Source organism: Paracoccus sp. SCN 68-21 (assembly GCF_001724535.1).
In the GTDB taxonomy this organism is placed as follows: Bacteria; Pseudomonadota; Alphaproteobacteria; order Rhodobacterales; family Rhodobacteraceae; genus Paracoccus; species Paracoccus hibiscisoli.
Genome location: NZ_MEES01000002.1, coordinates 55220 through 112260 on the forward strand (window position 1 = coordinate 55220; position 57041 = coordinate 112260).

Annotated in this window: 52 protein-coding genes and 2 tRNA genes (1 of these 54 cut by a window edge); 25 read left to right on the top strand and 29 right to left on the bottom strand. The window is 68.4% G+C overall.

Annotated features, from left to right (window positions below; translation table 11 throughout):
* Positions 1-116 precede the first annotated feature (116 nt).
* From lpxC to ABS73_RS01085, 13 genes are all read right to left on the bottom strand, one after another.
* Entirely contained in the window at positions 117-1052 is a 936-nt protein-coding gene (lpxC, locus tag ABS73_RS01025; RefSeq protein WP_277022542.1) for a UDP-3-O-acyl-N-acetylglucosamine deacetylase, read from the bottom strand.
* A gap of 231 nt (positions 1053-1283) precedes the next feature.
* Complete coding sequence (ftsZ, locus tag ABS73_RS01030; RefSeq protein ID WP_277022539.1) at positions 1284-2861, bottom strand: cell division protein FtsZ; 1578 nt, start codon at positions 2859-2861, stop codon at positions 1284-1286.
* Positions 2862-3084: 223 nt separating this feature from the next.
* Positions 3085-4419 (bottom strand): cell division protein FtsA, encoded by a 1335-nt coding sequence (gene ftsA, locus ABS73_RS01035; protein ID WP_136857256.1) that lies wholly within the window; start codon positions 4417-4419, stop codon positions 3085-3087.
* A 22-nt stretch (positions 4420-4441) separates the two neighbouring features.
* Positions 4442-5386, bottom strand: coding sequence for a cell division protein FtsQ/DivIB (locus tag ABS73_RS01040; RefSeq protein ID WP_277022537.1), 945 nt, complete (start codon positions 5384-5386; stop codon positions 4442-4444).
* On the bottom strand, positions 5374-6264 hold the full coding sequence (locus tag ABS73_RS01045; protein WP_277022535.1) for a D-alanine--D-alanine ligase: 891 nt from the start codon (positions 6262-6264) through the stop codon (positions 5374-5376). Before ABS73_RS01045 ends, ABS73_RS01040 begins: the two co-directional genes overlap by 13 nt.
* A gap of 192 nt (positions 6265-6456) precedes the next feature.
* On the bottom strand, positions 6457-7392 hold the full coding sequence (murB, locus tag ABS73_RS01050) for a UDP-N-acetylmuramate dehydrogenase (protein ID WP_277022532.1): 936 nt from the start codon (positions 7390-7392) through the stop codon (positions 6457-6459).
* 211 nt (positions 7393-7603) lie between these two features.
* Positions 7604-7951, bottom strand: a complete 348-nt coding sequence (locus ABS73_RS01055) for a hypothetical protein (protein ID WP_277022530.1) — start codon at positions 7949-7951, stop codon at positions 7604-7606.
* A complete protein-coding gene (locus ABS73_RS01060; RefSeq protein WP_277022528.1) occupies positions 7948-8217 on the bottom strand; it encodes a DUF2484 family protein in 270 nt (89 codons plus the stop codon). The genes ABS73_RS01055 and ABS73_RS01060 overlap by 4 nt, the downstream gene beginning before the upstream one ends.
* The gene (murC, locus tag ABS73_RS01065; protein ID WP_277022526.1) at positions 8214-9635 is read right to left on the bottom strand and encodes a UDP-N-acetylmuramate--L-alanine ligase; all 1422 of its coding nucleotides are present in this window, start codon (positions 9633-9635) and stop codon (positions 8214-8216) included. The genes ABS73_RS01060 and murC overlap by 4 nt, the downstream gene beginning before the upstream one ends.
* Positions 9632-10729, bottom strand: coding sequence for a UDP-N-acetylglucosamine--N-acetylmuramyl-(pentapeptide) pyrophosphoryl-undecaprenol N-acetylglucosamine transferase (locus tag ABS73_RS01070; RefSeq protein ID WP_277022525.1), 1098 nt, complete (start codon positions 10727-10729; stop codon positions 9632-9634). The genes murC and ABS73_RS01070 overlap by 4 nt, the downstream gene beginning before the upstream one ends.
* Positions 10729-11892 (bottom strand): putative lipid II flippase FtsW, encoded by a 1164-nt coding sequence (ftsW, locus tag ABS73_RS01075; protein WP_286693378.1) that lies wholly within the window; start codon positions 11890-11892, stop codon positions 10729-10731. Before ftsW ends, ABS73_RS01070 begins: the two co-directional genes overlap by 1 nt.
* 230 nt (positions 11893-12122) lie before the next feature.
* Positions 12123-12866: a cytochrome c biogenesis CcdA family protein gene (locus ABS73_RS01080; protein WP_136857248.1), complete on the bottom strand. Its 744-nt coding sequence runs from the start codon at positions 12864-12866 to the stop codon at positions 12123-12125.
* Positions 12867-12990: 124 nt separating this feature from the next.
* Positions 12991-15459, bottom strand: coding sequence for an Rne/Rng family ribonuclease (locus tag ABS73_RS01085; RefSeq protein ID WP_277022520.1), 2469 nt, complete (start codon positions 15457-15459; stop codon positions 12991-12993).
* A gap of 546 nt (positions 15460-16005) precedes the next feature.
* On the opposite strand from ABS73_RS01085, the gene ABS73_RS01090 reads away from it, so the two are divergent.
* Positions 16006-16890 (top strand): lipase family protein, encoded by an 885-nt coding sequence (locus ABS73_RS01090; RefSeq protein WP_277022518.1) that lies wholly within the window; start codon positions 16006-16008, stop codon positions 16888-16890.
* Here the strand turns inward: ABS73_RS01090 and ABS73_RS01095 are convergent.
* The 4 genes from ABS73_RS01095 to ABS73_RS01110 are packed head-to-tail and all read right to left on the bottom strand — an operon-like array spanning position 16843 to position 20266.
* A complete protein-coding gene (locus ABS73_RS01095; RefSeq protein ID WP_277022516.1) occupies positions 16843-17682 on the bottom strand; it encodes a glycosyltransferase family 25 protein in 840 nt (279 codons plus the stop codon). The two genes, ABS73_RS01090 and ABS73_RS01095, sit on opposite strands and share 48 nt — an antisense overlap.
* Entirely contained in the window at positions 17663-18280 is a 618-nt protein-coding gene (locus tag ABS73_RS01100) for an inner membrane-spanning protein YciB (protein WP_277022514.1), read from the bottom strand. The genes ABS73_RS01095 and ABS73_RS01100 overlap by 20 nt, the downstream gene beginning before the upstream one ends.
* A gap of 26 nt (positions 18281-18306) precedes the next feature.
* Complete coding sequence (locus ABS73_RS01105; RefSeq protein ID WP_277022512.1) at positions 18307-19206, bottom strand: EamA family transporter; 900 nt, start codon at positions 19204-19206, stop codon at positions 18307-18309.
* 40 nt (positions 19207-19246) lie between these two features.
* A complete protein-coding gene (locus tag ABS73_RS01110; protein WP_277022510.1) occupies positions 19247-20266 on the bottom strand; it encodes a DUF1223 domain-containing protein in 1020 nt (339 codons plus the stop codon).
* Between the two features lie 231 nt (positions 20267-20497).
* On the opposite strand from ABS73_RS01110, the gene acnA reads away from it, so the two are divergent.
* Positions 20498-23278 (top strand): aconitate hydratase AcnA, encoded by a 2781-nt coding sequence (gene acnA / locus ABS73_RS01115; protein WP_277022509.1) that lies wholly within the window; start codon positions 20498-20500, stop codon positions 23276-23278.
* 460 nt (positions 23279-23738) lie between these two features.
* Here acnA and ABS73_RS01120 read toward each other — a convergent pair.
* Both ABS73_RS01120 and ABS73_RS01125 read right to left on the bottom strand, forming a co-directional pair.
* Positions 23739-23813 (bottom strand) — tRNA-Asn (locus tag ABS73_RS01120).
* 61 nt (positions 23814-23874) lie between these two features.
* Complete coding sequence (locus ABS73_RS01125) at positions 23875-24735, bottom strand: MBL fold metallo-hydrolase (RefSeq protein ID WP_277022507.1); 861 nt, start codon at positions 24733-24735, stop codon at positions 23875-23877.
* Between the two features lie 34 nt (positions 24736-24769).
* Between ABS73_RS01125 and ABS73_RS01130 the strand changes: the two genes are divergently transcribed.
* The 5 genes from ABS73_RS01130 (at position 24770) to dusA (ending at position 30270) form a co-directional block, all read left to right on the top strand.
* A complete protein-coding gene (locus tag ABS73_RS01130) occupies positions 24770-26125 on the top strand; it encodes an ATP-binding protein (RefSeq protein WP_277022505.1) in 1356 nt (451 codons plus the stop codon).
* Between the two features lie 124 nt (positions 26126-26249).
* Positions 26250-28667 (top strand): endopeptidase La, encoded by a 2418-nt coding sequence (gene lon, locus ABS73_RS01135; protein WP_277022503.1) that lies wholly within the window; start codon positions 26250-26252, stop codon positions 28665-28667.
* 112 nt (positions 28668-28779) lie between these two features.
* A complete protein-coding gene (locus tag ABS73_RS01140; RefSeq protein WP_277022501.1) occupies positions 28780-29082 on the top strand; it encodes a DNA-binding protein in 303 nt (100 codons plus the stop codon).
* 59 nt (positions 29083-29141) lie between these two features.
* Positions 29142-29216 (top strand) — tRNA-Val (locus tag ABS73_RS01145).
* 73 nt (positions 29217-29289) lie between these two features.
* Positions 29290-30270, top strand: coding sequence for a tRNA dihydrouridine(20/20a) synthase DusA (gene dusA, locus ABS73_RS01150; protein WP_277022499.1), 981 nt, complete (start codon positions 29290-29292; stop codon positions 30268-30270).
* Here dusA and mazG read toward each other — a convergent pair.
* Complete coding sequence (mazG, locus tag ABS73_RS01155) at positions 30267-31076, bottom strand: nucleoside triphosphate pyrophosphohydrolase (protein ID WP_277022496.1); 810 nt, start codon at positions 31074-31076, stop codon at positions 30267-30269. The genes dusA and mazG overlap by 4 nt on opposite strands.
* Before the next feature lie 65 nt (positions 31077-31141).
* Between mazG and ABS73_RS01160 the strand changes: the two genes are divergently transcribed.
* The 11 genes from ABS73_RS01160 (at position 31142) to ggt (ending at position 40422) form a co-directional block, all read left to right on the top strand.
* Complete coding sequence (locus tag ABS73_RS01160; RefSeq protein WP_277022494.1) at positions 31142-32308, top strand: M20 aminoacylase family protein; 1167 nt, start codon at positions 31142-31144, stop codon at positions 32306-32308.
* A gap of 130 nt (positions 32309-32438) precedes the next feature.
* Positions 32439-32771: a preprotein translocase subunit YajC gene (gene yajC / locus ABS73_RS01165; protein ID WP_277022492.1), complete on the top strand. Its 333-nt coding sequence runs from the start codon at positions 32439-32441 to the stop codon at positions 32769-32771.
* A gap of 17 nt (positions 32772-32788) precedes the next feature.
* Positions 32789-34453 (top strand): protein translocase subunit SecD, encoded by a 1665-nt coding sequence (gene secD / locus ABS73_RS01170; protein ID WP_277022490.1) that lies wholly within the window; start codon positions 32789-32791, stop codon positions 34451-34453.
* A gap of 1 nt (position 34454) precedes the next feature.
* Entirely contained in the window at positions 34455-35453 is a 999-nt protein-coding gene (secF, locus tag ABS73_RS01175) for a protein translocase subunit SecF (RefSeq protein WP_277022487.1), read from the top strand.
* Positions 35453-35809: an Mth938-like domain-containing protein gene (locus tag ABS73_RS01180; protein WP_277022485.1), complete on the top strand. Its 357-nt coding sequence runs from the start codon at positions 35453-35455 to the stop codon at positions 35807-35809. Before secF ends, ABS73_RS01180 begins: the two co-directional genes overlap by 1 nt.
* On the top strand, positions 35806-36438 hold the full coding sequence (gene ccmA, locus ABS73_RS01185; RefSeq protein ID WP_277022482.1) for a heme ABC exporter ATP-binding protein CcmA: 633 nt from the start codon (positions 35806-35808) through the stop codon (positions 36436-36438). Before ABS73_RS01180 ends, ccmA begins: the two co-directional genes overlap by 4 nt.
* Positions 36435-37091 (top strand): heme exporter protein CcmB, encoded by a 657-nt coding sequence (gene ccmB, locus ABS73_RS01190; RefSeq protein ID WP_136855512.1) that lies wholly within the window; start codon positions 36435-36437, stop codon positions 37089-37091. The genes ccmA and ccmB overlap by 4 nt, the downstream gene beginning before the upstream one ends.
* Before the next feature lie 52 nt (positions 37092-37143).
* Positions 37144-37869, top strand: a complete 726-nt coding sequence (gene ccmC, locus ABS73_RS01195; protein ID WP_277022478.1) for a heme ABC transporter permease CcmC — start codon at positions 37144-37146, stop codon at positions 37867-37869.
* On the top strand, positions 37866-38009 hold the full coding sequence (gene ccmD / locus ABS73_RS01200) for a heme exporter protein CcmD (RefSeq protein ID WP_277022476.1): 144 nt from the start codon (positions 37866-37868) through the stop codon (positions 38007-38009). Before ccmC ends, ccmD begins: the two co-directional genes overlap by 4 nt.
* A complete protein-coding gene (locus tag ABS73_RS01205) occupies positions 38002-38544 on the top strand; it encodes a DsbE family thiol:disulfide interchange protein (protein ID WP_277022475.1) in 543 nt (180 codons plus the stop codon). Before ccmD ends, ABS73_RS01205 begins: the two co-directional genes overlap by 8 nt.
* 72 nt (positions 38545-38616) lie before the next feature.
* Positions 38617-40422, top strand: a complete 1806-nt coding sequence (gene ggt, locus ABS73_RS01210; RefSeq protein WP_277022472.1) for a gamma-glutamyltransferase — start codon at positions 38617-38619, stop codon at positions 40420-40422.
* A 9-nt stretch (positions 40423-40431) separates the two neighbouring features.
* Here the strand turns inward: ggt and ABS73_RS01215 are convergent, their stop codons facing one another.
* Entirely contained in the window at positions 40432-40980 is a 549-nt protein-coding gene (locus tag ABS73_RS01215) for a DNA-3-methyladenine glycosylase (protein ID WP_277022678.1), read from the bottom strand.
* Positions 40981-41215: 235 nt separating this feature from the next.
* On the opposite strand from ABS73_RS01215, the gene mqo reads away from it, so the two are divergent.
* From mqo to ABS73_RS01235, 4 genes are all read left to right on the top strand, one after another.
* A complete protein-coding gene (gene mqo / locus ABS73_RS01220) occupies positions 41216-42850 on the top strand; it encodes a malate dehydrogenase (quinone) (protein ID WP_277022470.1) in 1635 nt (544 codons plus the stop codon).
* A gap of 69 nt (positions 42851-42919) precedes the next feature.
* A complete protein-coding gene (locus tag ABS73_RS01225; RefSeq protein ID WP_277022467.1) occupies positions 42920-43618 on the top strand; it encodes a GntR family transcriptional regulator in 699 nt (232 codons plus the stop codon).
* A gap of 10 nt (positions 43619-43628) precedes the next feature.
* A complete protein-coding gene (uxuA, locus tag ABS73_RS01230; RefSeq protein ID WP_277022465.1) occupies positions 43629-44837 on the top strand; it encodes a mannonate dehydratase in 1209 nt (402 codons plus the stop codon).
* Positions 44834-45745 (top strand): sugar kinase, encoded by a 912-nt coding sequence (locus tag ABS73_RS01235; RefSeq protein WP_277022463.1) that lies wholly within the window; start codon positions 44834-44836, stop codon positions 45743-45745. Before uxuA ends, ABS73_RS01235 begins: the two co-directional genes overlap by 4 nt.
* 33 nt (positions 45746-45778) lie before the next feature.
* On the opposite strand, the gene ABS73_RS01240 is transcribed toward ABS73_RS01235, so the two are convergent.
* Genes ABS73_RS01240 through uxaC form a run of 8 tightly spaced genes read right to left on the bottom strand, consistent with a single transcriptional unit; the run spans position 45779 to position 53396 of the window.
* The gene (locus tag ABS73_RS01240) at positions 45779-47209 is read right to left on the bottom strand and encodes a mannitol dehydrogenase family protein (RefSeq protein ID WP_277022461.1); all 1431 of its coding nucleotides are present in this window, start codon (positions 47207-47209) and stop codon (positions 45779-45781) included.
* Positions 47187-47927 (bottom strand): 2-dehydro-3-deoxy-D-gluconate 5-dehydrogenase KduD, encoded by a 741-nt coding sequence (kduD, locus tag ABS73_RS01245; RefSeq protein WP_277022460.1) that lies wholly within the window; start codon positions 47925-47927, stop codon positions 47187-47189. Before kduD ends, ABS73_RS01240 begins: the two co-directional genes overlap by 23 nt.
* The gene (gene kduI / locus ABS73_RS01250) at positions 47924-48748 is read right to left on the bottom strand and encodes a 5-dehydro-4-deoxy-D-glucuronate isomerase (protein WP_277022458.1); all 825 of its coding nucleotides are present in this window, start codon (positions 48746-48748) and stop codon (positions 47924-47926) included. The genes kduD and kduI overlap by 4 nt, the downstream gene beginning before the upstream one ends.
* 13 nt (positions 48749-48761) lie before the next feature.
* Positions 48762-49043: a cupin domain-containing protein gene (locus ABS73_RS01255; protein ID WP_277022456.1), complete on the bottom strand. Its 282-nt coding sequence runs from the start codon at positions 49041-49043 to the stop codon at positions 48762-48764.
* Positions 49044-49053: 10 nt separating this feature from the next.
* Positions 49054-50334 (bottom strand): TRAP transporter large permease, encoded by a 1281-nt coding sequence (locus ABS73_RS01260; RefSeq protein ID WP_277022454.1) that lies wholly within the window; start codon positions 50332-50334, stop codon positions 49054-49056.
* Between the two features lie 3 nt (positions 50335-50337).
* Positions 50338-50943, bottom strand: a complete 606-nt coding sequence (locus tag ABS73_RS01265) for a TRAP transporter small permease (protein ID WP_277022452.1) — start codon at positions 50941-50943, stop codon at positions 50338-50340.
* A gap of 51 nt (positions 50944-50994) precedes the next feature.
* Positions 50995-51966 carry a TRAP transporter substrate-binding protein gene (locus ABS73_RS01270; protein ID WP_277022451.1) on the bottom strand — a complete coding sequence of 324 codons (972 nt, stop codon included), beginning with the start codon at positions 51964-51966 and terminating at the stop codon, positions 50995-50997.
* Positions 51967-51989: 23 nt separating this feature from the next.
* Complete coding sequence (gene uxaC, locus ABS73_RS01275) at positions 51990-53396, bottom strand: glucuronate isomerase (RefSeq protein ID WP_277022675.1); 1407 nt, start codon at positions 53394-53396, stop codon at positions 51990-51992.
* Positions 53397-53477: 81 nt separating this feature from the next.
* Here uxaC and ABS73_RS01280 point away from each other — a divergent pair, with 81 nt between their 5' ends.
* The 3 genes from ABS73_RS01280 to ABS73_RS01290 form a co-directional block, all read left to right on the top strand.
* A complete protein-coding gene (locus ABS73_RS01280; RefSeq protein WP_277022449.1) occupies positions 53478-54173 on the top strand; it encodes a GntR family transcriptional regulator in 696 nt (231 codons plus the stop codon).
* A 456-nt stretch (positions 54174-54629) separates the two neighbouring features.
* On the top strand, positions 54630-55997 hold the full coding sequence (locus tag ABS73_RS01285; protein ID WP_277022447.1) for a DUF6212 domain-containing protein: 1368 nt from the start codon (positions 54630-54632) through the stop codon (positions 55995-55997).
* On the top strand, positions 55990-57041 hold the 5' portion of the coding sequence (locus ABS73_RS01290; RefSeq protein WP_277022445.1) for a glycosyltransferase. The gene runs 1576 nt beyond the window's last position; 1052 of the gene's 2628 nt are visible here — the first part of the coding sequence; it begins with the start codon at positions 55990-55992; the stop codon falls past the right edge of the window. The genes ABS73_RS01285 and ABS73_RS01290 overlap by 8 nt, the downstream gene beginning before the upstream one ends.

Here is a 57041-nt window from a genome sequence, read left to right on the forward strand (position 1 = left end):
TTTGCCGATGCGCCGCCCGCCACGGGGCGGCGATGCCGGCATGCTCTAGCACAGAACATCAGGGGGCGCAAAATGGCAATCCGTTGAATTCCGGCATGGTCCGGGACGTCCCGGCATCATTCCGCGGCAAAGACCGCGGCGATTCGGGGGCGCGCATAATCGGCAACGCCCGCACCCGGCAGACGGCCCTCCAGCTCTGGAGAGCACAGCTCCCAGGTCCAGGCGTCGGGGTCCGCGAACAGCGCGCGCAGCAGGCGGTTCGTCATCGCATGCCCGGCCCGGTGCCCGGTATAGCGCGCCAGAAGCGGCGCCCCCGCCAGCGCCAGATCGCCGGTCGCGTCCAGCATCTTGTGGCGCACGGCCTCGTCGGTGTGACGCAGGCCGCCCGGCGACAGGACGCGCCCGCCATCGACGACCACCGCGTTCAGATAGGTGCCACCCAAGGCCAGACCGTTGCGGCGCATCGCATCGACATCCGCCGCCCGGCAGAAGGTACGGCTGTCCGCCAATTCACGCACAAAGGCGCCGTTCGCCATGTCCAGACGCTTTTCCTGATGCCCGATGGCGGCATCGGCAAAGTCGATCTCGAAATCGATCTCCAGGTGGTCGGCGGGGGACAGGCGGGCAAAGGCGTCGCCCTCGCGGACCTCGACCGGGCGCAGCACGCGGATGGCGCGCAGCGGTGCGGCCTGACGCGCGATGCCCGTCTCCAAGATGCCGGCCACAAAGGGGGCGGAGGAGCCGTCCAGAATGGGAATTTCGGGGCCGTCGATCGTCACCAGCGCGTTGTGGATGCCGGTTCCGGCCAGCGCGGCCATGACATGTTCGACCGTCGAGAGGGTGACGCCCTGACCGTTATCCAGCAGGGTGCACAGGCGCGACGGGGTCACGTGATCCCACATTGCCGGGATGTCGACATGCGGAGACAGGTCCGTGCGGCGGAAGACGATGCCGTGACCGGCCGGGGCGGGATGGATGTCCAGACGGGCCGAGGCCCCGGAATGAAGCCCAACGCCCTGAAAGGTCACCGTGTCGTTCAGCGTCGCCTGCATGGTGTGCCTGCCTTCGGAATGTTCTGCGGGGTGCGGATCGCCCCTCGTATCATTCCAGCTAGGTCCGGTCCGCCATGCGTTCAATTAACGTTTTGTAACGGGGTGAAACATTCGGTCGCTGCAACCCTGCAACCTGCGGATGATTTAACTTAAAGGCCTGATATCCATGCAAAAAGGGCCGCCTTGGGGCGGCCCTTTCGTCAGCTTTCCATGCCGGTATCGTGATCCGGCTCAGTTGGCCTGACGGCGCAGGAAAGCCGGGATTTCGACATTGTCCTTGCCGCTGGCATCGGGGCTGGCCAGGTCGTCAAAGTCGGTATCCTGCTGGCGCGCACGCACGGCCACACGCTCGTTCACGCGGTCGGCGATCGAGGAGGCGGCGGGTTTCTGCGCGCCCGGCTGGTCGGTGCCGTGGCCGGCCATCCGCTCCAGCATGCGGCCAAGACCGCTCATGCGGCTGGCGCCACCGGCGGTGGCGGGCTGCTGGGGCTGGGCCGGTGCGCGGCCGTGATTGTCCACGGCGCGGCGCAGACGCTCCATCACCTCGGGGGCGGGCTGGCCGGGACGGGCACCCTGCGGCGCGCGCGGTGCGACAAAGGCCGACGCGTCATCGTCGATGCGCACGGCGGTCTGGCGGGCGCTGTCCTTGGGCTGATAGGCGGGCTGCGGCATGTCCTCCTCGGCGCGGGGCGCTTCGGCACGCAGGGCGGGCGTCTCGGCCACCGGGGGGGCGACACGGCGCGGCGGCATGACGGGCTCCTCGGCGGGTGCGGCGACCTGCGGGTTCTGCGTCAGCGGCGCAGCCATCGTGCGGCGCGGCGAGGGGACCTCGACCGCACCGGCGCCGGCATCGATGCCCGTCGCCACGACCGACACGCGGATCGCGCCGTCCATGTCGGGGTCCAGGGTCGAGCCGACGATGATGTTGGCGTCGCTGTCCACCTTGTCGCGGATGACATTGGCGGCCTCGTCCAGCTCGAACAGGGTCATGTCATAGCCGCCGGTGATGTTGATCAGCACGCCGCGCGCGCCGTTCAGGCTGATCTCGTCCAGCAGCGGGTTGGCGATGGCGCGCTCGGCGGCTTCCTGAGCGCGGTTCTCGCCCGAGGCCTCGCCGGTGCCCATCATGGCCTTGCCCATCTCGTCCATCACGGCGCGGACGTCGGCAAAGTCCAGGTTGATCAGGCCGGGACGGACCATCAGGTCGGTCACGCCCTTGACGCCCTGGTACAGCACGTCGTCGGCCATCGCGAAGGCCTCGGTGAAGGTGGTCTTTTCGTTGGCCAGGCGGAACAGGTTCTGGTTCGGGATGATGATCAGCGTGTCCACGACCTTCTGCAGGGCCTCGACGCCCTCCTCGGCCTGGCGCATCCGCTTGGACCCCTCGAACTGGAAGGGCTTGGTCACGACGCCGACGGTCAGGATGCCCATCTCGCGCGCGGCCTGAGCGATGATCGGGGCCGCGCCGGTGCCGGTGCCGCCGCCCATGCCGGCGGTGATAAAGCACATATGCGCGCCCATCAGGTGATCGACGATGTCCTCGATGGTCTCCTCGGCGGCCTTGGCGCCGATGGTCGGCTTGGCGCCCGCGCCCAGACCCTCGGTCACCTTGGGACCCATCTGGATGCGGCTGGTCGCACGGCTCTGCTGCAGGGCCTGCGCGTCGGTGTTGGCCACCACGAACTCGACCCCGTCCAGCTGCTTCTGGATCATGTTATTGACGGCGTTGCCGCCAGCGCCCCCGACCCCGAAGACGGTGATGCGCGGCTTCAGCTCTTCTTCATCGTTCATCATCAGATTGAGGTTCATGGTATCCGCCTGTTATCGCTGCTTGCTCTGGGAGGCGGGTATGCCGCTCGAATCCCGGTCTTTGATGATCATCGTAACCATTCGGGCCCCTTGCGTCACCCGAAAAAGCCCCGCCCTGCGCAAAATCTGGAGGGTTGGCCCTTGAAATAGGCGGCATCTTGCCACATCCCCATAATATGGTGGGGAAGACCCCACCACGCCCCAGAAACCGGTCGGTCCGCCCCTACCAGTTGTTCTTGAACCACCGATAGGCGCGGCGCAGGCTGCGCCCCGGATAGCGGTCGGCGGGCATCTCGAAATCCCACCATTCGTCCTGCGGATGGGCCGCGAACAGGGCCAGCCCCACAGCGCTGGAAAAGCTGGGATCGGTCAGCTGATGGGCCAGCCCGTCGATGCGCAGCGGCCGTCCGCAGCGGATGTTCGGCCCCAGGATGCGCGCGGCCAGCCCGTCCAGGCCGGGGATCTGGCTGCCGCCGCCGGTCAGCACGATCTGCTGGCTGGGCATGTGGTCGAAGCCCGCCGCATCCAGGACCTCGCGGACATGCTCCAGGATCTCCTCGACCCGGGGACGCATGACGCCGATGACGTCGGCGCGGCTGACCTGGCGGCGATCGGCCTCCCAGTCCCCGGTCTCTCCGCCGACATCGATCATGTCGCGGTCGTCGCGACCCGTGGCCTCGACCCCGCCATTCAGCGTCTTGAGCCGCTCTGCCACGGGCAGGCTGACCCGCAGCCCCTGGGCGATGTCCTGGGTGATCAGGTTGCCGCCGATGGGCACATGGTCCGAAAAGATCATGTGCTTTTTGACAAAGATCGTGACGCCGGTGCCACCGCCGCCGAAATCGACGCAGGCCGCGCCCAGCTCCTGCTCATCCTCGACCAGTGACGCGCGGGCCGAGGCATAGGGCGCCGAGGCGATGCCCGCTAGCTCCAGGTCGCAGCGGCGGATGCATTGCACCAGGTTGCCGATGGAATCGCCGTCCACGGTCAGCACATGCATGTCGCAGAACAGCTTGTTGCCCAGATGGTCGCGCGGATCTGCCAGGTTGCTGCGGTTGTCGACCGCGAAATTCACCGGCTGCGCGTGCAGCACCTCACGGCCGCGGCCGAAATCGGGCGTGTCGCAGGCGGCCAGTACGGATGCCACATCCGCCTCTCCGACCTTGCCCGCGGCCAGCACGATCTCTCCGGCCAGGCCATAGGAGGCGGGCCGCCCCCCGGACAGACAGGCGATGACGTGATCGACCCGCACGCCCGCCAGCTTTTGCGCGGCGGCGACGACGGTACGGATGGCGCGCTCGGTCTCGGCCATGGTCTCGATCTCGCCGCGGCGCATGCCGCGCGACCGGGTCGAAGCCGCGCCGATCACGCGGAAATTCACCTGGCCCGCCATCGGCCCCACGCCGTCGGTCTCGCGGAAGGTGCCGGTCCCGTCGAACCGCAGCACCAGGCAGGCGATCTTGGACGTGCCGATGTCCAGAATGCCGATCACGCCCCGCTGGAGGGCGGCGCGGCGGATGTTCCGCATGGCGCGCTGAGTCTGATACAGGTCTGTCATTCGCCGGTCCCTCCCCTGTTGGTCATCCTTCGGTCTCCTCGGTCAGGATGCTGCCGTCGGGGGCCAGCATCGGCAGACCGCGCGCGGTGCGGATGGTGTTGCGCGCGTCGATGCCAAGGCGCAGGACCGGCCGCGTCGGGTCGCGCAGATCGACGGTGGCGATGTCGCGGCCCAGCATGTCCTCGGCCCGGTCCAGCGCGATGGCGGCCTCCAGCGCGATCACCGCGCCGGTCTGGGGCAGCAGGATGCGCTGGCCGTGATCCAGGACCAGGTCCCACCGCCGCTCGCCGCGCCGCACCAGGCCGCGCACGCGAGGCAGGATGGGACCTGCGGCGTCGAACAGGGCCAGCGCCTCGTCGGTGGCCAGATCGGCCCCCTCTCCGGTGATCATCGGCAGGTCGGCGCGCACATCGCGCGAGGTCACGCTGGCCACCCGGTGCCCGCCCGCATCCAGCATGTCGATGCCGCGCGCATGCCGCCACAGGATCGCGGGTTCGCGTTCCTTGACCACGGCCGACAGGATGCCGCCCGGCTTGATGCGCAGGTCGATGGTCTCGACCGCGTCCAGCTGCAGCACCTGCAGGCGCAGCGCGGCCAGATCGATGTCAAAGCTGGAGGCCGGCAGATCCACCGGCAGCATCGCCCGCAGCGCGCGATCCACGACCGGGGAGGCGCCTTCGATGGTCATCACGCGGACCTGGAATTCGTCACGGCTCTGAACCTTGGTCACGGCGGTGGTGACGGTGTCGGTCAGCATCGCACGCCGATCCTCGTCGGCCAGCCACAGGCCCGCCACCATCGCCAGAACAAAGGCCGGGACGCCGACGCGAAAGACCCGGCGATACAGCGGCGTCAGCCACACCCGCTGCAGGCGGTATTTCAGGCGCGAGGGCGCCGGGTCGCGGCGCTGCCGCCCGGGCGGAGGGGTGATCTGCTTGCCGGGGCGGTGATCGATCACGACCGGCACAGCGCGTCCTCCACCATCCAGCGCATCAGCGCCGGAAAGTCGATGCCGGCATGGGCGGCCTGTTCGGGGGCCAGGCTGGTGGGGGTCATGCCGGGCTGGGTGTTCAGCTCCAGGATGATCAGCCCGTCCAGGCCGCGCGCCTCGTCCCACCGGAAATCGGTGCGCGTCAGGCCGGTGCAGCCAAGCGCCTTGTGTGCGCGCACCGCCATCTCCAGGCAGGCGGCGCGGATGTCCTCGGGGATGTCCGCGGGGATCACGTGGCGCGACCCGCCGACGGTGTATTTCGCGGCGTAGTCATACCAGCCTTCGGTGACGATCTCGGTCACCTCCAGCGCGCGGTCGCCCATCACCGTGGTCGTCAGCTCGCGCCCCGGCGCGTAGGTTTCCACCATCACGCGGGCGGGCATGTCGGGCGACAAAGCGGGCGGCTGGTCGTCCGCGTCATGGACGATATAGACGCCCACGGATGACCCTTCGTCATTGGGCTTGACCACATAGGGGGGCGGGATGACGTGGCGCTGGCGCACCTCACTGGCATCGGCGATCACGCTTTCCACCACCGGCAGGTTGGCCGCGCGAAAGGCCTGCTTGGCGCGGGTCTTGTCCATCGCCAGGGCGGATGCCAGCACGCCCGAATGCGTATAGGGCAGGTTCAGCCAGTCCAGCAGACCCTGCACAGAGCCATCCTCGCCCCACCGGCCATGCAGCGCGTTGAAGACGACATCAGGGGACGCATCGGCCAGGCGGCGGACGATCTCGTCGCCGCGCGCGGTGCCAAGAGCGATCTCGGTCACCTGATATCCGGCCACCCGCAGCGCATCCGCGCATTCGCGCCCCGATGACAGTGACACCTTGCGCTCGGCAGAGGGGCCGCCCATCAGAACCGCGACCGAGTGGGCTGTCCTGCTCGACCTGCCCGCCACTGTTCGCCTTTCGTGCCCGGTTGATCCGGGCTTGATCTGGTCCGCGCCCCCTTGGACGGAGGCGTCATGTCGCAGCAGGATACAAGCAAAGCGCGAACCGCAAAAGCTGAATTTCTGCCGCGCGCGCAGAATGTTGCGCGGGCAGGTTCAGTCGGCGTCCGGGGCCGGGTCGCCGATGCGGATGACCTCCCATTGCAGGTCATGGCCGCTGTCCTCCAGGACGCGGCGGCGGACCAGCTCGCCCAGGGCCTCCAGCTCGGCGGCGGTGGCGCCGCCGGTGTTCAGCAGGAAATTGGGATGCTTTTCAGACATTTGCGCCCCGCCCCAGCTGTGGCCGCGCAGCCCCGCCCGGTCGATCAGCGACCAGGCCTTGAGGTCGTGGACATCATCCGCCTGCCCGGTCGAGCTGAAGCCCGCCGGGTTGCGGAAGGTCGATCCGGCGCTGCGCTCGCGGGTGGGCTGGCTCTCGTCGCGGCGCGCCAGCTGGTCGGCCATCCTGGCGTGCAGGCGGTCCGGGTCGCCCGGGGCCGCGCGCAGGCGGGCGCTGGTGATCACCCAATCGGTGGGCAGATGCGTCTCGCGATAGCCAAAGCGCAGGTCGGCGGGGGTCAGCGTGACCACCTGACCCTGTCGCGTGACGGCCTGCGCGTCGATCAGATGGTCGGCCATATAGCTGCCATAGCAGCCCGCATTCATCCGCACGGCGCCGCCGATGCTGCCCGGGATGGTGCGCAGAAAGGTCAGGTCCAGCCCGGATTCGGCGGCGCGGCGGGCCACCTGCGCATCCAGCGCGGCGGCCCCTGCGGTAACGGTTTCACCCGTGATATCAACGCTGTTGAAGGCGCGGCCAAGGCGGATCACCACGCCGCGGATGCCGCCGTCGCGCACGATCAGGTTGCTGCCCACGCCCATCGGAAAGACCGGCACGGCCGGGTCCAGCGCGGCCAGGAAATCGGACAGGTCGTCCAGATCGGCGGGCTGGAACAGCCAGTCGGCAGGGCCGCCGACGCGCAGCCAGGTCAGGCCGTCAAGGCTTCGGTCGGGGATCAGGCTGCCGCGGGGGGTGGGAAGGTCGATGCTCATGACCGAGGGTGGTAGCCAGCCGCACCGCGCCCGTCAACCGCAACACCGGCGCGCGTTGCGTCGCGGCACCGCCCGGCCCGCGCCGCACGGGATGCCAGTAAATGCTGGCGATAGGGCCGCACCGGGCGTGCACCGGACAGTCACCGCCTGTGCACAGGGCGTACACCGCTTGCGGGCGTTGCGTTCAGGGTTTGGCAACGAACGCCCCCGGTCAGAGGGCCAGCGTCGCCCCGATCAGCAGGGCGGTGACCGCCATCGCCAGCACCGTGACCGCGCCCCAGACCGACCGCCAGACCAGCCGATGGCCGCGCAGCCGCGCGATGGTCAGGCCGGCCAGCATGCCCAGCAGTGCGGGCAGCACGGTAAAGGTCTGAGCCACGATGGCCGCCAGATCGTGAAAGCCCCCCTGCCCCTGTCCCGCGCGAAACAGCTGCAGCGCGATCGCGGCCAGCAGCAGCGCCAGCACCACCAGCGGCCAACGCAGGCGCAGCCGCGCGGCGCCCCAGGCGATGACGCCCGACCCCGCCAGGCACAGGCCCGCGATCAGCCAGGGATTCACCGCTGCGCCTGCGATGCGGGGGGACGGGCACGGCGCGCGGTCGGGCGGGCCAGCAGCATCAGAAGGCCCAGGCCGAAGCCCGCGACCCCCAGCCCCGGCCCCCAATTCAGCGTCAGCCAGCCCAGGGCGGGCACGCCCGCCAGCACCAGCAGCCAGGCCGCGCCCACCTGCCAGCGCCGCGGCAGGCGCGGCATCGCACAGGCCAGCGCCAGCCACAGTCCGGCCAGCAGCAGCGACTGGACCGCCGGATCAGCCGCAGCCCTCACGCGGCGCGGCCCTGCAATCGCGCGGGCAGCGCGTTGGCCCAGGTCGAGATCGTGCCCGCGCCCAGGCAGACCACCATGTCGCCGGGGCGGGCCTGTTCGCGGACCAGCCGCTCCAGGTCGTCCTCGGACAGGATGGCGCGGGCGTGGCGGTGGCCGTGGGCGATGAGGCCCGCCACCAGATCATCGCGCGAGGCGCCGGGGATGGGCTCCTCTCCGGCGGAATAGACGTCGGCGATGGCGACCACGTCGGCCTCGTTGAAGCAGGTGCAGAAATCCTCGAACAGGTTCGACAGGCGCGAATAGCGGTGCGGCTGATGGACGGCGATCACGCGGCCGGTGCTGGCCTGGCGCGCGGCCTTGAGGACGGCGGCGATCTCCACCGGGTGGTGGCCGTAATCGTCGATGATGGTCACGCCGTTGATTTCGCCCACGCGGGTGAAGCGGCGACCGACGCCGCCGAATTTCGCCAGCGCCTCGCGGATCTCGGATTTCTTGATGCCCAGGTGACGCGCCACGGCCACGGCGGCCAGGCAGTTCGAGACGTTGTGATCGCCCGGCATGGGCAGGGTGCAGCCCTCGATCATCGGCACGGTGCCGTCGGTCGCCTCGCCCTGCAGGGCGATGTCGAACTGGGCGATGCCCTTGTCATAGGTCAGGTTCATTGCCCGCACATCGGCCTGCGCGTTGAAGCCGAAGGTGACGACGCGGCGGTCGGTCAGCCGGCCCACCAGCGCCTGAACCTCGGGGTGGTCGGTGCAGCAGACGGCCAGCCCGTAGAAGGGGATCGACGAGGCGAAATTGGTGAAGGCCTGGCGCAGCGCGTCAAAGCTGCCCCAATGCTCCATATGTTCGGGGTCGATGTTCGTCACGATGGCGATGTCGGCGGGCAGGCGGTTGAAGCTGCCGTCGGATTCGTCGGCCTCGACCACCATCCATTCGCCCGCACCGGCCCGCGCGTTGGACCCATAGGCGTGGATGACGCCGCCGTTGATCACGGTCGGGTCCAGCCCGCCCGCATCCAGCAGGGTCGCGACCATCGTGGTGGTCGTCGTCTTGCCATGCGTGCCCGCGATGGCGATGTTCGATTTCAGGCGCATCAGCTCGGCCAGCATCTCGGCGCGGCGGACGATGGGCAGGCCGCGCAGGCGGGCCTCCTCCAGCTCGGGGTTGCCCTTCTTGATGGCGGTCGAGATGACGATCACGCCCGCGCCCGCCACGTTCTCGGCGCGCTGGCCTTCGAAGACGGTGGCGCCCAGGGTCTCAAGGCGGTCGGTGATCTTGGAGCGTTTGAGGTCGCTGCCCTGCACGCGATAGCCAAGCGTCAGCAGAACCTCGGCGATGCCGGACATGCCGATGCCGCCGATGCCCACGAAATGGATGGGGCCCAGCTCTCCGGGCAGTTTGGTGGCAGCATTCATCGCGTGATCTCCTCGACGAGGTCGAATAGGCGGCGCGCCGCATCGGGGCGCGCAAGGGTCAGGGCGGCCTCTGCCATGGCCGTGGCCTGGGCGGGGTCCGTCAGGATCGCGCGGATGTCGCGCGTGAGGTCGTTCGCGTCAAGGACGGATTCCGGATGGACATGGGCCGCGCCCGCATCGGCCAAAGCCTGCGCATTGGCGGTCTGATGATCGCCCGTCGCTGCGGCGAAGGGGATCAGGATCGCGGGCCGCCCGATGACCGTAATGTCGGCCAGAGACGAGGCGCCCGAGCGGCTGATGACCAGATGCGCGGCGGCGATGCGGTCTGGGACGTCGGTGAAAAAGGCCTGAACCTCGGCCGCGACGCTGGCTGTGGCATAGGTGTCGGTGACGCGGGCGGCGTCCTCGGGGCGGGCCTGGTGGTGGACCGTCAGGCGGGCGCGCAGGTCGTCGGGCAGGGCCGCGATGGCGGCGGGCACCACGTCCGACAGGACGCGCGCGCCCTGGCTGCCGCCGATGACCAGAACGCACAGCGGGCCGTCGCCCGGCGCCTGATAGGGGCTGGCCGCGCGGTCCAGGACGGCGCCACGCACCGGGTTGCCGACATGCTGGCCGGTGATGCCCTGGGGCAGGATGGTGGGCCAGGTGCCGCAGGCGACGCGGTGGACGCGGGCCGCAAACAGGCGGTTCACGCGGCCCATCACGCCGTTCTGTTCGTGGATCATGCGCGGCAGGTTCATCAGCTGCGCCGCCGACAAAGCCGGGATGGTCGGATAGCCGCCAAAGCCGATCACCACCGCCGGGCGGTCGCGGCGAAAGGCGCGACGCGCGGCCAGGATGCCCGCCGCGATGCGGAAGGGGGCGGCCAGCTTGCCCGCCAGCCCGCCCCGCGCCGTGGTGGCCGAGGGCACGACCTGACGTTCGACCGCCTGCGGAAAGCCGCCCGCATAGCGCGCGCCGCGATCGTCGGTGGACAGCTTGACCCGCCAGCCCCGGGCCAGCAGCAGCTCGGCCAGGGCCTGGGCGGGGAACATGTGCCCGCCGGTGCCGCCGGCGGCGATCAGCGCCAGCGGCGCGCGCGTTTCCGGGGGCATCAGCGCGCCCGCCGCAGGATTTCGGCGAATTCGCCCTGGGGGCGGGTGCGCGTGAGGGCCAGCAGCATGCCCACCGCGATGCCCGAGGCGATCACCGAACTGCCGCCATAGCTGACGAAGGGCAGCGTCATGCCCTTGGCGGGCAAGAGGCGCACCGCGACGCCCATGTTGATCAGCGCCTGGACGCCGAAGGCGCAGGCCAAGCCGGTGCCCGCGATGCGCGCGAAGGGGTCGCGTTCGCGCACCAGCCGCAACAGCGAGCGCAGCACGATGGTGGCATAGAGGCAGATGATCGCCAAGACCATGACAAAGCCGTATTCCTCGGCCGCGACGGCGATGATGAAGTCGGTATGCGCGTCGGGCAGCGACCATTTCACCGACCCCTCACCCACGCCGACGCCGAAGAAGCGGCCCTCCTGGATGGCGTTGGTGGCGAAATAGATCTGGGTGTTGGCATCGACCTCGGCCGAGAGAAAGCTGTTGATGCGGCGGGCGAAGTGTTCGGAGGCGTTATAGGCGAACAGCCCCCCTGCCCCGGCCAGCGTCGCCACCCCCACGATCACGGCCACGCCCGAGCCCGCCACGAAATACATTACCAGCCAGGAGAACAGGACCAGCGAGGCCTGTCCGAAGTCGGGCTGCAGCGCCAGCAGGACGACGACGACCAACGCGACCCCGAAGGACAACGATCGCCCCGGCGGGCCGCCCGGTTCCTGCGCGGCGGCCATGAACCAGGCGCAGATCGCGACGAAGCCGGGCTTGAGGAACTCCGACGGCTGGATCGAGACGAAGCCAAGGGACAGCCAGCGGGTCGCGCCCTTGCCGAAATCGGTGCCGACCACCGGCAGCGCCACGATGAGCAGGAACGAGACCGCGAATCCCAGCACGCCGATGCGGCGGATCTGGCGCGGGGTCATCATCGAGATGACCAGCATCACCAGAAGACCCATCGCGCCGAAGACCAGCTGTCGCTGGACATAGTAGAATCGCGGCAGGTTGTTCTTTTCCGCCAGGGGGACCGAGGCCGCCAGCCCCAGCAGGATGCCGATGGCAAAGAGGCCCAGGACGCAGGTCAGCGACCACTTGTCCAGGGTCCGCCACCAGCGGGGAAGAATCGGGTCGCCCGCCCGAACGGGCGTCGTGCCGAAGACCATCTCGGTCATGGGAATACCGCCGTCACTGCCTCTGTGTTGTCCGGTTTGCCCGGATCTGTGCGAAAGAATAGCGCGATTGTCGCAGCCGCGCTACCACAGATTGTCCAAGGGCCGGAGCGCCCGCCGGAACGTGATCGCGGGAGGGGGCCGGAGCCCGCAAGCGGCCTCCGGCGCGCTGCCGCCCGGCCTGGCGCCGGCTGCGCCGGCGGGTGCGTCTGTGGTCAGGGGGGGCGCGGGGATCAGCCCAGGGTGGCCAGGGCCGGGAACGTCTCCAGCAGCCAGAAGCTGAAGGCCGAGAAGGCGCCCGTCAGCAGCATCGTGCCCACCAGCACCAGCAGCGCGCCCATGACCCGTTCGATGGTCTTGAGCCAGGGCTTGATGCGGTTCATCAGCCCGATCGCCCGGTCGATGAAGATCGCGGCCAGCAGGAACGGGATGCCCAGGCCCAGCGCATAGACGGCCAGCAGCGCGGTGCCGCGTGACAGTTCGCCCCCGGTCGCGGCCAGGGACAGGATCATTCCCAGCTGCGGGCCGATGCAGGGCGTCCAGCCGAAGGCGAAGGCCAGGCCCAGCACATAGGCGCCGAGCGCCCCGCCGCCCTGCTGGCCCGATTGCAGACGCGCCTCGTGATCCAGGATCGGGATGCGGATGATGTGCAGGAAATGCAGGCCCATGATGATGACCATCACCCCCGCCACCCGCGCCAGCATGTCCTGATATTGCAGGAACGCCCGCCCGAAGGCCGAGGCGGCGAAGCCCATGATCAGGAAGACCGTGGACAGGCCCAGCACGAAGAACAGCGCGGGCAGGACCGCGCTGCGTTCGCGGGTCCTGAGGCCGTTCACCCCCACCCCGGTCATGTAGGCCAGATAGGGCGGCACGATGGGCAGCACGCAGGGCGACAGGAAGGACAGCACCCCCGCCAGCAGCGCCACGAAGGCGGCAGGCAGAAAGGCGGCGGTGGCGAGTTCGATTCCCAACATGCGCGCCACCTTAGCGGCTGGCGGCGCGAAGGACAGGGGCCAAAGCGTCACGGATGCGTGGGCCGGATGCAAACGGGGCGCGGTGTTTCCACCGCGCCCCGTTCGTTGCGTCGTTTTGTGGGCCTTAGCGGCCGGACCACCAACCGCGGCGGCGGGGCTGGGCGGCCTCGTCGGCATTGGCGGCAACCGGCTCGGCGGCCTGGGGCTGCACGGCCTGGGGCTGCGCGGGTTCAGGCTGGGACGCGGGCTCGGACGCCGCGTCCACCGGGGCCAGATCGGCGAGGGGGGCGGCGGCGGCCTGGACCAGCGCCTCGGCCACGACCTCGGGTTCGGGCAGCGGGGCGGCGGGTGCAACCGGCAGGGGGGCCGCGCGGTCGGCATCAGCCTCGTCGGACAGATCGACCACCTCGGGCAGAGGCGCGGCCTCGACCGGCTTACGGCTGCGCGAGCGGGTGCGGGTCCGGCTGCGCGAGCGGCCGGTGGTCGCGTCCTCGGCGGGGGTTTCCTCGGCCGGGGCCTCAACCGGCGCGTCAACCGGGGTCACGGCCTGGGCGGCGACAGAGGGCGCCTCGTCGTCCTGGTCCTGGTCGTCGTCGGACTGGTCGTCCTCGGCCCTCGCATCCTCGCCCTCGGGGCGGTCGCCCGACTTGCGGCGGCGACGGCGGCGGCGGCGGCGCGAGCGGCCCTCTCCGTCCGGGTCGTCCCCACGCTCTGTCGCGGGTTCGGATGCCTCGACCTCGACCTCGGGCTCGGGGGCCTGCTCGACCTCAGGCGTCGCGACATCCTCGTCCTGATCGACCTCGGGCAGGTCCAGATCCTCCTCCTCGTCGATGCTGGCCATCAGGTCGGCATTGACGCCCAGGGGAACATGGCTGGGTTCGGGCAGCACGCGGGTCGCGGTCTTGAACTTCTCGATCGCGAAATCGGGGGAGACCAGCGCCGGGTCGGCCTCGACGCGCACGGAGAGGCCATAGCGCGCCTCGATGCCCGCCACATGCTCGCGTTTCGCGTTCATCAGGAAGTTGGCGACGGCGACCGGCGCCTTGACCAGCACCTCGCGCGAACGTTTGCGCGTGCCCTCATCCTCGATGGCGCGCAGGATGGTCAGCGCCAGGCTGTCATCGCTGCGGATCAGGCCGGTGCCGTGGCAATGCGCGCAGGGCTGCGTGGTCGATTCCAGCATGCCGGGGCGCAGGCGCTGACGCGACATCTCCATCAGGCCAAAGCCCGAGATGCGGCCGATCTGGATGCGGGCGCGGTCGGATTTCAACCGCTCCTTGATGCGCTTTTCCACGGCGGCGTTGTTGCGACGCTCGTCCATGTCGATGAAGTCGATGACGATCAGGCCGGCCAGATCGCGCAGGCGCAGCTGGCGGGCGACCTCGTCGGCGGCCTCCAGGTTGGTCTTGAGGGCGGTCTCCTCGATTGAGCCCTCCTTGGTGGCGCGCCCCGAGTTCACGTCGATGGCGACCAGCGCCTCGGTGATGCCGATGACGATATAGCCACCCGATTTCAGCTGCACGACCGGGTTGAACATGCCGGCCAGATAGCTTTCCACCTGGAAGCGCGCGAACAGCGGCATCTGGTCCTGGTAATGCTTCACGCTGTCGGCATGGGTCGGCATGATCATCTGCATGAAGTCGCGCGCCAGCTGATAGCCGCGCTCTCCCTCGACCAGCACCTCGTCGATCTCCTTGGAATAGAGGTCGCGGATGTTGCGCTTGATCAGATCGCCCTCTTCATAGATGGCGGCGGGGGCGATCGACTTGAAGGTCAGGTCGCGGATCTGCTCCCACAGGCGTAGCAGGTATTCGTAATCACGGCGGATCTCCATCCGGGTGCGCTCGCTGCCGGCGGTGCGGATGATCAGGCCCGCGCCCTTGGGCACGTCCAGCTCATTCGCGATATCCTTGAGCTTCTTGCGGTCGGCGGCGTTGGTGATCTTGCGGCTGATGCCGCCGCCGCGCGCGGTGTTGGGCATCAGGACGCAATAGCGGCCGGGCAGCGACAGGTAGGTGGTCAGGGCCGCGCCCTTGTTGCCACGCTCTTCCTTGACGACCTGGACGAGCATGATCTGGCGGACCTTCACGACCTCCTGGATCTTGTAGCGGCGGGCGCGGGGCTTGCGGGGCGCGCGGACCTCCTCGGTCACGTCCTCGTCGGCGACCGATTCGATCTCGTCGTCCTTGTCGGAGGCGTCCTGGGCCGAGTCGTCCGTCGTCGTCTCGTCGGTCTGCTCGACCGCCTCGGCGCGGGGCTTGCGGCGCGAGCGGCCACGCTCTTCCTCGGCCTCCTGGGCCTCGGCATCGGCGCGTTCCTCGGCCTTCAGCGCCTCGCGGTCGGCCGCGGGGATCTGGTAGTAGTCCGGGTGAATTTCCGCAAAGGCCAGAAATCCGTGGCGATTTCCGCCGTAATCCACAAAGGCCGCCTGCAGCGAGGGTTCGACCCGCGTGATCTTGGCCAGGTAGATGTTCCCGGCGATCTGGCGCCGGTTGGCCGTCTCGAAATCAAATTCCTCGACTTTGGTTCCATCGACCACGACCACCCGAGTTTCCTCGGCATGGGTGGCGTCGATCAGCATTTTCTTTGCCATTGATCTGTCTTTCGCGCAGCCGACGGCCGGGCGGGGCCGGTGGCGCCCCCCGGTTCGGTCTGCGGTATGATGAGGACACGGGCGCGTCGCCGTCGAAGACGTCCGGTCCGGCGGGGCATCCTGCCCGCCCGTCCCGAAGTCTGCCGTCCAAAGCGCGCGTCATCGCGTCTGTTCCCTAGGATGGCCCGAAGCCGTGAAAGGCCGGGCCGCTGTTCGTCGGACCCCTGCGCCGTCCCGCAAGGCGGTGGCACGAGAGGCGTCGGGTTTTCCGCGGGACACATGGCTGCCCGGGTTCGGGATCAGAGGTGCCGCGCTGCGAAACTGTCGGCGTGGGGTCAACCCCCGGTTGCGGGGCAGTCCTACGCGTGCGTTCAGCATAGCGGGGCACGCATGCAAAATTCAATGCCGAAAACGATGTCCGCCCCGGATCGCGGCATTCATGGGCGGTTTTCCGGCACCCGCAACGTCACGCAGGGTTAACGGATTCTTCACGCGCCCGTCGCAGCCTGTGCCTAGACCGGTCGCGACCGGGTAACGGAGAACGCGATGCCGGTGATGCGCCTGGATGCCTGCCAGCCTGTGCCCCCCGCCCTGCGGGAGGCTGCCCGCGGCCTGCCCGCCGGGGCGCCGATCCTGGTGATGGTGCACGGATACCGCTACTCGCCGCAGCGCCCGGCCCATGACCCGCATCGCCACATCCTGGCGCCCGAGGCCGCGCCGGGCCGCATGTCCTGGCCGCAGGAGCTGGGCTTTCGCGGCGATCCGGCCGAGGGGCTGGCCCTGACCCTGGGCTGGGAGGCGCGGGGCCGGCTGCGCGCCGCCTATGACCGCGCGCAGCCGGTCGGCGCGGGTCTGGGGCGGCTGGCCGATGATCTGGCCTGTCTGGCCGGGCGTCCGGTGGGGCTGATCGGGCATTCCCTGGGCGGGCGGGTCGCGTTGCAGGCGCTGGCCCATGCTGCGCCTGGGTCGGTGGGACGGGTCGTCCTGCTGGCGGGGGCCGAGTTCCAGGACGCCGCCCGCGCCGCGCTGGACACCCCCGGCGGCGGCGCGGTCGAAATCCTGAACATCACCGCGCGCGAGAACGACCCCTTTGATTTCGCGCTGGAGCAATGGCTGACGCTGGGGCGCGCGCGGGCCATCGGCGCGGGTCTGGGCCAGCCGCGGGCGCAGTGGCTGGACGTGCAGATCGACGACGCGGCGGTGCTGGACGCGCTGGAGGCCCTGGGCTTTCCGACCGCGCGGGGGGCGCGGCTGATGTCGCATTGGACGCCCTATCGGCGGGCGGGGCTGTTCGCATTCTATCGCGCGGCGCTGTGCCACCCCTGGGCGCTGCCCCTGGGGTTGCTGCGCCATCACCTGCCGGTCCGGGGCCAGCCGCGCTGGTCACGCCTGCTGGCCGGTCCCGCCAAGCTGGGCGGGCTGCGGGCCTAGGCCCAGCCGCGCGCGGATCAGGCGCGTGCCGCGACAGGCCAGGCGCGCGGCCTCCAGCCAGGCGCGATAGGGCAGCACGGTCAGATAGCGCGCCCGCCCCAGCTTGTAGGCGCGCAGGCCCGCCTGAATCTGGGTCGGATGGTCGGACCGCTGCGAGGCGGGCATCGGATCGACAAAGGCCGCGCGCAGCCCGTCCAGGTATTCCAGATCAAAGGCGATGTCCCAGGCCAGCCGCATCGGCATCAGGTCGGTCACGATCCACGTCGCCGCGCGCCGGTCGATGACATAGGCGCCCGCGCCCTTTTCGCGCGTCAGCGCCAGCGCCAGCCGCCGCCCCTGCCCCAGATCGCGCACCGCGTATTTGCGCCCCCGGTTCACGGATGTCAGCCGCAGCAGGTTCCACCATGCCCCCTGAACCGCCGCCCGGTCCAGCACCCCGATCAGGTCGGGGTCAAAGCTGACGTCATCCTCCAGGATCAGGGCCAGATCGGCCCCGCTGTCCAGAAAGGCCCGCGCGCAGGCGGCATGGGACAGATAGCAGCCGACCTCGGGCGGGGTGGTGCGGCGGCCATGCAACAGGCGATAGGCGCGTTCGTCGAATTCGGGGATGGGAAAGGTCAGGGCGCGGCCATCCACGCCCTCGATCCGGGTGAAGGGCAGATCCAGCGCGGCCAGCTGGGCCTGCATCGCGGTCAAGCGGGCTTGCGCGCCCGCCATGTTGATCAGATAGACAGCCAGGTGCCGCCCCGACAGGGGCAGCACCGTCCCCGCGTCAGAGGGCACGGTCGTCATCGGACGACTTGGGCGTGGGCAGGGCGTGGTCACGATACAGTTTCGCATTGCCCAGCAGGAAGGCGAACAGCAGGACCGGCAGGCCGAAGGTTTTGAACCAGACCCAGGTGCTGTCGGTCATGGAGCGCCAGACCAGCTCGTTCGCACCGGCCAGCACCACGAAGAAGATCGCCATGCGCAGGGTCAGCTTGCGCCAGCCCTCGGCATCCATCGGCAGGGCCTCGGACAGGACCGCGCCCAGCCAGTTGCGGCGCAGCGCCAGGCCCGTGCCCAGGATGACCGCGAACAGCAGGTAGATGATCGTCGGTTTCAGCTTGAAGAAGCGCGGATCGTTCAGCCAGATCGACATGCCGCCGAAGACGATGACCAGGACCAGCGTGGCGACCTGCATCGGCGCCAGCTTGCCGGTGATGCGCCACTGAATCGCGGTGGTCAGGATCAGCGCGGGGATGAAGGCCAGCGTGGCCAGGATGAACCCGCCATAGGCCTGCCCCGCGATGGCCACGGTGTCGTTGCGATACAGCATGAATACGGCAAAGAACAGGATCAGCGGGCCGAATTCCAGCGCCGGCTTGACCCAGGGTTTCGTGTTTTCCATCCGGTCTGCCTTCCTGTGACCGCCCCTCAGGCGGCGAATTCCACGATGACCGCGCCCAGGGCGATCAGCGCCATCAGCGCCACGCGGCGCGGTCCCACCTTTTCGCCCAGGATCAGCCAGCCCACAAGGGCCGCGAAGACGGTCGAGGTCTCGCGCAGGACGGCCGCGCGGCCCACATCGTCGATGCGCGTGGCCAGCATGACCGAGCCGAAGCTGGCAAAGGCCACCACCGCGCCCAGCGCGCCCCGCCTGGCCAGGGGCGCGATCTCGGCGCGCGGCAGGGCGGCCAGGCGGCGCCAGGTCCACAGCGGCATGAACAGCCCGTCCAGCACAAAGAACCATGCCAGGAATGTGAACGGATCGGCGGCCAGGCGGATGCCCCAGGCGTCATAGGTGGTATAGGCCGCGACCGTCACGCCCGTCACCAGCGCCCAGGCCAGCGCCGGGACCAGCGTGTCGCGCCCCACCGTCAGCCGGCGCAGGCTGTTCAGCGCCAGCCCGAAGATGCCGCCCACCAGCAGCCCCAGCCCCAGCCACTGCACCGCGTTGAAGCGTTCGTCAAAGACCACCATCGCGACCAGCACCACCACCAAGGGCGCCGATCCGCGCACGACCGGATAGACGACCGTATAGGCGCCGCGCTGATAGGTGTGGGCCTGAGCGACCTTGTAGGCGATGTGGATGCCCATCGCGCCCGCCAGCACCGGCCACAGATGCGGTTCGGGCCAGGGCACCAGGAACAGCGCAACCGGCAGCGCCATCAGCAGGTAGGACGCGTCGATGGCCGCGCGGCTGATCCAGGGATCGTGGCGGCCCTTTTGCAGCGCGCCGAAGACCGCGTGCAGAAAGGCCGCCGTGATCGCCAGGATCGACGCCAGCCGCGCGCCCTGCTCGGTCCCCGAAATCTGGATGATATAGTCGCCCATGCCGCGTGATGGACCGGGCTTGCAGAATGTGCAAGCGGCCTCAGTCCAGGCGGATCGCGGCCAGGATCGGGCCCGGCAGGGCGCGCTTGCCCTGCATCTGCTGGATCAGCACGGCGTGGCGGGTGTCGGGAGGATAGGCGCCGCCCTCGACCAGCTCGGCCCGGACGGTCAGGCGCAGCGGCTGCTGGCCGTCCCAGCGCGACAGATGCTCCAGCCCCAGCACGACATTGGAATAGACGACGCTGCGGCCCCGGTTCTCTCCGGCGCGGACATCGACGCGGCGTTCGGGAGCATAGCGGATCAGCACAACGTCGACGGCGCCGCCCAGATCGGACAGGGGCTGGACCTCGATGGCCTCGCCGCGCTCGGTGCGGTCGCGGCGGATGCTGACCAGGGCGGGGGCAAAGCGGTGCTGGTCGATCAGCCCCATCAGCTGCGCCGGCCCCGGAGAGACCGAGGTGTCCTGACCCTCGACGATCATCTGCGGCGTATAGACCGACCGTTCGCCCGCCGCATGGGCATAGGCGGTCTGGCGGTCGGTGAATTCGGGCCGCGCGAAACTGTCCGCCCAGCCCAGATAGTCCCAGTAATCGACGTGATAGGACAGCGCCAGCACATCCCCCTGCCCCGCCAGCATGGTCAGCATGGCATCAGCAGGCGGACAGTTGGAGCAGCCCTGCGAGGTGAACAGCTCGACCACCACCGGCACGCCCGCGCCCGGCAAATCGGCCGAGACCGGGGGCGCGGCCTCCATCGCGGCAAAGCCGTTGATGCCGCCGGCCTCGGTCATGGGCAGTCCGGGGGCCAGCATCGACGCGGGCGATTGCCGCCCCGGATCGTCGGGCGCCAGGATCAGCGGCGCGTCCTGGCCGGATTGCTCGAACCCGCCGCGCGACTGGACCCCGCCGTCGGAGGGCGGCGCGGCGGTGGTCGACATGCCCGACCGCGCGCCGACCGCATCCGCCGTCTGCGCCAGGGCCGGTCCGCCCGCCAGCAGCAGCGCCGTCACCAGCACCCCCATCAGGGTCCGGGGCGCAAAGCGCTGCGTCAGGGCGGTCAATGGGGTCAGGTCGGGTTTCACACCGGACGTGATAGCGGCTGGCGGTCGCAAAGGCCAAATCAAGGCTTCGTCAGCGCGGGTTCAGGGGGGATGCGTGCCTCTTGAGCAACAGATCGGAGTATGGTATGCAATCGCATACAATTCACGACGCAACCCTTGCGCGATGCCCCCCGATGGGGCAAAGCAAGGCATACGCCGGACCCATCCATTCTTGCAGACAGGGAGGCCTTGATGCCCATCCAGACCGGAACCGACACCGCCAAGACGCGCCGCACGCTGAGCGCGGGCGCGCAAAGCGTCGATTACTATTCGATCGCCGCCGCCACCGAGGCGGGGCTTGGCGATTTCTCGAAACTGCCGGCCGCGCTGAAGGTCGTGCTGGAGAACATGCTGCGCTTTGAGGATGGCGGCCGGACCGTGTCCGTCGACGACATCAAGGCCTTTGCGCAATGGGCGACCGATGGCGGCAAGTCCAGCCGCGAGATCGCTTACCGCCCGGCCCGCGTGCTGATGCAGGACTTCACCGGCGTTCCCGCCGTGGTCGACCTGGCGGCGATGCGCGACGGCATCAAGGCCCTGGGCGGCGATCCGCAGCAGATCAACCCGCTGAACCCGGTCGATCTGGTCATCGACCACTCGGTGATGATCGACGAATTCGGCACCCCCCGCGCCTTCCAGCGCAATGTCGAGCTGGAATACGAGCGCAACATGGAGCGGTACACGTTCCTGAAATGGGGCCAGAAGGCGTTCAACAACTTTCGCGTGGTCCCGCCCGGCACCGGCATCTGCCACCAGGTGAACCTGGAATACCTGGCCCAGACCGTCTGGACCGATACCGATCAGACCGGTGCGACCGTCGCCTATCCTGACACGCTGGTCGGCACCGACAGCCACACCACCATGGTCAACGGCCTGGCCGTCCTGGGCTGGGGCGTGGGCGGCATCGAGGCCGAGGCCGCGATGCTGGGTCAGCCGATCTCGATGCTGATCCCCGAGGTGGTGGGCTTTGAGGTGACCGGCGCGCTGGCCGAGGGCGTGACCGCCACCGACCTGGTGCTGAAGGTCGTCCAGATGCTGCGCGCCCACGGCGTCGTCGGCAAGTTCGTCGAATTCTATGGCGAGGGCCTGGACCACATGCCGCTGGCCGACCGCGCGACCATCGCCAACATGGCCCCCGAATACGGCGCCACCTGCGGCTTCTTCCCGATCGATGACGAGACGCTGCGCTATCTGCGCCAGACCGGCCGCGAGGAGGACCGCATCGCCCTGGTCGAGGCCTATGCCAAGGAGAACGGCTTCTGGCGCACGGCGGATTATGCGCCGGTCTATTCCTCGACCCTGTCGCTGGATCAAAGCACCGTCGTTCCCGCCATTTCCGGCCCCAAGCGTCCGCAGGACCACGTTCCGCTGACCGACGCGTCCCGCGCCTTTGGTGAATACATCCGCGGCATGCGTCCGGCCGCCTCGGTGCCCGCCGACCAAAAGGCCAAGATGACTGCCGAGGCCGGATCGCCCGATCCGGCGCCCGCCGAGATCCCCGGCGGCAGCCACGGCCACCTGAACACCGCCAAGGTGGACGGTGAGGATTACGAGCTGCGCGACGGTTCGGTCGTGATCGCGTCGATCACGTCCTGCACCAACACCTCGAACCCCTATGTGCTGATGGCCGCCGGTCTGGTGGCGCGCAAGGCCCGCGCCCTGGGCCTGACGCGCAAACCGTGGGTCAAGACCTCGCTGGCACCCGGATCGCAGGTGGTCGAGGAATACCTCAAGGCCGCGAACCTGCAGGAAGACCTGGACGCCCTGGGCTTCAACCTGGTCGGCTTCGGCTGCACCACCTGCATCGGCAACTCGGGTCCGCTGCAGCCCGAAATCTCCAAGGCCGTGAACGACAACGACCTGGTCGCCGTGTCGGTCCTGTCGGGCAACCGCAACTTCGAAGGGCGCATCTCGCCCGACGTGCGCGCGAACTATCTGGCCAGCCCCCCGCTGGTCGTGGCCTATGCCATCGCGGGCGACATGAACATCGACGTGACCAAGGACCCGCTGGCCTACACGCCGGACGGCAAGCCGGTCTATCTGAAGGATATCTGGCCGACGTCGAAGGAGGTCGCCGAGCTGGTCGACACCATCGTCACCCGCGAGATGTTCCAGGCCAAATACGCCGACGTCTTCAAGGGCGACGAGCGCTGGCAGGGCGTCGAGATCACCGACAGCGAGACCTATGACTGGCCCGCATCGTCGACCTACATCCAGAACCCGCCCTATTTCCAGGGCATGTCCAAGGATGCGGGCGTGATCCACGACGTCAAGGGCGCGCGCGTCCTGGCGCTGCTGGGCGACATGATCACCACCGACCACATCAGCCCCGCGGGTTCGTTCAAGCCGACCACCCCGGCAGGCCAGTACCTGACCGAACGCCAGGTCGCGCCGCGTGATTTCAACAGCTACGGCTCGCGTCGTGGCAACCACGAGATCATGATGCGTGGCACCTTCGCCAACATCCGCATCAAGAACGAGATGCTGGACGGGGTCGAGGGCGGCTTTTCCAAGGACGCGTCGGGCAACCAGGCCGCGATCTATGACGCCGCGATGTCCTATGTCGAACAGGACACCCCGCTGGTGATCTTTGGCGGCATCGAATACGGCGCGGGCTCCAGCCGCGACTGGGCGGCCAAGGGCACTAACCTGCTGGGCGTCAAGGCCGTCATCGCCGAGAGCTTTGAGCGCATCCACCGCTCGAACCTGGTCGGCATGGGCGTCATCCCGTTCGAGTTCACCAACGGCGACACCCGCAAGACGCTGAACCTAACCGGCGACGAGACCGTGTCGATCGAGGGTCTAGCGGGCGACTTCAAGCCGCTGTCGCAGGTCGCCTGCACGATCACCTATGCCGACGGCACGGTGAAGCAGATCCAGCTGAAGGCCCGCGTCGATACCGAGGTCGAGATCGACTATCTGAAAAACGGCGGCGTGCTGCATTACGTGCTGCGCAACCTGGCCGCCGCCTGATCTATCGATCATCGCGACACCCAGAACCCCCGGCCTATGCCGGGGGTTTTTTCATGCGTTCCGATGCGATGTCAGTTGTCGGTGTCGGCCGCCCTTGCCCGCCCGCCGTCAGCTGGCACTCTCCTGCCGGTCACGCGGGTGGTGCGCCTGACACCCCGGTTGAGGGCCCCCCCGGGGCGGCAGCCGAATGCGACGGACAGGGCAAGCGTTCGGCGCCAGACGGTTTCCGTGATCTGCAGGTCATCCAGCCCACGATCACCCCCGCATGGCGAAAGCAGGCAGGGAGAAGATCGCCCCAGCACAGACCTTCGAAGCCCAAGAACCCCATCCCACGGGTGCGCATCCGGCGATCTGCAACGCTGCAATCCGATACAAGCATCAGGCCATGGGCCTGCTTATTCAGTATTTCTTGAGGGTGTTGTGCTGCCAAGATCGCAAAGCATCACAATGCTTTTTGTCTTGGCTCCGGCGGTAGGGATCGAACCTACGACCAATTGATTAACAGTCAACTGCTCTACCGCTGAGCTACGCCGGAACACGAGGCGGGATATAGCAACCTGTTCCGGGGGCGTCCAGAGCCGTTTGGCGCTTTTTCGTCAGGCAGCCGAAAAAACCGTATCGAGGGATAATTCATCCGTGAAATCAACGGCTCCGACCTGTGCCAAGGCGATCAAATGGGCCAGGACGTTGCGCGTCGCCGCCGGCAGCAGCCCGGGCGGCAGCGTGTAGATGCGCGCCGCCAGCCCTGCGGCGGAATCGGGCGACTGGCGCAGGGCGGCCAGAATCTGCGCCGTGCGCGCGCGGCGGTGGCGGGCCAGATCGGCCAGGCGGGGCAGCGGGGCCTCGATCGCGGGGCCGTGGGCGGGCAGCAGGCGGCGGGGGGCCAGTGCGGCCAGCCGGTCCAGCGTGCGGAAATAGTCGCCCAGATCCCCGTCCGGCGGCGAGATCAGCGTGGAGGACCAGCCCATCACCACATCGCCGCACAAGATCATGTCGCCCGATTGAAAGGACAGATGGCCCGCCGCATGGCCGGGCGTGTGCAGCGCGGTCAGCGACCAGTCCGCGCCCGACACCACCTCGCCATCGCGCAGCAGGCGGTCGGGGGCGAAATCGTGGTCCAACCCCTCGCCCCCGCCCAGTCCCGTTGCGGCCAACCGCGTCATCAGGGCCGAGCGCCCTGCCCCGGCATCGCCGAAGGCCAGGACCGGCGCGCCGGTCAGCCGCGACAGGCGCGCGGCACCCCCGCTGTGGTCGCGATGGGCGTGGGTCACCAGGATATGGCTGATGCGGCCCCGACCGGCGCGGGCCACGGCCTCCTGATGGGCGGGCAGGTCGGGGCCGGGGTCGATGACCGCGACGCTGTCCGTGCCTATCAGCCAAGTCGTGGTGCCCGGCCCGGTCAGGTCCGAGGGGTTGGGCGCCAGAATCGGCAGCGGCTCTTTCGCGGGCGTGCTCATGGCGCTAGCCTAGCGCGGCAAGCCGGAGGCCGCCATGACCAACCCCGCAGACCCCACCACCCTGCGCAAGCTGATCCCGCGCGGGCTGTATGCGCGGGCGGCGCTGATCCTGTTCCTGCCGGTGGTGGTGGTCACGCTGGTGGTCAGCGTGATGTTCCTGCAGCGCCATTTCGAGGGCGTGACCCGGCAGATGACCGCCAGCATGTCACATGAGGTGGCCTTTGTCGCCCGGCTGATCGACAGCGCCGGCGGCCCCGAGGCCGCACGCCGCGCGGGCGTGTCGGTCGCCCGGCCGCTGGAGCTGGAGCTGACATTGCCCGCGGCTCCGGCGGATGGGGACCGCAGGCTGCGCTATGACTTCTCGGGGCGGATCGTGACGCAGGTGCTGCGCGAGGCGCTGCCGCAGATCGTCTCGGTCGATCTGGCCACGGATGACAAGCGCGTGGTCGTGGCGCTGGACGGGCCGCAGGGGCCCTATGCGCTGAGCTTCGACCGACGCCGGGTCAGCGCGTCGAACCCGCATCAGCTGCTGGTGCTGATGGTGCTGACATCGCTGTTGATGACGGGGATCGCCACGATCTTTCTGCGCAACCAGCTGCGCCCGATCCGCAGGCTGGCGCATGCGGCCGAGGAATATGGCAAGGGGCGGATCGTGCCCTATCGCCCCTCGGGCGCGGTCGAGATCCGCATTGCGGGCACGGCCTTCCTGGACATGCGCAACCGGCTGGAGCGTCAGAACGACCAACGCAAGCTGATGATGTCCGGGATCAGCCACGACCTACGCACGCCCCTGACGCGGCTGCGGTTGGGGCTGTCGATGGTGGGGCCGGACATGCCTCCCGAACCGGGCGACATCTGCGCGATGGAGGCCGACATCGCCGAGATGAACCGCATGGTGGACGGGTTTCTGGACTATGCCCGCGACGATGCGGGCGACAGCCCCGCCCAGAAGGTGGCAGCGGCGGGGTTCCTGGAGACGCTGGTGGCCGATGCGCAGCGCGCCGGACAGCAGGCGCAGCTGGTCCAGTTCGAGGGCGACCGCGACGGGCTGGCGACGTTCCGCCCCGACATGCTGCGCCGCGCGCTGGAGAACCTGATCGGCAATGCCGTCCGCTATGGCAACCGCGCCGAGATGGACGCGGCCCTGGGCCCGCGCAGCCTGCGCATCGGCATCGAGGATGACGGCCCCGGCATCCCCGAGGACAGCCTGGACGCGGCGATGCGGCCCTTTACCCGGCTGGACACGTCGCGGCGCAGGAACAGCGGCCAGGGCGCGGGGCTGGGCCTGGCCATCGCGGCGGACGTGGCGCGGGCGCATGGTGGGCAGCTGCGCCTGGGTCGCGGTCCCCGTCTGGGGGGGCTGCGCGCCGAGATCGTGATCCCCCGTTGACGCCATAATAGGCAGCATTCTTGCTGTCATATTGAACGCGCCGGGCGACGGCCCTAGATTGATGCGGTGCAGAGGCCGCGCGTCGCCATGACGGGGCCGCGGCTTCGGGCAGAAAGGACATACCATGACGGAATTCTCCACCCAGACCTATCCGGTGCTGCCGCTGCGGGACATCGTCGTTTTCCCGCACATGATCGTGCCCCTGTTCGTGGGCCGCGAGAAATCGGTGCGCGCGCTGGAAGCGGTGATGGAACAGGACAGCCCGATCCTTCTGGCCGCCCAGAGGGATGCCGCGGTCGATGAGCCGACCGAGGAAGGCATCTATCGCACCGGAGTGCTGGCCAATGTGCTGCAGCTGCTCAAGCTGCCCGACGGCACCGTCAAGGTTCTGGTCGAGGGCCGAGAGCGTGTGGAAATCACCGATTTCGTGCCCCATGACGACCATTTCATGGCCGAGGCCCGCATCCTGGACGAGACGGATGGCGACGAGGCGACGCTGACCGCGCTGGTCCGCACCGTCACCGAGGAGTTCGAGCGTTACGTCAAGGTCCGCAAGAACATCCCCGACGAGGTCGTGACCGCCGTGTCCGAGACGACCGATCCCGGCAAGCTGGCCGATCTGGTCGCGGGCCATATGGGCATCGATCTGGACCGCAAGCAGGACCTGCTGGACACGCTGGAGATCGCCGCGCGTCTGGAGAAGATCTATGGCCACATGCAGGGCGAGATGTCGGTCCTGCAGGTCGAGAAGAAGATCAAGTCGCGCGTCAAGACCCAGATGGAGAAGACGCAGCGCGAATACTATCTGAACGAGCAGATGAAGGCGATCCAGAAGGAGCTGGGCGACGGCGAGGACGGCCAGAACGAGCTGACCGAGCTGGAGCAGAAGATCGCCGCGACCAAGTTCAGCAAGGAGGCCCGAGACAAGGCCGACAGCGAGCTGAAGAAGCTGAAGTCGATGTCGCCCATGTCGGCCGAGGCGACCGTCAGCCGCAACTATCTGGATTGGCTGCTGTCGCTGCCCTGGGGCGTGAAATCGCGCACCCGCAAGGATCTGGGCCGCGCCGAGGCGATTCTGGACGCGGACCACTATGGCCTGGACAAGGTCAAGGAGCGCATCGTCGAGTATCTGGCCGTGCAGGCCCGCAGCACCAAGCTGAAGGGTCCGATCCTGACGCTGGTCGGCCCTCCGGGCGTGGGCAAGACCTCGTTGGGGCGGTCGATCGCCAAGGCGACGGGACGCGAGTTCATTCGCATCAGCCTGGGCGGCGTGCGCGACGAGTCCGAGATCCGGGGCCACCGCCGGACCTATATCGGCTCGATGCCCGGCAAGATCATCCAGGCGCTGAAAAAGGCTAAGACGACCAACCCGCTGATCCTGCTGGATGAGATCGACAAGATGGGCCAGGATTTCCGGGGCGATCCGGCATCCGCCATGCTGGAGGTGCTGGACCCGGAACAGAACGCGACCTTTGTCGACCACTATCTGGAGGTGGAATACGATCTGTCTAACGTGATGTTCGTCACCACGGCCAACAGCTACAACATGCCGGGCCCGCTTTTGGACCGGATGGAGATCATCAGTCTGTCGGGCTATACCGAGGATGAAAAGCGCGAGATTGCCAGGGGCCACCTGCTGTCCAAGCAGATCGCTGCCAACGGTCTGCGCAAGGGAGAGTTCAGCGTCTCGGACGAGGCACTGACCCACATGATCCGGTATTACACCCGCGAGGCCGGTGTCCGGTCGCTGGAGCGTGAGATCGCCAAGCTGTCCCGCAAGGCCGTGACCGAGATCCTCAAGGGCAAGGTGACCTCGGTCGAGGTGACGCCTGAGAAGGTCGAGGAATATCTGGGCGTGCGCCGCCACCGCTATGGCCTGGCCGAAAAGGAGGACCAGGTGGGCGTCGTGACGGGTCTGGCCTGGACCTCGGTCGGGGGCGACCTGCTGCAGATCGAGGCTTTGCGCCTGCCTGGCAAGGGCCGGATGAAGACGACTGGCAAGCTGGGCGACGTGATGAAGGAATCGATCGACGCGGCAAACAGCTTCGTCCGGTCGGTCGCGCCCGAGATCGGGGTCAGGCCCCCGGAATTCGACAAGCGCGACATCCACGTCCACGTCCCCGAGGGCGCGACCCCCAAGGACGGGCCGTCGGCGGGCATCGCGATGGTGACATCCGTCGTGTCGGTGATGACCAACATCCCGGTCCGCAAGGATATCGCCATGACCGGCGAGGTGACGCTGCGCGGCAACGTGCTGGCCATCGGCGGGCTCAAGGAAAAGCTGCTGGCGGCGCTGCGCGGGGGCATCAAGACCGTGCTGATCCCGCAGGACAATGAAAAGGATCTGGTCGAGATCCCGGACAACGTCAAACAGGGCCTGACCATCATCCCGGTCAGCAATGTCCGCGAGGTCCTGCGCCACGCCCTGGTGCGCCAGCCCAAGGCGATCGAGTGGGACGAGGCCGCCGAGGAGGCCGCCGAGGCCGCCCGCCTGGCCGGTCAGCGCGGCACCGACGGACAGGGCAGCACTGTCGCCCATTGATGCAGGACTGTGGGGCCGGGATCACTCCCCGGCCCTGCGGCCGTCATGACGGTTGACGCAAGGTCAGACGCGGTTAGGCTGGACGACATCGCCTTGATCTGGGGGCTCAGCCATGCCGTCCGAGACCGTCGGAACCGATAGTCCACCCGCCCTGCCCGAACCTCATGCCGCGCTGGTGGTGAACAAACGCGACTTCATCGACCGCGTGGTCGCCGCCACCGGGGCCCGGCGCAGCGATGCCCGCCCGATCATCGAGGCGACGCTGGCGCAATTGGGCATGGTGCTGTCCTCGGGGCAGACGCTGGCGGTGCCGCCTTTGGGGCGCGCGCGAATCAACCTGGAACGCGATGCGCGCGGCGGCGACGTGATCACCCTGCGCCTGCGCCGCAGGCCCGGCCCCGACGAAAAGAGCTGAGGGAAACGGTTTTCGCCCTCTTGCAACCGGGCGCGGGCGGCGGTATGAGCCTGCGCAGCGGGTGATTAGCTCAGTGGTAGAGCGCTTCGTTCACATCGAAGATGTCAGGGGTTCAAATCCCTTATCACCCACCATTCCCCCCTCCGGTTTGCGCTTTCAGCCCCGCCGCCTTATATCGCGCAGCGACACCGTCAGACCGGATACCCCATGCCCGACCCGATCGCCCTTGCCGCGCGCCTGTCCGTCGCGCCGATGATGGACTGGACCGACCGCAACTGTCGGCGGTTCCATCGCCTGATGTCGCGCCGCGCGCTGCTGTATACCGAGATGGTGACAGCCCCCGCGATCATCCATGGCGACCGACCGCGCCTGCTGGATTACGACGCGGCCGAGCATCCGCTGGCCCTGCAGCTGGGCGGATCGGACCCGGGCGAGTTGGGTCAGGCGACCCGCATCGCCGCCGCCTGGGGCTATGACGAGATCAACCTGAATTGCGGCTGTCCCAGTGACCGGGTGCAGTCGGGGGCCTTCGGCGCGATCCTGATGACCATGCCGGACCGTGTCGCGGCCTGCCTGCGCGCGATGCAGGATGCCAGCCCCGTCCCCGTGACGGTCAAGTGCCGCATCGGCGTCGACGATCAGCAGGCCGACCGGGTCCTGCCCGAATTCCTGGCGATGCTGCAGGATACGGGCATCCGCCGCGTGACCATACACGCCCGCAAGGCCTGGCTGAAAGGCCTCAGCCCCAAGGAGAACCGCGAGATCCCGCCGCTGGACTATCCGCTGGTGCATGCGATGAAGGCGCAGTTCCCCGACCTGCACCTGTCCATCAATGGCGGCATCGCAACGCTGGATCAGGCGCGCGACCAGCTGGCCGTGATGGATGGGGCGATGGTGGGACGGGCGGCCTATCACGAACCTTGGAACATCTTGGGCGCAGCGGATGCGCTGTGGGGCGACGCCCCGCCCTTTGCGACCCCCGTCGATGTCGCGCTGGCGATGCGGCCAATGATCGTCGCGCATCTGGCGGAGGGCGGGCGTCTGCACCAGTTCACGCGGCACATGCTGGGCCTGTTCCACGGCCTGCCCGGCGCCCGCGCGTGGAAGCGCAGCCTGTCGGAGGGCGTCTCAAAGGGCGGCATCGAGGTCTATGATGAGGCCTTGGCGCAGGTGACGCAGGCGGCCTAGCCCGCCCGTTCCGCGGCCTTGGCGGCGTCCCACAGCCGGTCCATCTCGGCCAGGTCGCTGTCCTCGGGGCGGCGGCCTTCGGCGGCCAACGCCGCCTCGATCGACGCGAACCGCCGCGTGAACTTGGCATTGGCGCGGCGCAGCGCCAGCTCGGGGTCGATCTTGAGGTGCCGCGCCAGGTTCGCCATGACGAACAGCAGATCGCCGAACTCCTCCTCCATCGCCTCGGGGCCCAGGGTGTCGCGCGCCTCGACCAGCTCGGCGGTCTCCTCGGCGATCTTGGCCAGCACATCGCCGGGACCGGGCCAGTCGAACCCCACCCGCGCCGCGCGGTTCTGCAGCTTGACCGCGCGTGTCAGCGCCGGCAGGCCCATCGCCACGCCGTCCAGCGTGCCGCGTTCCGCCTTGCCGGCGCGTTCGACGGCCTTGATCGCCTCCCAATCCGCGACCTGCTGTTCGGCGGTCTTGTCGCGCGATTCGTCGCCAAAGACATGCGGATGGCGAAAGATCAGCTTGTCGCTGATGGCCGCGGCGCAATCGGCGAAATCGAACATCCCGGCCTCGCGCGCGATCTGCGCCTGAAACACCACCTGCAGCAGCAGATCGCCCAGCTCTCCGGGCAGCTCGTCCCAGGCTTCGCGCTGGATCGCGTCCTCGACTTCATGGGCCTCCTCGATGGTATAGGGGGCGATGGTGGCGAATGTCTGCTCGACATCCCAGGGGCAGCCCGTGTCGGGGTCGCGCAGGGCGGCCATGATGCCCAGCAGGCGGGTCATTTCGGCTGCGGGGTCGCGGGGGTCGGCCATTGCAATTCCCTTCGTCAGGCGGATGATGCCGTCTTCGACTGCCACAGCGAAAGGCCCAAGTCCACATGCCCGTCCTGAACCGCATCGCCGATTTCGCCGATCAGATGACCGAATGGCGCCGCCACCTGCACCAGCACCCCGAACTGGGCTTTGACTGCCATCAGACGGCGGCCTTCGTCGCGGACCGGCTGCGCGACTTCGGCGTGGACGAGATCCACGAGGGGATCGGTCGCACCGGCATCGTGGGCATCATCCGCGGGCGTGGCGAGGGCCCGACCATCGGGCTGCGCGCCGACATGGACGCCCTACCCATGACCGAGGTGACCGGCGCGCCCTGGGCCTCGACCGTGCCGGGGCGGATGCATGCCTGCGGCCATGACGGGCACACAACCATGCTGCTGGGGGCGGCCAGATACCTGGCCGAGACGCGCAATTTCGCGGGCCGCGTCGCGCTGATCTTTCAGCCCGCCGAGGAAAACGGCGGCGGCGGCGACGCGATGGTGCAGGACGGCATGATGGAGCGGTTCGACATCGCCCGCGTCTTTGCCATGCACAACAACCCGGGCCAGGCGGAGGGCAGCTTTCAGACCACGCCCGGCCCGATCATGGCCGCCGTCGACACGTTCGAGATCCACGTCCAGGGCCGCGGCGGGCATGGCGCGATGCCGCATCTGACCGCCGATCCGATCGTGGCCGCCGTGGCCATCGTCGGCGCGATCCAGACGATCAGCAGCCGCAACCACCACACCGCCGACGACCTGGCCCTGTCGGTCACCCAGATCCATACAGGCAGCGCCGACAACATCGTGCCGGACACGGCCTATATCTGCGGGACGGTGCGGACATTCGCGCAGCATGTGCGTGACATGGTGCGCCGCCGGATGACGCAGATCTGCGACGGCCAGGGCGCGGCCTATGACGTCGCCGTGCGGCTGGAGTATCAGCAGGGCTATCCGGCCACGGTGAACGACCCCGACCAGACCGCCTTTGCCATCAGCGTCGCCCAGGAGATCGCGGGCACGGGCGGCGTCCACCCCGATGCGGGCCGCGAGATGGGCGCCGAGGATTTCAGCTATATGCTGAACGCGCGGCCCGGCTGCTATCTGTTCCTGGGTCAGGGCGACAGCGCGGGCGTCCATCACCCCGCCTATGATTTCAACGACGCCATCGCCCCCGTCGGCGCCAGCTTCTTCGCCCGCCTGGTCGAGCGTGCACAACCTGCGTCCCTTTGATCACGAAGCCGTTGCCCGCCCTTGCCCCGAGGGGCCACGGCGCTTTCTTGCCAAGGGCGGGCGGCGCAGCTAGGTTGCGCGCCAATCCTGACGCGGCCCCGGTCGCGCCCCCAGACCGAAAGGACGATTGATGTTCGTGACCCCCGCCTATGCCCAGGCCGCCGGTGGCGCCGGCGCCGGAGCCGCCTTCGCGCAGTTCATCCCGCTGATCCTGATCTTCGCGATCATGTATTTCCTGATGATCCGCCCGCAGCAAAAGCGCCTCAAGGCCCATCGCGCCATGGTCGAGGCCGTCAAGAAGGGCGATCAGGTCATCACCCAGGGCGGCATCATGGGCAAGGTCACCAGCGTCGGCGAGGACCAGCTGGAGGTCGAGATCGCCCAGGGCGTGCGCGTCCGCGTGATCCGCTCGACCCTGGCGCAGGTGGTCAACAAGACCGAACCCATCGCTGCCAACAGCTGATAAAAGGCCCACGCCCCATGCTTCAGATCGACCGATGGAAGCGCGTCCTGATTTTCGGGATCTGCCTTCTGGGCCTGCTCTACGCGCTGCCCAATGCCTTCTACGCCCGTGTCGAGGCGCATAACGATGCCGTGGCCCGGATCGAGGCCACCGGCGTCGAGACGCCCGAACTGATCGCGGCGCGAGACGGCTGGCCGTCGTGGATGCCGTCCAATCTGGTCAATCTGGGGCTGGACCTGCGCGGCGGGGCCCACCTGCTGGGCGAGGTTCAGGTCGCCCAGGTCTACAAGTCGCGCATGGACGCGCTGTGGCCCGAACTGCGTGGCGCCCTGGCCGCCGAACGCGACACCATCGGCGCGGTCCGCCGCGTCCAGTCGCCCGACGGCACCCTGTCCATCGAGATCGGCAACCCCGACCAGATGGCCCGCGCCACCGAGATCGTGCGCGGATTCTCGACCCCCGTCACCACGCTGACCGGCGCGGGCCAGCAGTCGCTGGCCATCAGCGTTCAGGGGGCGACCCTGACCGTGCAGCTGTCGGATGCCGAGAAATCCGTGACCGACGACCGCACGATCCAGCAATCGCTGGAGATCGTGCGCCGCCGCGTCGATGAGGTCGGCACCCGCGAACCCACCATCATGCGCCAGGGCGAGGATCGCATCCTGATCCAGGTGCCCGGCATCGGTTCTGCCGCCGAACTCAAGGCGCTGATCGGCACGACCGCGCAGCTGACCTTCAACCCGGTCCTGGGCACCACCGCCGATCCGCAGGCCCAGCCCGGCGCGGGCCAGATCATCGCGCCCGCGATCGACCAGCCGAACCTGTTCTATATCCTGGAACAAAGCCCCGTCGTCACCGGCGAGGATCTGGTCGACGCCATGCCCGGCAGCGACGAGAACGGCCAGCCTTCGGTCAATTTCCGCTTCAACCCCACGGGCGCGCGCGCCTTCGGACAATATACCTCGGCCAATATCGGCCAGCCCTTTGCCATCGTGCTGGACAACGAGGTCATCTCGGCCCCGGTCATCCGCTCGGCCATCACCGGCGGTTCGGGGCAGATCTCGGGGTCGATGAATTTCGAGGAGGCCAACCAGCTGTCCATCCTGCTGCGCGCGGGCGCCCTGCCCGCCGAGCTGGAATTCCTGGAGGAACGCACCGTCGGTCCCGAACTGGGACAGGACAGCATCGACGCGGGCAAGGTCGCGGCGGGCGTGGGTTTCATCGCGGTCATCGCGCTGATGATCCTGTCCTATGGCCGGTTCGGCCTGTTCGCGACGGTGGCGCTGGCCTTCAACATGATCCTGCTGTTTGCGGTCCTGTCGCTGATCGGGGCCACGCTGACCCTGCCCGGCATTGCGGGCATCGTGCTGACCATCGGCATGGCGGTCGATGCCAACGTGCTGGTCTTCGAGCGCATCCGCGAGGAATTGCGCAGCGCCCGCGGCCCCGCCCGCGCGATCGAGCTGGGCTATGAGAAGGCAATGTCGGCCATCGTGGATGCCAACATCACGACGCTGATCGTGGCGGGCATCCTGTTCGTCCTGGGCTCTGGCCCGGTCAAGGGGTTCGCGGTGACGCTGACCATCGGGATCGTGACCTCGGTCTTTACCGCGCTGTTCGTCACCCGCCTGATCACCATCATGTGGTTCGAGCGCGCGCGCCCCAAGCAGATCGAGGTGTGACATGGGTTTCCGTCTGAAACTGGTCCCCGACCAGACCAATATCGACTTCTTCCGCTGGCAGTTCGTAACCTTCGGCCTGTCCTCGTTCCTCATGCTGGCCTCGGTCGTCGTGCTGTTCGTGAACGGGCTGAACTTCGGCATCGACTTTCGCGGCGGCACCACGATCCGCACGGAATCGTCCCAGTCCGTGGACGTGGCGGCCTATCGCGCAGCGCTGACGGGACTGGATCTGGGCGACGTGGCCATCACCGAGGTGTTCGACCCCGGTTTCCGTGCCGATCAGAACGTGGCCCAGGTGCGCATCAGCGCCCAGGACGGCGCCGAAGCCGTGACGCCCCAGACCATCGCCACCGTCGAGGAGGCGCTGCGCCAGATCGACCCCAACATGACCTTCCCCTCCGTGGAATCGGTCGGGCCTAAGGTGTCGGGGGAACTGGTCAAGACCGCGATCTATTCGGTGCTGGCCTCGCTGGCGGCGATCTCGATCTATATCTGGCTGCGGTTCGAATGGCAGTTCGCCATCGGGGCGATCGTGTCGCTGTTCCATGACGTGCTGATCACCATGGGCATCTTTGCGCTGTTCCAGATCCGCTTTGATCTGACGACCATCGCGGCGCTGCTGACCATCGTCGGCTATTCGATCAACGACACGGTGGTGGTGTTCGACCGCCTGCGCGAGAACCTGGTCAAGTACAAGACCCGGGCGCTGCGCGAGGTGATGAACCTCTCCGTGAACGAGACCATGTCGCGGACCGTGATGACCTCGGGCACCACGCTCCTGGCGCTGATCGCGCTTCTGGTGCTGGGTGGCGACGTGATCCGGGGCTTTGTCTTCGCGATCACCTTCGGCATCCTGATCGGCACCTATTCGTCGATCTATATGGCCAATAACTTCGTGCTGTGGCTGGGCGTGCGCCGCGATTGGGGACCGTCGGACCCCAAGGACCCCAAGGCCCCGCGCAAGAACGTCTCGCCCTTCGAGGGCGCCGAGGAGGTCTGATGCCGCAGCTGATCCCAACCGATTTCTCGGGCCAGAACGCGGTGGACAGCTATGGCCCAGGCTTCTTCCGCATCGGCGGCAAGGTCAGCCACGGCCCCCAGGTGGTCGAGGGCGACCGCGTCACCCCCTGGGGCGGGTTGTCGGACGACGCGCCCCTGCGCGCGCTGGCGGGCCGGGTGGATGTGCTGTTTCTGGGCATGGGCGAACAGGTCGCCCTTGCCCCCCAGGATCTGATCGCGGCCCTGTCGTCCCTGGGCCTGCGGGTCGAGACGATGACCACGCCCACGGCCGCGCGCACCTATAACGTGACCCTCTCCGAGGGTCGCCGCGTCGCCTGCGCTCTGCTGCCCGTGTGAGCCTGCTCTCCGTCCACGACCTGGCCGTCGCGCGCGGCGGTCTGCGGACGGTCGAGGGCGTGACCTTTGCCCTTAAGGCCGGGCAGGCGCTGATCCTGCGCGGCCCGAACGGCCTGGGCAAGACCACGCTGCTGCGCACCGTCGCGGGCCTGCAGGCCCGCGTCGCGGGCCGGATCGAGATGCCCGATGATGCCGTCGCCTATGCCGCCCATGCCGACGGGTTGAAACCCGCCCTGACCGCGTCCGAGAACCTGGCCTTTTGGGCGCGGGTCTTCGGCGGCGACGGCGTCGATCGGGCGCTGGCGGCGATGGATCTGGCGCCGCTGGCCCATCGCCCGGCGGCGGCGCTGTCGGCGGGGCAGAAACGCCGTCTGGGGCTGGCGCGGCTGATGGTGACGGGCCGCCCGCTCTGGGTGCTGGACGAGCCGACTGTGTCGCTGGACGCGGCCTCGGTCGCGCGCTTTGCGCAGATGCTGTCGGGTCACATGGCGCAGGGGGGCGCGGCGCTGATCGCCACGCATATCGACCTGGGCCTGCCCCAGGCCCGTGTCTTGGACCTCACCCCCTATCGCGCCCGTCCCGGCACGCGGGCCACGCGCCCCTCGGGCTTCAACGAGGCCTTCGCGTGATCGCGCTGCTGCTCCGCGATCTGCGGCTAGCCACGCGGGCGGGCGGGGGCTTTGGCCTAGGCGTCGCGTTCTTTCTGATCCTGTCGGCGCTGGTGCCCTTTGGCGTCGGCCCCGACCGCGCTACGCTGGCCCCGGTCGCGCCGGGCATCCTGTGGGTCGGCGCGCTGCTGGCGTGCCTTTTGTCGCTGGACCGCCTGTTCGCGCTGGACCACGAGGATGGCAGCCTGGACCTGCTGGCCACCGCCCCCCTGCCGCTGGAGGGGACCGTCGCCATCAAGGCGCTGGCGCATTGGATCACCACCGGCCTGCCGCTGGTGCTGGCCGCGCCGCTGTTCGGGGTGCTGCTGCAGCTGCCCGGCCAGGCGATGCCCTGGCTGGTCGTGTCGCTGGCGGTGGGCACGCCGGCGCTGTCGATGCTGGGCGCCTTCGGCGCGGCGCTGACGGTGGGCCTGCGGCGCGGCGGTTTGCTACTGTCGCTTCTGGTGCTGCCGCTGTACATCCCGACGCTGATCTTTGGCGCCGAGATCACGCGCCGCGGGGCCGAGGGTCAGGCGACCGCCACGCCGCTGCTGTTTCTGGCCGGGATCACGCTTGGCGTGCTGGCGCTGATCCCCTGGGCCGCGGCGGCGGCGCTGCGGGTCAATCTGCGGTGAGAGACGCGCCCGCCCCCTTGAGGGGCCGCGCGAAACGGGGGATAGAGGGCACATGTCGATCTGGAAATACGCGAACCCGGCCCAGTTCATGCGCACGACCGACGGGCTGTTGCCCTGGATGGTCGGCGCTGCCGCGATCTGCTGCACGGCGGGGGTGGTCTGGGGCTTTCTGACGCCCGACGATTTCCGGCAGGGATCGACGGTCAAGATCGTGTTCCTGCACGTGCCCGCCGCGATGATGGCGATCAACATCTGGGTGATGATGCTGGTCGCGTCGCTGATCTGGATCATCCGCCGCCACCATGTCAGCGCGCTTGCCGCCAAGGCCGCCGCCCCCATCGGCGCGGTGATGACGCTGATCGCGCTGGCCACCGGCGCGATCTGGGGCCAGCCGATGTGGGGCACCTGGTGGGAATGGGACCCGCGGCTGACCTCGTTCCTGATCCTGTTTTTGTTCTATGTCGGCTATATCGCGCTGTGGTCGGCGGTCGAGGACCCCGACAGCGCCGCCGACCTGACCGGCGTTCTGTGCCTGGTGGGGTCGGTCTTTGCGCTGTTGTCGCGCTATGCGGTGTTGTTCTGGAACCAGGGCCTGCATCAGGGCGCCAGCCTGTCGGTGCAGTCCGGCGAACGGATGAGCCATGTCTATCGCTATCCGCTGTATCTGGCGATGCTGGGCTTCTTCATGCTGTTCCTGGCGCTGCTCTTGATCCGCACCCGAACCGAAATCCGCAGGCGCCGCCTTGCCGCCCTGCAAGCGAGAGAAATGCGTGCATGATCGATCTGGGACGATACGCCGCGACCGTGCTGATGGCTTACGGCGTCAGCATCGCGCTGATCGTGGGGCTGGTCTGGCAGACCGTCGCCGCCAACGCCCGCGCCCGCCGCGCCCTGGAGGAGCATGACCGCGATGGCTAGGATCTCTCCGCTGATGGCGCTGCCGCCGGTGATCTTTGCCGCGCTGGCGGGGATGTTCCTCTGGGGCATGAACCGTGACGATCCGGGCGCCGTGCCCTCGGCCATGGTGGGCCGCGAGGCGCCGCCCATCCCCGACACCACCCTGCCCGGCAAGACCCCCCTGACCGACGAGATGCTGCGCCAGCCCGGCGTCAAGCTGGTGAATTTCTGGGCCAGCTGGTGCCCTCCCTGCCGGTTGGAGCATCCGACCCTGATGGCGCTGTCCGAACAGCTGCCCGTCTATGGCGTCGATCTGCGCGACATCGACCAGAACGCGCTGGCCTTCCTTGAGGCCGACGGCGATCCCTTTGCGGCCATCGCCACCGATCCGCGCGGCCGCACCGCGATCGATTGGGGCGTGACCGCCCCGCCCGAGACCTTCATCCTGGATGGCGAGGGGCGCGTCCTTTACCGCCATGCCGGGCCGCTGGTCGATGCCGATTACACCCATCGCTTCCTGCCCCAGCTGGAGCGCGCGCTGGAGGCTCAGGACTAGCCGCGCTTGCGTCACGCCCCCTGCCGCGCCATGCTGCCCCGAATGGTATGCACAAGACGGAAGGGATGGCAGATGACACGGACCGGACTGGCACTGGCCTTGCTGATGAGCGGCGCGACCTGGGCGGGGGCCCAGCAGGCGACCGATGCGATCGCGCCCGAAGGGGCGTCGGGCGATCAGGTGGCGACAGACGGCTTTGGCGATCTGACCGATGCGGCCCGCGCCGGGCTGACCGCCAAGGCCGAGGGTCGCGCCGTCACCGGCAGCGACTGGATGGTCAGCGCGGCCCATCCGCTGGCGGTGCAGGCCGGGGCGCGGGTGCTGGAACAGGGCGGCAGCGCGGCTGACGCGATGGTCGCGGTCCAGACCGTCCTGGGGCTGGTCGAGCCGCAAAGCTCGGGCCTGGGGGGCGGTGCGTTCCTGGTCTGGTACGACGCCGCGACAGGCGCGGTGACCACCCTGGACGGGCGAGAGACCGCCCCCATGGCCGCCACCCCCACCCTGTTCCAGAACGACGCCGGAGAGCCGCTGTCCTTCATGGACGCCGTCGTGGGCGGCCTGTCGGTCGGCACCCCCGGCACGCCCCGCCTGCTGGAGATCGCGCATCGCAAATGGGGCCGCGCCAATTGGGCGGGCCTGTTCGACGACGCCATCGCCCTGGCCGAGGACGGGTTCACCGTGTCCCCGCGCCTGGCCACCCTGGTCGCAGATGAGGGCGATGCGCTGGCGCGTTTCCCCGACACGACCGCCTATTTCTTTCCCGACGACCAGCCCGTGGCCCCGGGCAGCACCCTGACCAACCCCGCCTATGCCGACACGCTGCGGGCGCTGGCGCAAGACGGGGCCGATGCCTTCTACAGCGGTCCCATCGCGGAGCAGATCGTCGCCGCCGTGCGCGGGGCGGAGGGCAATCCCGGCCTGCTGAGCGCCGCCGACCTGGCCGCCTATCGGGTGATCGAACGTCCGGCGGTCTGCGTCGAATACCGCGACCACGATGTCTGCGGGATGGGGCCGCCCTCGTCCGGGGGGCTGACGGTGGGGCAGATCCTGGGCATGCTGGCCGGCTATGACCTGGCCGAAATGGGCGCCGACAGCGCGGAGGCCTGGCGGCTGATCGGGGATGCCTCGCGGCTGGCCTTTGCCGACCGGGGGCGATTCATGGCCGATGTCGATTTCGTGCCGATGCCGACCGAGGGGCTGGTCGATCCGGCCTATCTGTCCGAACGGGCCGCGCTGCTGGCCGGCGATGACAGCCTGCCCGAGGTCACGGCGGGTCAGCCGGGCTGGAGCCATGCGGCGCTGTGGGGTCAGGACAGCGCGCTGGAGCTGCCCTCGACCACGCATATCTCGATCGTGGACGGCGACGGCAACGCGCTGTCGATGACCACCACCATCGAGAATGGGTTCGGCTCGCGCGTGATGGCGGCGGGCTTCCTGCTGAACAACGAGCTGACCGATTTCAGCTTTGAGACCCATGACGCGGATGGCTGGCCCATCGCCAATGCCATCGCACCGGGCAAGCGGCCGCGGTCGTCGATGGCGCCGACCATCGTGCTGCGCGACGGCGCGCCCGCGATGGTCATCGGCTCGCCCGGCGGCAGCCGCATCATCGGCTATGTCGCCCGCGCCATCGTCGCGCATCTGGACTGGGGCATGGATATCCAGGCGGCCATCGCGGCCCCGAACCTGGTCAACCGCTTTGGCCCGATGGACATCGAGGCGGGCCTGCCCGCAGCCCTGACCGACGGTCTGACCCAGATGGGGTTCGAGTTGAACGAGACCGCGCTGACATCGGGCCTGCAGGGCATCGTGATCACGCCCGACGGGCTGGAGGGCGGCGCCGATCCCCGCCGCGAGGGCATCGCCATCGGCGGCTGACGCGCGGGTTCAGCGCGGAAAGGGCCTGCTGAACCCGCCCGCCCGCGCATGGCCGAACCGCCAGGGCAGGTCCTGCGCCCGGCTGATGCCGATGCGCGGGCCGACCAGAAGATCGGCCACCGGGTCGGACAGCACGATCCTCAGGCGCGGCCCGTCCAGGGGCGCGCCGTCATCCTCGGGGCGGACCGCCAGCGCCTGCGTCAGCCGCCCCGGCCCGTTGCACAGCATCGCGCTGCCCCGCCGCGCCTGCATCGCGGCCAGGCCGCGGTCCGGGACCAGCGCGCGGATCAGCACCGCCGCGCCCCCGCCCGCCGTCACGTTCAGGCACAGGTGGATCCCGTAGGAGCGATAGACATAGGCCCGCGCCGCAGGCCCGAACATGGCCGCATTCCGCGCCGTCGGCCCGCGAAAGCTGTGCGAGGCGGGGTCGTCCTGGGCATAGGCCTCGGTCTCGACGATCAGGCCGCCCGCGTCCTCCACGTCCAGCCGCGCCCCGATCAGCCGCCGCGCCAGCGCGACCACGTCCAGCCCCGCGATCGCCTGCGCCAGCCCGGTCATGCGCGGCACGCGGGGTTGGAGGAAGGACGTGTGGGCATGGCGGGCCTTTGGGCTGCTGCGGTTGGGGGCATCGTGCCGCCCGCCCGTCGCGCGGGCAACCCCCGGGCGGTCACCGGCCAGCCATTCGCCTGACGCATGGCTGCCGCCCGCTTGGCAAAAGCGGGGGTGCCTGCGGTTTCGTCCCGCGCCCCCCTTCGCTAGGGGATGCGGCAAGAGCTGCACAAAGGATTGCCTTATGAACCCCCTGCATCAGATGGCCCAGGCCGACCGCGCGCCCCGTCCGAACCGCCGCCACGTCCTGTTGGGCGGCGCCGCCCTGGGGACCGTGGCCCTGGCCGGTTGCGGGCGCAGCGCGCTGTCGGCCGAGGGGCGCGTGGATGTGGCGATCATCGGCGGCGGCATCATGGGCGCGACCCTAGGCGCGATGCTGGGCCAGCTGCAGCCCGGCTTTCGCATGGCCATGTTCGAACGCCTGGACGCCCCCGCGCTGGAAAGCTCGGGCGTGTGGCACAATGCGGGCACCGGCCATTCCGCCCTGTGCGAGCCGAACTATACCCCGATCCGCGACGGCCGGATGGTCATCGACCAGGCCGTGCGCATCAACGAACAGTTCCAGGTGACGCGCCAGTTCCTGGCCTCGATGGTCCGCATCGGAGAGATGCGCGACCCGCGCCGGTTCCTGAATTCGGTCCCGCATATGGGCTTTGGCATGGGGACCGAGGATGTCGCCTTCCAGCAGCAGCGCCACGATCTGCTGACGCAGAACCCGCTGTTCGCGGGGATGGAGTATTCAGCCGATGCGGGCCGGATCGCGGAATGGGCCCCCTTGCTGACCCAGGGGCGCGACCCCGGCCAGCCCATTGCCGCGACCTGGCACCCGATGGGCACCGACGCGAACTGGGGCGAGGTTACGCGCCAGCTGGTCGCCTCCTATGCCGCGCAGGAGAACAGCAGCCTGTTCCTGGACACCCAGGTCGAGGATCTGTCGCGCAACGCCGACGGCTCCTGGCGGATCACCTTCCGCAACATCGGCGCTGACACCGCGCCCCGCGCCATCGACGCCGCGCATGTGTTCAACGGTGCGGGCGGCGCGGCGCTGCTGCTGCTGCAGAAAAGCGGCATCCCGCAGTCGCGCGACTATGGCGGCTTTCCGGTCGGCGGCTCGTTCCTGGTCCATGAGGACCCCGCTGTGGCCGACCGCCACCTGTCCAAGGCCTATGGCCGCGCGGCGGCGGGCAGCCCGCCCATGTCGGTGCCGCATCTGGACACGCGCTATGTCGACGGGGTGCGCAAGCTGGCCTTTGGACCCTTCGCGACATTCTCGACGAATTTCCTGATGCAGGACAGCTTTACCGGCCTGTTCCGGTCGATCAACGCGGCCAACCTGCGCCCGATGATCGACGTGGGCATCGACGATTTCGGCCTGGTGACCTATCTGGCGGGCCAGGTCATGCAGACCCAGAACGCCCGCATCGGCCAGGTGCGCGAGTATTTCCCCGACGCCCCGTCCGAGGGCTGGTCCCTGACCCAGGCCGGACAGCGCGTCCAGATCATCAAGCGCACCGAACAGGGCGGCGGCAGCCTGCAGTTCGGGACCGAGCTGGTCGCCTCGGACGATGGCAGCTTTGTGTCGCTGCTGGGGGCGTCGCCCGGTGCCTCGACCGCGCCGTCGATCATGCTGAACGCGTTGCAGACCATGTTCCCGGACCGCTTCGCCTCGGCCGCGTGGCAGTCGCGGGTGCGCGATCTGGTGCCCAGCTTTGGCACCGATCTGGCGCAAGACCCGCGGCGGCTGGCCGATGCCTGGGCCTATTCCAACGAATTGCTGGAGCTGCGCCGCCCCGAGGATCTGCGCCGCGAATTCCTGTAAAGCTTGGCCCAGATGCGGTCCCATACGGGGCCGCATCCGGTGTCAAACGGCCTTTACTGGTATGGAAGTATGGAATATACACATGCCAATGATGACGGGGATGCCATGATTCCGATCCGCTCTGCGACGACGGCCAGCCAGGTCCATGACTGGCTTTATGGCTGCGTGGTGCGCGGCGACTTGCTGCCCGGCACCCGCCTGTCCGAGACCGAGATCGCGGCCCAGGTCGGCCTGTCGCGCCAGCCCGTGCGCGAGGCCTTCATCCGCCTGGCGGCCGATGGCCTGGCCGAGGTTCGGCCCCAACGCGGCACCTATATCGGGCGCATCTCGATGCGCGCGGTGCTGTCGGCGCGCTTCATCCGCGAGGCGGTCGAGAGCGATCTGGCCCGGGCCGTCGCCGCGACACGCCCCGACCTGTCGGCCATGACGGCCGAACTGGCGGTGCAGGAGCGCGCCGATGCGGCGGGCGACGTGCCCGGCTTTATCGAATCCGATGACCGCTTTCACCGCGCCATGGCCGATGCGGCGGGCCACCCCGCCGTCTGGCAGGATCTGGAGCGGCTGAAGGCCCAGATGAACCGCCTGCGCCACCTGTCGATGCGCGTCTTTGACCGCAGCCAGACCATCGCCCAGCACCGCGCCATCCTGACGGCGCTGCAGGCGGGCGACGGCGCGGCGGCCGACACCGCGATCCGCGCGCATCTGCGCCAGATGCTGACCGAGCTGCCGCAGATGGCGGCCGCCCATCCCGATTATTTCACCGACTGAGAGGCCCCAGATGCGACAGACCTGGCGCTGGTTCGGACCAGCCGATCCCGTTTCCATCGACGACATGATGCAGGCGGGGGTGCAAGGCGTCGTGACCGCCCTGCACCACATTCCCACGGGCCAGGTCTGGTCCCCGGACCAGATCCGCGCCCGCCAGGAGTCCATCGCGGTGATGCGCGACGGCGCGCCCTCCGGGCTGGCATGGGAGGTGGTCGAGAGCCTGCCCGTCTCCGAGGCGATCAAGACCCAGACCGGCGACTGGCGCGCGCATATTGATGCCTGGGTCCAGTCGCTGCACAACCTGCATGCGGCGGGGCTGCGGGTGATCTGCTACAACTTCATGCCGGTGCTGGACTGGACGCGGACCGATCTGGCCTGGCGGCGGCCCAACGGCGCGCGCTGCATGCGGTTCGACCTGACCGATTTCGCGGCCTTTGACCTGCATATCCTGCAGCGCCCCGGTGCCGCGCGCGATTTCGACCCCGACCTGCAGGAGGCCGCCGCCCGCCGCTTTGCCCAGATGTCGGACGACCGGCGCGACCAGCTGGCGCAGAACGTGGTCTGCGGCCTGCCCGGCGCGGCGGACCGGCTGACCATGTCCGACGTGCGCGCCCTGCTGGACAGCTATGCTCCCGTGACCGACGCGGTGCTGCGCCGCCATTTCAACGACTTTCTGGAAAAGGTGGCCCCGGTCGCCCAGGATCTGGGGATGCGCCTGTGCTGTCACCCCGACGATCCGCCCTTTCCGCTGCTGGGCCTGCCCCGCGTGATGTCGACCGAGGCCGATTACGTCGAACGCATTGCCGCCGTGGACCTGCCCGCGAACGGGATCACGCTGTGCTCGGGCTCTCTGGGGGCGCGGCCGGACAACGATCTGCCGGGCATGATGCGCCGCCTTGGCGACCGGGTGCATTTCCTGCACCTGCGCAACGTGCGCCGCGACGGCGATGCCATCCCCGACAGCTTTTTCGAGGATGAGCATCTGAGCGGCCAGACCGACATGGTGGCCCTGATCGACGCCATCCTGGACGAGGAAGCCCGCCGCCGCGCAGCAGGCCGCGCCGATGCCGTCATCCCGATGCGCCCCGACCACGGCCAGGACATCCTGGACGATATCGGGCGCGGCGGTCAGCCGGGCTATCCGGCCATCGGTCGCCTGAAGGGCCTGGCCGAGCTGCGCGGGGTCGAGGCCGCCCTGGCCCGAAAGCCCCGCCCATGACCCGCATCCTGTGCATCGGCGAGGCCATGGTCGAACTGTCCGGCGCGGGCCAGCCCGACCTGTGGCGCGCGGGCATCGCGGGCGACACGCTGAACACCGCCTGGTATCTGCGCCGCCTGCTGGGCCAGGACTGGCAGGTGGGCTATCTGACGCGGGTGGGGACCGGGCCCTTCTCGGACCGCGCGGTGGGGTTCATGGCGGCCGAAGGGCTGGACGTGACCCATATCGCCCGCGACCCGGCGCGCGAGATCGGCCTCTATGCCATCACCCTGGCCGACGGGGAGCGCAGCTTCTCCTATTGGCGCGACAGTTCCGCCGCGCGGCGGCTGGCCAATGATCCGGCGGTGCTGGCCCGCGCGCTCAGGGGCTGCGCGCTGGCCTATCTGTCCGGGATCACGCTGGCGATCCTGCCGCCGGAGGGGCGCGGCCATCTGATGGATGCGCTGGCCCAGGCCCGCGCGCGCGGCACGCTGGTGGTGTTCGACCCCAACCTGCGCCCGCGCCTCTGGGCCGATGCCGACACCATGCGCGCCACGATCCAGCAGGCGGCGGCGCAATCCGACCTGGTCCTGCCCAGCTTTGATGACGAAGCCACCCATTTCGGCGATGCGGATCCTGCCGCCACGCTGGCCCGCTATCTGGCCTTGGGGGCGGGGCATGTGGTGGTCAAGAATGGCGGCGGGCCGATCTGCTGGGACGGTGCCCACGGCGCGGGCGCCATCGACGATCTGCGCCCCGAGAAGCCGGTCGACACCACCGCCGCGGGCGACAGCTTCAACGCGGGCTATCTGGCGGCCTGGCTGGCGCGGCCTGATTGCGGCGCGGCGGTGCGTGCCGGCCATGCGCTCAGCCGGCAGGTGATCCGCCATCCGGGCGCGCTGGTGCGCGCGGCGCTGCCCCCCGCGTGATGCGGGACGATCCGCGGGGGCAGCCCCCGCTGATCACAGCGCGGCGACCGTGTCCCGCGCCCCCCGTTCGACCAGCATGTGCAGCGTCCGCGACAGGTCGCGCACAAAGCCCGCATCGGCGCGCAACACCTGGGGAAACACCTGCTCCAGCGTCAGGAAGCCCTGGACGGCGCGCGCGGCATGCTCGTCCCACAACCCCGCCAAGGTGGGTGCCAGCGGGTCGCGGACATCGATCGGCCCTCCCGCCTCGTCGCGCCCCGAGGCATAGCGCATCCAGGCCGCGACCGCCAAGGTCAGGCCCGGCACCGCACGCCCCGCCGCGCGCCCTTCGGCGATGGTGCCCAAAATGCGCTGCGGCAGCTTCTGGCTGCCATCCATGGCGATCTGCCAGGTCCGGTGCCGGATCGCCGGGTTGGCAAAACGCGCCGCCAGCGCATCGGCATAGGCGCCCAGATCGACCCCCGGCGGCGGGGTCAGCGCCGGGATGATCTCATCCCGCCACAGCCGCGTCAGCAGACCGGCAAAGGCCGGGTCGGCCACCGTGTCGGCGATGGTCTGGTGCCCGGCCAGATAGCCCAGATAGGCCAGGGCAGAGTGCGTACCGTTCAGCATGCGCAGCTTCATATGCTCGAACGGGGTGACGTCGGTGACCATCTGCACGCCCACGGCGCCCAGATCGGGGCGGTCACCGCCGACAAAGCGGTCCTCGACCACCCATTGCCGAAAGGGTTCGTGCATGACCGGGGCCTCGTCGCGCTGGCCGGTCAGGGCCTCCAGCCGATCCAGATCGGCGGGGGTGGTGGCGGGCACAATGCGGTCCACCATCGTCGCGGGAAAGGCACCATGGGCCGCGATCCAGTCCGCCAGGCCCGGGTCGATCAGGCGCGCCAGGTCCAGCACGACGTCCCGCACGACGCGGCCATTCTCGGGCAGGTTGTCGCAGCACAGCACGGTGAAGGGCGCGACCCCCGCCGCCCGCCGCTGCGCCAGCGCGCGCACCAGGAACCCCGGCGCGGATTTCGGCAGCGGGTGGTCCAGATCGTGGCGGATATCGGGGTGATCCGCGTTCAGACGCCCCGTGGAGGGCTCATGGCAATAGCCCTTTTCGGTTACGGTCAGGCTGACGATGCGCACCGCCGGTGCGGCCATCGCGTCCAGCACCGCCTGCGGGTCCTCGGGGGCGACCAGCACATCGCGCAGGATGGTCACGACCTGCGGGGTCTCTCCCTCCGGTCCCAGCTCCAGCGCGGTATAGGCCCAGCCCTGCGGGGCCAGCCGGTCGCGTGTGCCGGGCGATTGCAGCGACACGCCGATGATCCCCCAATCGCCGCCCGACCGGGCCATGGCCTCGGCCACATAGACCGCGCCATGCGCGCGAAAGAACGCGCCCAGGCCCAGATGGACGATGCCCGCAGGGGCGGTGGACGGGGTGCGGTGCAACCTATCGGGCAAGCCAGCCTCCATCGACGTTGAGGATCGCGCCGTTGACGTAATCGGATGCCGGGGCGGCCAGGAAGACGGCGGTCTGGGCGATGTCCTCGGGGCGGCCCCAACGGCCTGCGGGGATGCGCTCCAGGATCGCGCGGGAGCGGTCGGGGTCGGCGCGCAGGGCCTCGGTGTTGGCGGTCTCGATATAGCCGGGAGCGATGGCGTTGACGTTCAGGCCGCGCCCCGCCCATTCGTTCGCCATCAGCTTGGTCAGGCCCGCCACGCCATGTTTCGATGCGGTATAGGACGGCACCCGGATGCCGCCCTGGAACGACAGCAGCGAGGCGATGTTGATGATCTTGCCCCGGCCCCGCGGCAGGGCCGCGCGCGCAAAGGCCTGGCAGGTAAAGAACAGCGCCTTGGCGTTCACGTCCATCACCGCGTCCCAATCACCTTCCGTGAAATCCACCGCGTCGTCGCGGCGGATGATGCCCGCGTTGTTCACCAGGATGTCGATCGGCTGATCGGCAAACACGTCGCGCGCGGCCATCGGGTCGGCGAAATCTAGGGTCAGCGACCGCCCCGCCTTGTCAGACACTTGGCCCATCAGCGCCACCGTCTGATCGCAATCGCGGCGGCCCGATGCGATGACCTCGGCCCCGGCCTGCGCCAGGGCGACCGCGATGGCCTGGCCGATGCCGGTATTCGCGCCGGTGACCAGGGCTGTGCGACCCGCAAGGGAAAAGGCGCTCACCGCAGGTCCTCCGGCTGGATGAAGTCCATGTCGGTGTAATCGACATTGTCCCCCGCCATGGCCCAGATGAAGGTGTATTCGCCGATGCCCGCGCCCGAATGGATCGACCAGGGCGGCGACAGGACGGCCTGTTCATTGGCCACGAACAGGTGGCGCGTCTCCTGCGGCTCGCCCATCAGGTGCAGGACGCGCGATTCCGGCGCCATGCCGTGATAGAGATAGGCCTCCATCCGGCGGTCATGGACGTGGCTGGGGATGGTGTTCCAGACCGAGCCCTCCTGCAGCGACGTATACCCCAGCACCAGCTGACAGCTCTCCATGACCAGCGGGTGGATGAACTGCTTGATGACGCGCTTGTTCGAGGTTGCGGTCGCGCCCATCTCGACCTTCTTGGCCTGATCGACGGTGACCAGCCGATGCGGCAGCGCGCGATGCGCGGGCGCCGAGGTGATGTAGAACCGCCCCCCGCCCGAAAACGTCACCGCCCCGGCGCCCATGCCCAGATACAGCACGTCGCCATCCGCCATGTCCCAGCCCTGGCCCGCGGCCTCGACCCGGCCCGTACCGCCGATATTAACGATGCCCATCTCGCGGCGGTCCAGAAAGCTGGTGGTTCTGGTTTCGGCGATCTGGTCCAGCACCAGCGATCCACCCGCAGGCACCGCGCCGCCCACGACAAAGCGGTCGTAATGGGTGTAGACCAGCCGGACTTCACCGTCGGCGAACAGCCCCTCGGCCAGGAAATGCTGGCGCAGCTGCGCGGTGTCCATGCCGCGGGCGTGCTGCGGGTGGATCGCGTGGCGGGTCTCGACATGAGTCATGGGATGGTCCTTTTCACAGAAAATCGTCGCGGCGGGGGGTGAAGCTGTCGATCAGCACGCCCTCCTCCAGACAGAGGCAGCCATGGACGGCGCCCGACGGGATGATGAAGGCATCACCCGGCCCGACCTCGAATGCGCGGTCGTCGATGGTGAAGCGATAGCGCCCCGATTGAACATAGGTCGACTGCACATGCGGATGGCTGTGCAGCGCGCCCTGGTCGCCCGCGCCAAAGGCAAAGCGGACCACCATCAGGTCGGGCGCATGCGCCAGCACGGTGCGGACGGGATCGGTCATGATGCGCCTTTCAACGGAACAGCGAGGGCAGCCACAGCGACAGGCCGGGGATGTAAGTGACCAGCATCAGCGTGGCGAAGGCAGCGCCATAGAACGGCCAGATCGTGCGCATGGCCTGCCAGATGCTGATGCGCCCGACCGCACAGCCGACGAACAGCACCGCGCCCACCGGCGGCGTGCACAGGCCGATCCCCAGGTTGAGAATCAGGATCACCCCGAAATGCACCGGGTCAACGCCGAATGCCGTGGCGACGGGCAGGAAGATCGGCGTGGTGATGACGATCAGCGGCGACATGTCCATGAACGTCCCCAGGATCAGCAGGATGATGTTCATCAGCAACAGGATCACCAGCGGATTGTTCGACACGCTTTGCAGCAGCTCGACCAGTTGCGTCGGCACCCGCAGATAGGCCAGCAGCCAGCCGAAACAGGCCGCGCAGCCGATCACCAGCAGCACCATGGCGGTGGTGCGCACGGCGCCCTTGGTTGCCTCGACGAACTCGCGGAACGGCAGGGTGCGATAGACCAGCGCGGTGATCAGCAGCGCATAGACGACCGCGATATTGCTGCTTTCAGACGCGGTGAAGATGCCCGAGCGTACGCCGCCGAAAATGATCCCGATCAGGATCAGTCCGGGCAGCGCCGAGACGAACAGCACGCCCAGCATCCGCAATCCGGGGAATGGCTCGGTCGGATAGCCCTTTTTGCGCGCGACCCACCAGGCGGTGACCATCAGCGACAGCGCCAGAACCAGCCCCGGAATGATGCCGGCGGTGAACAGGTCAGCGATCGACAGCCGTCCTCCAGCGGCGATGGAATAGATGATCATGTTGTGGCTGGGCGGGATCATCAGCGCGATGATCGAGCTGACAACGGTGATGTTGACCGCGTAATCCACGTCATAGCCGCGCGCCTTCATCTGCGGGACCATCAGCCCGCCGATCGCGCTGGCATCGGCGGCGGCCGAGCCGGAAATGCCGCCGAACATGATCGAGGCGGTGATGTTGACCTGCCCCAGCCCGCCGCGCATATGCCCGACCAGCGCGCCCGCCAGCGCGATCAGCCGCCGGGCGATGTCGCCCCGCACCATCAGATCGCCCGCAAAGATGAAGAACGGAATCGCCATCAGCGCAAAGACCGAGATGCCGCTGTTCAGGCGCTGGAACACCACCACCGGCGGCAGTCCCAGATAAAGGACGGTCAGAAAGCTGGCGGCACCCAGACAGAACGCCACCGGCGTGCCTATCAGCAACAGCACGACGAAGCTGCCGAACAGAACCCACAATTCCATGACTTATTTCCCCTTGCGGGCGTCTGGCGCCCCTGCGTCCAGAACCGCATCCGCGGCTCCTGCGTGCCCCGTGCCGTCAACCGTGCCGTCGGCGGCGTCATCCATGTCGCCAAAGCGCATCGTCTTCAGCCCCGCCGCGCGCCGCAGAAGACGCTCGACCGAGAACAGAATCAGCAACACGCCCCCGCCGATCAGCGGCGCGAAATCCCACAACCGCGAGATGCCAAGCCCCGGAACCACGCCGACCGATGCCCGCGCGGCCAGCTGCCAGCCGAACCACGCCATGCCAAACCCAAAGCCCGTGACGACCACGTCCGACAGTGCGTGAAACCACGGCCTCCAGCTGGCGGGCACGACCATCAGGCCGACATCGAAGGACAGGTGATACCCTTCCTTCACGCCGACCGCCGCGCCGATGAAGATGAACCAGCCCATCAGCATCACCGCCGCCGGTTCCGCCCAGAACAGGCTGGTCCCCATCACATAGCGAAAAAACACCTGCGCAAAGACAAAAACGGTCATCAGGACCAGCCCTGTCCCCGCAAGCCACAGCCCCGCCTGCGCCACAGCGCCGGTCAATCGGGCCAGTCCGATCATCGTGTCGCGCATCGCGCCCCCCAGAGGAAAAAGCGGCCGCCCCTGTCGGGGCGGCCCACATCATTATTCCGTCGCGCGGATCCGCTCGACCAGATCCTGAGACTCGGCCGAGGTCGCATATTTCTCGTAGACCGGGGCCATGGCGTCGATAAAGGGTTGCTTGTCGATCTCGCGCACGATTTCGGCCCCCGCCGCGACCACGGTTTCCTCGGACGCGGCCTCGGCATCGGCCCATAGCTGGCGCTGCGTGGCGGAAGAGTTCACCGCAGCCTCGCGCAGGACGGCCTGATCCTCGGGGGTCAGCCGGTCCCAGCTGGTCTTGGACACCGCGACCAGTTCGGGCACCATCAGATGCTCGTCCAGGGTGTAGTATTTCGCAACCTCGGCATGGCCCGAGCTGTCATAGCTGGGAAAGTTGTTTTCCGCGCCATCGATCACGCCGGTCTGGATGGCGGAATAGACCTCGCCATAAGGCATCGGCGTCGCGTTGGCGCCCAGTGCGGTCATCATGTCCACGAACACGTCGTTCTGGATGACCCGGAACTTCATCCCGGCCAGATCCTCCAGGCTGTTGATCGGCTTTTGCGAGTTGTAAAAGCTGCGCGCGCCGCCATCGTAATAGGCCAGCACGACCAGGTCGCGTTCCTCGAAGGCCGCGCCGATCTCATCGCCGATGGGACCGTCCATCACCGCGTGCATGTGATCCACGTTGCGGAACAGATAGGGCAGCGAGAAGGTCTGCGTGACCGGCACGATGTCGTTGAACGTGCCAAAGGATGCGCGGACCATATCGATGACGCCGAACTGGGTCTGTTCGATCGTGTCACGCTCCTCGCCCAGCTGGGCCGAGGGGAAGACCTCGATGCAGACGCGGCCGTCGGTCTTTTCGCGGACCTCCTCGGCCATGGCCTTGACGCCCTCGACCGTCGGATAGCCATCGGGATGCGTGTCCGAGGACCGCAGCGTGACCTCGCAGGCGGCGGCAAAGCTGGCCGAGGCCAGCAGGGCGGCGAACGTGGTTGTCAGGAACTTCATCTTATCCTCCCAGATATGAACGCTCAGAGTTTGTAGGCCCGTTTCGCCAGGCCATGGGTCAGGTCGCGCGCGACCTCGGGCGCCTCGTCTTCCGCAAGGCGTCCCGTGGCGACAAGCGTCGCCAGATAGCTGCAATCCACCCGCCGGGCGACGTCATGGCGCGCCGGGATGGAGCAGAAGGCGCGGGTGTCGTCGTTGAACCCCACCGTGTTGTAAAAGCCCGCAGTTTCCGTCGTCATCTCGCGGAACCGGCGCATTCCTTCGGGGCTGTCATGGAACCACCAGGCGGGGCCAAGGCGCAGGCAGGGCCAGACGCCGGCCAGCGGCGCCAGTTCGCGCGCGTAAGCCGTCTCGTCCAGGGTGAACAGGATCACCGTCAGGCGCGGGTCCATGCCGACCGCATTCAGCAGCGGGCGCAGCGCCGCGACGTAATCGGTGCGTCCCGGAATGTCGAAGCCCTTGTCGCGCCCGAACATGGCCAGCACGTCATCCGAATGGTTGCGCCGCGATCCGGGGTGGATCTGCATGACCAGCCCGTCCTCCAGGCTCATCCGCGCCATCTCGGTCAGCATGTGGCCGCGGAATGCGTCGGCCTCATCGGCGCTGCACCGGCCGCGCAAAGCCTTTTCGAACAGCGCCGCCGCCTCGGCCTGCGGCAGATCCTCGGTCCTGGCGCTGGCATGGCCATGATCGCTGGAAGTCGCGCCGAGCTGGATGAAGAACGCACGCCGCGCCCGGTGCGCATCCAGATAGCCCGCCCAGGTCGTCGTATCGAACCCCGTCTGCTGGCCCATCAGGGCGACGTTGTCGGCGAAACCCGCCATCTCGGGGTCGATTACGCCGTCGGGGCGATAGGCGGTGATGACCCTGCCCTGCCAGCCGCTGTCGGCGATCATCTTGTGCCAGCGCAGATCGTCGGTCGCGGCCTCCGTCGTGGCGATGGCCGCAATGTTGAACTGCTCGAACAGGGCGCGGGGGCGGAATTCCGGGCGGGCCAGGCAGTCGGCGATGTGGTCGTAATACCAGTCGGCCGTCGCCTCCGACAGGCGGCGGTCGATACCGAAGACATGCTGGAACGAATGATCCAGCCACAGCCGCGACGGCGTGCCCCGCAGCAGAGAATAGTGCCGGGCGAACAGCCGCCAGATGGTGCGCCCGTCCGTTTCGGTCGGGCCGCCATCGACGCGCGGCACGCCCAGATCGCTCAGCGCGACCCCCTGAGAGCACAGCATCCGAAAGACGTAATGGTCGGGCGTCACGAACAGCTGCGCGGGGTCGGGAAAAGGCCGATCCTCGGCGAACCAGCGGGGGTCGGTATGGCCATGCGGGGACAGGATCGGCAGGTCGCGCACGCCGTCATACAGCGCCCGCGCCAGATCGCGGCTGCGCGGGTCGGTGGGGAACAGCCGGTCTCCGTCCAGCAAGGCCATGCGATCCTCCTCCGACTCACTTGCCATGTCGCTAGTCGTCTAATATGCTAGTTTACAGGATGCGTCAATAAAGGTGCGGACATGCCTGTGCTGGAACCCGACAGCCTGCCCCCGATGGAGGATCTGCGCCCACGCTCGGTCACCGACCAGATCTTCGAGGCGCTGTATGCGCGGGTCGTGAACCTGACCCTGCCCCCCGGCGCCAAGCTGTCCGAGGCCGAGGTGGCCGCCCAGATGGGCGTGTCGCGCCAGCCCGTGCGGGACGCGTTCTATCGGCTGTCGCAGCTGGGCTTCATCCAGATCCGCCCGCAGCGGGCGACCACCGTGACGCCCATCTCGACCGAGGCGGTGATGCAGGCCTATTTCGTGCGCAGCGCGCTGGAGGAGGCCACGATGCGCGAGGCCGCCCTGCGCCTGCAACCCGCCGATTGGGACAGCCTGGACCGCCTGATCGAGCTGCAGGAGGCCGCCAGCCACGCAGACCGCCGCGCCGATTTCCACGCGCTGGACGACCAGTTCCACCGCGGCATCTGCGCCGCCGCGGGTAAGGAGTTCGTCTGGAACCTGGTCCGCGACAACAAGGGGCACATGGACCGGGCACGGTTCCTGTCGCTGTCCTATGGCAGCTCGACCGCTTGGATCGAGCATCGCACCATCCTGGCGGCCCTGCGCGCGCGCGACCCGGACGCTGCCGCCGCCGCCGTGCGCGACCATCTTAGCCATATCGAACATATCTTGGACCGACTGCGAATCGACCGGCCCGGCATCCTGGGCTAGGCCCTTTCCGGGACGACCCTCCGGCGGTCTTTCCCGCCAATTCGCACGGCACGCTGCGCAAGTTTTCGCTGGCTGACCATGGTCAGGCAACTCGCTGATTGCACGACAGGAATAAGTTGCATAGGACGCAAATACACGTTAACCGTGTTTATGTGAAACGAGCAGTTTAGTTATTGGTTGCCTCTTTCGCAGGCGAGGTCGAAAAGAAACCAGGGCCTAGTCCGCGTTTTTCCTGACAATCGTCATAATCGGTGCACAAAATATCCCGTAAGGAACCACAGACTGAAACGCCGCCAGTCAGGCCGCTTGAAAGACTAGACGGTTTTGTGCATGAAAACTAACTAAATTACTTGGGTAAGATGCCAACATCGCTTCCATAACCTGCGCATCGCGCAAAGCAACATCAAATCAACCATGGCTGGATACCAAATGACGGCGGGTGCCAATCGATTCTCTTTGCTTGCGGACACTGATCTGGACGATTCGTTCCGGCAGCTTCTGCCCCCGCATCTTCAGGTCGTTGCCGCTCCGACAGATGGTCTGGACAACGCGCTGGTCGCCGAGACGGCCGGGACCTGGCTGGCCGCTCTGGTCGATTTCGCGAACCGTGCCACCTGGCGCGAACGCCTGACCGCCAGCGGCATGGCCAATGTCCCCATCATCGCCGTCGACCGGGACGCCCCCGAGCGGCTGAGCCAGGACCTGCTGGAGTTGCTCAGCGCCCGCCTTGGCCGCTATCAGCAGGCCATGGGCGAGACGCGGGCGGCGGCAGCCTTGCTGCGCCGTGAGAACCTGTCGGACAAAACCCGGTTCCGCGAGATCGAGAGCTTTCTCTATACCCTGGGCAACCCGCAGGTTGCACAGACGCTCAGCTGGCAACCCTCGGGCCTGATCCGCAGGATCGAGGGCGACGCCACCATCATCCAGAAGCTGCCCATCAACGCCGTCAGCATCTCGGTGGTGGATCTGTGGCTGCCCGAACTGCCGCGCAATCGCGACCTTGGCCTGACGGTGTCGATCATCGATGCCGGCGGCGTCGCGCATGAGCTGACCGAGGCCTATGCCGGTCAGGAGACGCAGACGGGCTGGGTGCGGTTCACCCTGGCCAAGCCGCTTGGCGGGGATGCCCGCAACTGCATGCTGATGCTGCGTTATGCGGGCCGCGCGTCGGTCGCCATCGGGATGGGCCCGCGCGCACCCGACCCGCGCTTTTCCGCCAAGGGCGAAGGGATGGAGGGCGACGAGGTCATGGCGCTCCGCGTGTGGAAGGCCGTGGCGGGGGCGGCGATTCCGGACGAGCCGATGATCCTGCAGGCCGCCCGCAACGACCAGAGCCACGCCCGCTTCCTGTCGCCAGGCGCCCTGCCGGCGCCCGAGCTGTTCTCCAAACCCGCCTCGGCCACCGATTACGTGACGGTGGATTACTGGGCCGCCGAGGACGCGGTCATGGTCCACCCGTCGCGCTTTGGCCCGGTTTGTGCGGTACTGCGCGACGTCTGGCTGCCGCAGCTGACGCATCTGACGGCGGTGGTCAACGTGGGCCATCCGCTGGCGCCCAGCCTGAACCTGGCGGTGGGCGTCGCCCCGGCCGGAACGGTCGGCCGCGACGGCATCTGGCAAAGCCATATGGGCTGGTGGGTCCACGGCCTTCCGGCGCATGGCTGGGCACAGGCGCATTGCGTCCCCCCCGAGGCGATCGCGGACCGGGTGGACATCTTCCTGGCCGTGTCACTGACCCATGACGTGCCCAACGACCTGGGTTGGGGCCTGTTCCGGGGCCTGCGCGTGGTGACCGGCGTGCCGCTGGACGACCAGGATGAGTAAGCCGCCCCGCCCGCCCCATGTCACGGTCGTGATCCCGGCCAAGGGCCATCCCGTGCTGCTGGACGATGCGATCGCCTCGGTCCACCGCGAACTGCAGCATGGCGCGATCCGTCGCCTGGTGGTGATCGACGACGGCTGCGAGCATCCCGAGACCCGCGATGCGCTGGCCGGGTGGCAGGACCTGATGGGCAACCGGCTCAAGGTGCTGCACACCGAGAATGGCGGCCTCAGCCGGGCGCGCAACCGCGGCATCGCGGTGGCGTTGGAGCTGGACCCGGCGCTGGACGCGATCTTCCTGCTGGATGCCGACAACATGCTGGCCAAGGGCGCCGGCATGGTGATGAGCCGCCTGCTGGGCGCCTGGCGCGATGTCGACTGGTTCTATCCCGATTTCGATTTCTTCGGGCAGAACGGCCATTACATGACCGAGGCGCATTTCGACCTCCTGCTGCAGGCCGAGGCGAACCTGTGCGACGCGGGCAGCCTGATCCGCCGCCGCGTGCTGGACGCCGGGGTCCGCTTTGACGAGACCATGCGCCAAGGATACGAGGATTGGGACTTCTGGCTGCAGGCGGCGCGCCACGGCTTTACCGGGCGCGCAGCGCAGCAGCCGCTGCTGCATTACCGCAAGCGCCCGGCCAGCATGCTGAGCAATTCCCACCAGCTGGACGCGAACCTGCGCCAGTATCTGCGGCGCAAGCATGACTGGCTGTACAACCTGCCCCGGCTGCTGTCGCTGGAGGCCGAGCATTACCCTCGCTTTGCCCTGATCGAGGGCGAGGCGCGCGCCGTGTCCCTGTTCCTGGACCCCGCCGCACGCAAGCCCTCGGACTGGCGCGGGCTGGAGCGCATGGTCATGGCCCATATGGCCGATCCGCATGCCAACCATGCCCCGGCCTATTTCATCTTCATGCGCGACGGCGTGGCCGATCACCTGACCAAGGCGCGGTTGATGCACGGGTTCCTGTGGAACTGCGAACGCCGGGTCGAGCGGGGCGGCAACGATCTGGAACTGTTCTTTCTGGACCGCGCCACCGACAACCG

Bases quoted from the DNA above. Each gene is read 5' to 3' on its own strand.
- ABS73_RS01240 (WP_277022461.1), bottom strand. From the start codon at position 47,209: ATGGAGGCTGGCTTGCCCGATAGGTTGCACCGCACCCCGTCCACCGCC.
- ABS73_RS01235 (WP_277022463.1), top strand. From the start codon at position 44,834: ATGACCCGCATCCTGTGCATCGGCGAGGCCATGGTCGAACTGTCCGGC.
- ABS73_RS01095 (WP_277022516.1), bottom strand. From the start codon at position 17,682: ATGACGACCGTGCCCTCTGACGCGGGGACGGTGCTGCCCCTGTCGGGG.
- secF (WP_277022487.1), top strand. From the start codon at position 34,455: ATGGGTTTCCGTCTGAAACTGGTCCCCGACCAGACCAATATCGACTTC.
- uxuA (WP_277022465.1), top strand. From the start codon at position 43,629: ATGCGACAGACCTGGCGCTGGTTCGGACCAGCCGATCCCGTTTCCATC.
- kduI (WP_277022458.1), bottom strand. From the start codon at position 48,748: ATGACTCATGTCGAGACCCGCCACGCGATCCACCCGCAGCACGCCCGC.
- ABS73_RS01100 (WP_277022514.1), bottom strand. From the start codon at position 18,280: ATGGAAAACACGAAACCCTGGGTCAAGCCGGCGCTGGAATTCGGCCCG.
- ggt (WP_277022472.1), top strand. From the start codon at position 38,617: ATGACACGGACCGGACTGGCACTGGCCTTGCTGATGAGCGGCGCGACC.
- mqo (WP_277022470.1), top strand. From the start codon at position 41,216: ATGAACCCCCTGCATCAGATGGCCCAGGCCGACCGCGCGCCCCGTCCG.
- ABS73_RS01160 (WP_277022494.1), top strand. From the start codon at position 31,142: ATGCCCGTCCTGAACCGCATCGCCGATTTCGCCGATCAGATGACCGAA.
- ftsW (WP_286693378.1), bottom strand. From the start codon at position 11,892: ATGACCGAGATGGTCTTCGGCACGACGCCCGTTCGGGCGGGCGACCCG.
- murC (WP_277022526.1), bottom strand. From the start codon at position 9,635: ATGAATGCTGCCACCAAACTGCCCGGAGAGCTGGGCCCCATCCATTTC.
- uxaC (WP_277022675.1), bottom strand. From the start codon at position 53,396: ATGGCCTTGCTGGACGGAGACCGGCTGTTCCCCACCGACCCGCGCAGC.
- ABS73_RS01090 (WP_277022518.1), top strand. From the start codon at position 16,006: ATGCCGGTGATGCGCCTGGATGCCTGCCAGCCTGTGCCCCCCGCCCTG.
- ABS73_RS01255 (WP_277022456.1), bottom strand. From the start codon at position 49,043: ATGACCGATCCCGTCCGCACCGTGCTGGCGCATGCGCCCGACCTGATG.
- ABS73_RS01265 (WP_277022452.1), bottom strand. From the start codon at position 50,943: ATGCGCGACACGATGATCGGACTGGCCCGATTGACCGGCGCTGTGGCG.
- ftsZ (WP_277022539.1), bottom strand. From the start codon at position 2,861: ATGAACCTCAATCTGATGATGAACGATGAAGAAGAGCTGAAGCCGCGC.
- mazG (WP_277022496.1), bottom strand. From the start codon at position 31,076: ATGGCCGACCCCCGCGACCCCGCAGCCGAAATGACCCGCCTGCTGGGC.
- ABS73_RS01070 (WP_277022525.1), bottom strand. From the start codon at position 10,729: ATGCCCCCGGAAACGCGCGCGCCGCTGGCGCTGATCGCCGCCGGCGGC.
- ABS73_RS01045 (WP_277022535.1), bottom strand. From the start codon at position 6,264: ATGGGCGGCCCCTCTGCCGAGCGCAAGGTGTCACTGTCATCGGGGCGC.
- lpxC (WP_277022542.1), bottom strand. From the start codon at position 1,052: ATGCAGGCGACGCTGAACGACACGGTGACCTTTCAGGGCGTTGGGCTT.
- ccmC (WP_277022478.1), top strand. From the start codon at position 37,144: ATGTCGATCTGGAAATACGCGAACCCGGCCCAGTTCATGCGCACGACC.
- ABS73_RS01215 (WP_277022678.1), bottom strand. From the start codon at position 40,980: ATGACCGGGCTGGCGCAGGCGATCGCGGGGCTGGACGTGGTCGCGCTG.
- ABS73_RS01140 (WP_277022501.1), top strand. From the start codon at position 28,780: ATGCCGTCCGAGACCGTCGGAACCGATAGTCCACCCGCCCTGCCCGAA.
- yajC (WP_277022492.1), top strand. From the start codon at position 32,439: ATGTTCGTGACCCCCGCCTATGCCCAGGCCGCCGGTGGCGCCGGCGCC.
- ABS73_RS01280 (WP_277022449.1), top strand. From the start codon at position 53,478: ATGCCTGTGCTGGAACCCGACAGCCTGCCCCCGATGGAGGATCTGCGC.
- lon (WP_277022503.1), top strand. From the start codon at position 26,250: ATGACGGAATTCTCCACCCAGACCTATCCGGTGCTGCCGCTGCGGGAC.
- ftsA (WP_136857256.1), bottom strand. From the start codon at position 4,419: ATGACAGACCTGTATCAGACTCAGCGCGCCATGCGGAACATCCGCCGC.
- ABS73_RS01260 (WP_277022454.1), bottom strand. From the start codon at position 50,334: ATGGAATTGTGGGTTCTGTTCGGCAGCTTCGTCGTGCTGTTGCTGATA.
- murB (WP_277022532.1), bottom strand. From the start codon at position 7,392: ATGAGCATCGACCTTCCCACCCCCCGCGGCAGCCTGATCCCCGACCGA.
- ABS73_RS01080 (WP_136857248.1), bottom strand. From the start codon at position 12,866: ATGTTGGGAATCGAACTCGCCACCGCCGCCTTTCTGCCTGCCGCCTTC.
- ccmD (WP_277022476.1), top strand. From the start codon at position 37,866: ATGATCGATCTGGGACGATACGCCGCGACCGTGCTGATGGCTTACGGC.
- ABS73_RS01225 (WP_277022467.1), top strand. From the start codon at position 42,920: ATGGAATATACACATGCCAATGATGACGGGGATGCCATGATTCCGATC.
- acnA (WP_277022509.1), top strand. From the start codon at position 20,498: ATGCCCATCCAGACCGGAACCGACACCGCCAAGACGCGCCGCACGCTG.
- ABS73_RS01180 (WP_277022485.1), top strand. From the start codon at position 35,453: ATGCCGCAGCTGATCCCAACCGATTTCTCGGGCCAGAACGCGGTGGAC.
- ABS73_RS01205 (WP_277022475.1), top strand. From the start codon at position 38,002: ATGGCTAGGATCTCTCCGCTGATGGCGCTGCCGCCGGTGATCTTTGCC.
- ABS73_RS01130 (WP_277022505.1), top strand. From the start codon at position 24,770: ATGACCAACCCCGCAGACCCCACCACCCTGCGCAAGCTGATCCCGCGC.
- ABS73_RS01125 (WP_277022507.1), bottom strand. From the start codon at position 24,735: ATGAGCACGCCCGCGAAAGAGCCGCTGCCGATTCTGGCGCCCAACCCC.
- ABS73_RS01270 (WP_277022451.1), bottom strand. From the start codon at position 51,966: ATGAAGTTCCTGACAACCACGTTCGCCGCCCTGCTGGCCTCGGCCAGC.
- ABS73_RS01105 (WP_277022512.1), bottom strand. From the start codon at position 19,206: ATGGGCGACTATATCATCCAGATTTCGGGGACCGAGCAGGGCGCGCGG.
- ABS73_RS01085 (WP_277022520.1), bottom strand. From the start codon at position 15,459: ATGGCAAAGAAAATGCTGATCGACGCCACCCATGCCGAGGAAACTCGG.
- secD (WP_277022490.1), top strand. From the start codon at position 32,789: ATGCTTCAGATCGACCGATGGAAGCGCGTCCTGATTTTCGGGATCTGC.
- dusA (WP_277022499.1), top strand. From the start codon at position 29,290: ATGCCCGACCCGATCGCCCTTGCCGCGCGCCTGTCCGTCGCGCCGATG.